Below are 57,671 nucleotides of genomic sequence, written 5' to 3'. Positions count from 1 at the left end.
TGGCTTGATTCAAGCCTGCGATTTGTTCTAATACGGACGGCTCTTCGATGATTTTTTCAATCGCTTCTTCACCTAGTTGCTCCACGATCTTCTCAGCTGTTTTCTTGCCAATCCCAGGAAATTTTTCACTGGATAGATAACCCACGATCCCGTTGACTGTTGTTGGTTTCTCCTGCTCATAACGTTCAACCTTTAACTGTCGCCCATATTTAGGATGATCGACTAATTCGCCGTAAAAACGATAAAGCTCATTTTCTTGGATCTCACCAAAGCTTCCAGTGACCACAATTTCTTTTTCACGATAGTCAGCTGTTGTTTCAGTGAGCCGAACCAACAGTACTTTATAAAAATTACTTGGATTTTGAAAAAAGATTGCGGCAACTGTACCAACAAAATAAGGCATTTCTTCTGGCTGCATCTTGCCGCCTCCTTTCCAATTAGAGTAATGGTTCTGGTTTTGTCTCTTTTCCTAAAAAGTCAATTTCGTTCCAAACTTTTAATTCATAAGGCAACAAATTGTTGGGTTCTCCTGTTTCTAAAATCGTCAAACTACTATTATATAAGCCACCCATTTCTCTTAGTTGACTCAGTTTTTTTCCTGTCAACCATTGGATCGCCGCAGTTAATGATGCCCCATGTCCAACAAACAAGATCGGTCCATCATGTAAAGCAACGGCATCAGCCACAGCTGTTTCAATACGAGTAATGGCACATTCGATCGCTTCTCCTTTAAAAGGTGTCGGATCATAACGATCTAAGTGGTTACGTAGATTGGGAAGGTTTTCCGGATATCGTTCGTACATTTCATCAATTGATTGACCTTCTAATTCTCCTAAACCCAATTCTCTTAATTTATCAGTATAAATAATTTCGACTGGATGCGCTAATTCTTGGTTGATCCCTTCGGCTGTGTCACGGGCACGCTTAGCGGTACTTGAATAGATTGCTTTAAATGGTACATACTTCACTTTTTTACCAAATGCTTTGATTTCCTCATAGCTTTCAGGTAAAAGTGGTGAGTCGCCTTGGCTTCCTTGAAAACGGCGTTCGAGATTCCATTGTGTTTTTCCATGTCGGGTAAAATATAATTCCATTTATATCGGACTCCTTATAGGCTCATTTAGACAAAGATGATGCTACTATTTTATAAAATTTGTTCCTTAAAAACAAAGAACTCCTTCAATAAAAAGTCCTTGTGATTATTCGTATTGAATCAGAATACTTGATAAATGACCTCTTGATAAACGGTATTTTCCAAGTTGATTCTGTGCATTAAGTCCAAACCAAGTAAAACATGAAAAGCTGTTTTTCTTTGTTTCTCCTTAATGCTTGAATCAGAGCACTTGGAAAATGACCTCTAGTCTAGTTTATCATTTTCATAATGGTGCGTTAACTCTAAATTAGGAAATCCTTGTTGGCGCAATGCTTCATAGACGATCATTGCAGCCGTATTTGAGAGATTCAATGAACGGACATGTTCGTCATTCATTGGGATTCTTAAACATTTTTCTTCATTTTCACGCATAAATTCTTCAGGTAAACCTGTTGTCTCCTTGCCGAATAAAAAGAAATGGTCTTCTCCATCAGCAAAATTTTCGTCACTATATACTTTATGGGCAAACTTCGATACCAAATGAAGTTTACGTTCCCCTAAATAAGCCATAAAAGCATCTAAATTTTGATGATAGGTAATATTGACATCGTTCCAATAATCCAATCCTGCACGTTTTAGATGTTTATCATCTGTTGAAAATCCTAACGGTTCAATCAAGTGCAAGGGCGTATTGGTTGCTGCACAAGTTCGGGCAATGTTTCCAGTATTTGCTGGAATCAATGGTTCAAATAAAACGATATGGTTCATTAAGATCCATCCTCTCATCTATATGTTAACTAACTAGTAGTGATTTTGGCATAAAAAAAAACGTATCAACTCGGTGTCAGTCACTGCGAGTCGTTACGTTAGTGAAGCTCTTCTCACTAACTTTTATCAGAACAGGAACCTGATAAAAACCAATGAAAAAACAACTTGTCGTTACTATATCATCAACAAACTCTTTTTGCAACCTTTAGAAATGAATAATTTCATTGCAATCGTTTTCTCTTATTTCCTTTTAATAATTCTACGTCAATTGTAATCTTTTTCAAAGGATTCTGGTACACACGCTCTTTGACGTCTTGACTGACTTGCCATTCGAGCGGAGACATCGCTAACAAATCTTGCCGATTTTTTTCTGGGATATCAAATTCGTAGGTAACACGCCGACGTTCAGTCAATTCTAGGGACTCCGCAAACTTAGCCACCACTCGTTCATTTGAATACTGTTGTTTCTCAGGCTGGTCTGGATAAAACGCTTGGCGTAATTCTTTTAAATAATCTTGTTGCGGAACGATTTTCAAGACTTCCCCATCATCGGTTAGCACACGTTGAAATTCTTTATAGTGAGAAGGCGAAAAAATATTTAGAATTGTAGTAAATGTTTGGTCTTCAAAAGGAAGATTGGTTAAATCTGCTACACACCAAAACGCCTCGACCGGCTGAGCAGTAGCCGCATAAACACCTTCTTTAGAAAGATCAAAACCTACGGCCTTTTTCAACGGTTGCAGTCGTGCTAATTCATTTAAAAAGCTTCCTTCGCCACAGCCAACATCTAAGACCTCTGATCCCTGCGATACTTGTTGTGCTAACAAGTCGATCACAGGCTGATACATCCCTGCTTGGATCATTCTACGTCTGGGATCAAACATACTCTGATCATATTCCGTTTTTACCCCATGAGATAAAAAGTAAAGCGTGCCTTTTTTGGATAAGTCGAAGCGATGGTTCTGATGACAAACCAAACCGTTCTCAGTGACTGCTACTCCAGCATGGCAAAGTGGGCATCGGAACAGCTGTTGATTTCCCTTTAAAAATTGGCGACCTTGATCAATTTTTTTTAACATTTTTTTTGCTCATTTCTTGTTTTAATCGTTGAATATTGCTTTATTCCCTTTTCATCTTACCGTTAGAAGAAAACTTTAGCAACTACAAAAAATATGGTACAATTTTAGAAGAAGAAGGCGAATGATAAAGGAGCAGGCAAATGATCAAAGAATTTTGTGCAGAAAATTATACTTCCATTCCTCTAGCAATTGCTAAGGGAGCAAAACGGATCGAATTATGCGATAACTTAGCTGCTGGCGGAACCACACCTAGCACCGGAGTGATCGAAGAAGTTTTAAGCTATGCCAATGAAAAAGAAGTACCTGTAATGACAATTATCCGACCACGAGGTGGCGATTTTGTCTATAATGATATTGAATTAAAGATCATGCATACTGATTTAATCGAAGCGAAGAAATTAGGTACAGATGGCGTAGTTATAGGCTGTTTGACTCCTTCAAATTGGATCGATGAAGAGGCAATGGAATTATTGATCGAAACCTCAGAAGGTCTACAAATCACGTTCCACATGGCTTTTGATTGTATCCCGCAGGAACGGCAATTTGAAGCGATTGATTGGCTGGTTGAACACGGTGTAGACCGGATTTTAACTCATGGTGGAGATGCGAACGCACCAATTGAAGCCAATTTTGACCATTTAAAAAAATTGATTGCTTATGCTGACGGACGTCTGATCATCTTACCTGGTGGCAAGATCGATTACAAAAATGCAGAACATGTTGCCAAAGAACTAGGCGTGAATGAAGTTCATGGAACAAAGATCGTTTCATTCGACTAAATTTTTTTCTAGTAATAATAAAAACGTAAGAAGCAAGTTGATTACTTTGCTCCTTACGTTTTTTATTTTTATCACAGACTTGTTTCACCATCTCAAAAGGAATGGCTACATAAAATACCCCATAAACAATGAAGCGATGTTGAAATAGATCAAGACACTAGTCAAATCGCTCAAGGTGGTAATAAAAGGACCACTAGCCACGGCAGGATCAAACCCTAAGCGATCCATCAACATCGGAATCAAGCTTCCTGCCAAGTTGGCTACAGTAATCGCAAATAACATGGCAATCCCAATCACAAAGCCTAAAATAAAGTTATGTTTCCAAATTCCTACAATCAAAAAGATCGTCAAGCCAGTGATTGCCCCTGTCACAAGTCCTGTGAGTACTTCAGCTAGAATCAAACGGACAAAACCAGCATCTTTGTCGTCAGAAACAGCCAAACGGCGAACTGCAACCGCCAATGATTGGGTGCCAGCATTCCCCGCAGTTCCGGTGATCAACGAAATGAAGACGGCTAAAATACTTGCTTCACTCACCAGTTCTTCGTAATGGCTGATCAACGAAGCCGTAGACATCCCTAAAAATAATAAGGTGATCAACCAAGGAAGACGTCTAGCAGCTGACTTCACGGGATTTTCATTGATTTCCTCAACATTGACCCCTGCCAAACCAGAATAATCACTTGCAGCCTCATCATCAATAACATCAATAATATCATCAACTGTTACGATCCCCAGTAGATGGTCATCGTAATCTGTTACGGGTAATGCTAGAAAGTCATAATCACGAAAGGTTTGCGCGACATCTTCTTGGTCATCTCCCACATGGACGGATAACACACGTTCGCTCATCAAGTCAGAGATCATTGCATCATCATCATTAACGATCAAATCCCGCAATGAAATAACTCCAACCAATTGTTCTTCTTGATTGACGACATAGATATAGTAAATGGTTTCAGCTACATCTGCTTCGTTTTTTAAGACATACATCGCAGAACGAACCGTTTGATTCGCCACGATCGAAACAAATTCTGTCGTCATGATCGCGCCAGCTGTTTCATCTTCATAGTGTAATAACTCTTTGATTTCACTAGCATCGTCAGCAGTCATTAAACTTAAATATTTAGCGACTTGTTTTTTATCTAAGGTATTTAGCAAATCTACCGCATTATCGGTATACATCTCTGAAAGCATTTCTGCAGCATAACTCGGACGCATTTCAGCTAAATACTCTTTCATATATTCATTGTCTTCTTCAATCACATCAAACATATCTGCCAATTCTTTAGGAGATAAGTAGGAATAGATCAGTTGACGATCCTCTTCGTTCAGAGATTGATAGAATTGCCCCTGCTCGTAAATATGCATTTCCAGGAAACTATTTCTAAATTCCTGTAGGTTATTTTCTCTTAAATCCTGTAGTAACTGGGCAAATCGTTCCTCTAGTTCTTGATTTTCATCCAACTCTATCTCACCTCACCCTAACTTTCAAAATGCTGGAGAACAGTCGCCATATCTTTAGCCAAAGGCTGTTTAAATTCCAATCGTTCCTGTGTAAAAGGATGATCAAAACGCAGGTCGTAACAATGTAAAGCTTGTCTTGCTATTCCAAGATCCATACGCCCACCATACATTTCATCTCCTAATAGCGCACAGCCAATTTCTGAAAAATGAACTCTGATTTGATGGGTTCTCCCCGTATGCAGTTGGATATCTACCAAAGCAACCTCTGCGGTGTTTTTCGTTAACCAATATTCGGTTTGTGCGCTTCGCCCAGCTGTCGAAACCATCCGTTTCAGTAAAGAAGATTGGTCTCTCGCAATTGGAAGGTCAATCCAGCCGTGGGGTGCCAATTTAGTTATTTCGCCACTCACAAGTGCTTGGTATTTCTTCACAAATCGTTTTTCTCGAAGCTGTACATCTAACTTTGCATGAGCAAAGCCATGTTTGGCAAACAACATCAACCCAGAAGTATCCCGATCTAGTCTTGTCACCACATGAATAACTTGATTTTCGTAACCTTGTCGTTTGTAATAAGCTTTTACTCGATTAGCCATCGTATAGTTTGGATGATATTGTGCTGGAATCGAAGAGATGCCAGCTGGTTTATTCACAACTAAAAGATGTTCATCTTCGTAAACGATCTCGATCGGTGTTTCATCTAAAAGCACCGTTTCATGTTCGCCTTCTGCTGGAATGACAATCGTTACCTTATCATTGTACGATAGAGAAAACAAGACATTTTCAGTTTGACCATTTACTTTGATCTCGCCACCTTGAAATTTGATTTTCGCTAACAAACCTTTAGAAATTCCTTTTTCTTTTAAAAAATATTTTATCTGCTGCGGATGATTTTTTTCATACGTCCACACAAATTCCATGTTATCCCTCACCAATAAAGGAATCTTTTACACGATGCCAAAAATGCATATGGCGATAAGAAGCAAAATGAATTCGCTCTTTTGCAATGCGATAATAGATGGAACGAATATTCGATTCCTTAATATCCAATTGGTCGACTGTAACAAGATAATCCTCTGTATTTTCTAATTTGATTTCCAGCCATTCGTCTTGTGCGATGACCATAGGCGAACCGAGTGTACGAAAGACTCGATTATTTAATGAAGCAATTTCAGTTAACTGAAAGGCATTGATACTCGGATGAATAACTGCCCCGCCGATACTTTTATTATAAGCGGTTGAACCTGTTGGCGTAGACACAGCCAATCCGTCCCCTCTGAAACTTTCAAACAATTCATTTTTGATATATACATCGGCAACCATCGTCCGATTTGATCGTTTAATCGTGGATTCATTCAAAGCCAAGAAATGTTTTGCCGGCTTATCATCTAAATAACTGATCTTTATATCGAGCAAAGGATAACTTACACTTTGTTCTTGATTGGTCTGTAAGCTATTGACTAATTCTTCCAATTCATAGTCACGCCAATCCGTATAAAAACCTAAGTGCCCTGTATGGACCCCTAAAAAACGAACTTCATTTAATAGATGGCTATACTTGTGAAAAGCGGACAATAACGTCCCATCACCACCTACAGAAATCACTAAATCGGGGCGTTGTCCGTCGATTTGAATAGCCGATTGTGTCAAAAGAGCTTTCAATCGTTCGGTAACTTCAATTGTTTTCGCTTCTTGGTTATGAACGATCGCTACTTTCATCCGTGACCTCCTCTTTTTTCTCTCTATTTAATACGGTACGATAGTAAACGTCATCTCGTTTTCCTCTTCCATGGGAAAATAGACGTTGAGCTTCTTGGATTTCTTCCCGAATATTGGACATTTCTTCGTCCAATTGATAAGCCGCTTCTGCCGCACGTTGGAGTCTTTCACTCATTTCTTCAGGAAACACGCCTTGATATTTATAGTTCAATGAGTGTTCGATTGTCGCCCAAAAGTTCATAGCTAACGTCCGGATTTGAATTTCAGCTAAAATTTTCTTTTCGCCACTGATCAACTGAACAGGATACTCAATCACTAAATGATACGAACGATACCCACTGGCTTTTTTATTTGTAATATAATCTCTTTCTTGAATCACTTTCATATCTTTTCTTTTACGAATGATATCTACTACTTGGTGGATATCTTCTACAAACTGACACATGATTCGTAATCCAGCAATATCAGACATTTCTTCTTCTAAACGGCTCATCGGAATATGACGCAGCTGTGATTTTGTCACAATGCTATCGACTGGTTTGACTCGTCCAGTAACAAACTCAATCGGAACATGTCGGTTTTGTTCTCTGAATTGCTTACGGATCCCGCGTAACTTTACTTTTAATTCTGATACTGTTTGTTCATACGGTGCTAAAAACTCTTCCCAATCTCGTTCCATCGCTGATCCCTCTACTTCGTTAACATTCTTTTCTATTTTAACATATAAATGAAGTTTTTTTGTACCTCTCGGCTTTTTGTATTGACCAAAAAGGAAAAATTAGGCAGAATGAATGAAAGGGGCGATCATTATGTCTGAAATGTTAGAAATTGAATACAAGTCCATGCTGACGCAACAAGAATATAGTCAATTGATCCAGTATTATCAACTAAAACCAGAAGATTTTACGGTTCAAACGAATATCTATTTTGATACACCAGATGGACAGCTAGCACAAAAAAATTGTGGATTACGCATCCGATTACTTGAAGATCGGGCAGAATATACACTAAAAACACCTGCAAAAGAAGGAAAACTTGAAACCACTGATACTTTAAGCAAAGAGGAAGCACTCTCTTTCATTGAGCAACGTCAATTGCCACGTCAGGGTGCTGTTTTTCAAAAATTGTTAGAATTAGCTGTTCCTTCGGATGAATTGGGCAAAATTGGAGACATTACTACCAAACGTGCGGAATTTCACATTGAGGAAGGTCTTTTAGCGATTGATGAAAGTTTTGGAGAACAATTACATGATTTTGAACTGGAGTTAGAAGTATCTGATGCTACTCTTGGTAAATCTGCCTTTTTAGCGTTTTTGGAAAGACATTCTTTCCCTTATCGACCAGCTAAAAATAAAATTCAACGGATGCTAGCAGCGAAAAATTAAAGTTCTATCATTTTCACAAGGCACTTGAGTTCATTTTTTATCATTTTTCTGTTAAGTTATACGTTGTGAATAAAAGAATTCACGAGTTGTATAGAATCTATTTTGGGGGAGATTCATATGATCGAAATTTATTTATTTGTTAATCCTTTGGGGAAACATTGTTTTACACTAGAACAACAGTTATTACAATTTATTGAAGAAGAGTACGGAAAAACATCCAAAGAAAAGATGCAATTTCGTTTTCTGCCTTTAGTTAATTTGCAGACAATTGGGGATGTCATGCAACGTAACGGAATTTCTCAAAACGACCTCGTTACGCGTAACCACTTATTTTCAACTACCTATTCTGCTGCGTTAGACTGTAAAGCGGCACAGTTCCAAGGTAAGAAAAAAGGACGTCAATTTTTGATCAAAATGCAAGAAGCTGTAGGTTGTAATAAAGTACCGTATTCTCCAGAACTTGCTGAATCACTTTTTGCAGAAGTCGGCGGCGATATCGAGATGTTCAAAGAAGATCGTCAATCCGAGTTTGTTAAAGAAGTTTTTTTCTCTGATCAAAAAATTGCTCGAGAAATGGGCATCACCAAACATCCTTCTGCTGTAGTGTATAACTACTCCTGTGAACAAGACTTCGGTGTCTTAATTGAAGGCACAAATACAGTCCGAAAAATAAAAGAACTTTGTAAGACTAAAAATGATTCTTATCAAATTTTTGATGGTGAACATTTACATACAAATGATTCTCGCTTACAACCAGGAAGTAGCCATTTATATTTACTCTCTAACTAATCATGTCAAGAACCATTCGTTTCACTAACTAACCGTTTTTCAAGTACTTAGATCGCTAAGTATTCGAAAAACGGTTATTTGGTGCTTGTAGAAAAATATGGGAATCTTTACCAACATGGACTAATAGCACATCGTCTGAGGTTGAGATAAAAGTGTGTAGCATCAAGAAATAAGAAAGAGTTTTTCGAAAAACGACAAAAAGCAATCGCATCCTTCAGAAAATAGCTGATGCCATTTTCGACCGATACGACTGCTTTTTTTAATGAGACTGGGACAAAACTTGTCTCAGTTTCTACTAGTATCTCTAAAAACGAATAAACGGCGTTCAAGAAGCAACTCCTCAACAATAAGCGATGATTTTCTAAAATATGAGGAGCTATTTAAAAAAATCCTCTCTTATTCGCTCGGAGCTGAACGCTTCTTTCGCAGCCTCTTGCTAAACGGTGTTCAAACATCAGCTCCTTGAAATAAGCCTGAATTTTTCAAAACATGAGGAGCTGTTTCAAAAAATTCTTTCTTATTGTCATCAGAGCTACCCGATGTTTTCACGACCTCTTGTTCACGGTGAGACAAAAGCAGCATCTTCGGAAATTTTGCCGAAATTTACCAAAAATTTGAGAAGCACCAAGTAGGTAACAATCAACATCAAAAACTAGTTTTTGTGTTTCTTGTCAATTTCGGAAATTCCTTCTTATTTCTTGATGCTACACACTATTCTCTCAACCTCTTTCAGATTAGTTTGCTAGTGCTTCAACGATTGCTTCGTTAAATGCTGGAATATCATCAGGATTTCGGCTAGTAATCAAGCCTCGATCAATTACCACTGGCTCATCCTTCACGACGGCACCGGCATATTCGATATCTGGACGTACCGTATCATAAGCTGTCATTGTCCGTCCTTCAGTTAAACCTGTTTGAATAAATAATTGTGGACCGTGACAAATTGCAAATAACGGTTGATCATTTTTTAAAAAGTAAGAAACAAAATCAACGAATCGTTGATCTGCTCGTAATTGATCCGGTGAAAATCCCCCGGGTATCAATAGCGCATCGAAGTCTTCAGGAGAAACATCTGCAATACTTTGTTCGACTGTGAATTCTGCGCCTTTTTTTCCTTTGATTGTTTGATTTCCTTCAAATCCAATCAAAGTCACTGTATGTCCAGCCTTTTCTAGTGCTTCTTTCGGTGACGTTAGTTCCACATCTTCAACTAAATCTGTAACGATTGCTGCAACTTTTTTTGCCATTTGTTCTCTTCCTTTCTTATCGCTTAATTCAAGCCTAAAGGAATTTATTCAAGTGTGCAAATCATCTGTTTGGACTAAAGATCGGTTTTTGTCTCCATCCATCTTGTTTTTTTTAGTCATTCATCGATGTGATAAACCGGATAACAACCAACCAAATGCGTAGGATAGCCTTGCTCTTTTAGCACTTCAATCAGCTCATTCACCTTGTCGATCTTGTCATCGATAGCAACATCGATAACAAAAAAGTATTCGCCTAACCGCGTTTTTTGTGGGCGTGATTCGATTTTGGTTAAATTCACTTGATTATTAGCAAAGACCGAAAGAACTTGATAAAGCGCCCCTGGTTTATTTTCTGGCAAATCCACAAAAAATGTCGCTTTATGACTGTTTTTTTGTAATTTTGCATCAACAGGCGCGGCACTTAGAACCCAAAAACGGGTCTCATTAGTTGCAATGGACTGGATATCTGATTGCACGATGGTCAACCCAAATTCGTTTGCAGCTTCTTTGGAGCCGATCGCACCTAGACATTCTTCTGGATGGGTTGCTATTTGCTGGGCTCCTTGGGCAGTGGAACCTACTTGTTCAATCTCGACCTTTGGAAAATTTGCCCGTAGAAAAAGTTGTGATTGGGCTAATGCTTGCGGATGACTACAAATCTTTGTGATATTTCGCCAGTTGGCTTGTTGTGTTGGATGGACCATCAATTGTTGTCGGATCGGCAGAACGATTTCTCCTTGAATAGAAGGTAATGTCTCATACACATGATCAAGTGTTGGCAAAACAGAACCTTCAATCGTATTTTCGATCGGCACCATTGCATAAGTAATCTCTTTTTCTAATTGTGCATCGATCAAATCAATCAAGGAATCATAAGAAAGAAAAGTACCTTGTTTGAAATAACGTGTGGCTGCACTATAAGTAAAGGAACCTTTAGGACCTAGATACCCAATTTTCATCATTATTTTCTACCCACTTTATGATTTCTGTGATAATTTCGTCTGGCGATTTCTTAGACGTATCTATCGTGATTTTTGCTAAACTTTTGTATATTTTTTCCCGTTCCCACATGATCTCACGTAGTTTTGTATCACTATTCTTTAACGCTAACGGTCGAATATTTGTTTGATCTTGTCGTATCCGTTCGATCAAGATATCGGCTTCTCCTTTTAAATAAATGACTTGTTGCTGTTTTAATAGTTCCTGATTTTCTTTCTGTAAGACAACCCCGCCACCAGTAGCGATCACTGCCTTTTTTTGTAAAATTGTTTTTAAAAGAGCGGTTTCGTGGTCGCGAAACGCGGCTTCTCCGAAGGTAGCAAAGTATTGCTCAATGGAACAGCCTAATTGTTGAACTAAATAGTCATCCATATCGATGACTGGTTGATCCAATCGAGCCGCTAGTTTCTTACTGATCGTCGTCTTACCAGCGCCCATAAAACCGATCAATACAAGTGACGTCATGATGGGTCCTCCTGAACCAATTTGGCTAGATCCGTAAAAAATTCAGGATATGAAATATTGACTGCTTCAGGATTGAGTAATTCGACAGGTTCTGGGGTTAGTAAAGCGGCGATTTGTAACATCATCCCAATTCGATGGTCCCCATGGCTATCCACTGTCGCTCCATGTAAAGGTGTTGGTCCGTGAATAATCAAACCATCTTCTGTCGGTTCAATGTTCGCACCCATTTTCGTTAATTCTTCCGCAGTTGCATCAATCCGATTGGTTTCTTTGACTTTTAATTCCTGAGCATCACGAATGATGGTTGTGCCTGTTGCTTGAGTAGCAGCTAATGCAATGATTGGTAACTCATCAATCAAGCGTGGGATGATTTCTCCTTGGATCTCACAAGCATGGAGTTGCGCAGAACGGACAATCAAATCTGCTGCTTGATTTTGCTCATCCAACTGTCTTTCTTCAATATTAGCACCCATTTGCATCAACACATCGAGAATCCCTGTCCGTGTCGGATTGATTCCTACTTGTTTTAAGAGGACTTCACTGTTTGCTAAAATACTTGCTGCGACGAGATAAAACGCAGCCGAAGAAATATCCCCTGGGACAGTGACTTCTTGTCCGATCAACTGCTGTGGTCCAGTGACTATAATTTCTTTTCCTTCCACTTGGATCTTCCCACCGAATTGTTTGATCATCTCTTCGGTATGGTTCCTTGACTGTTCTTTCTCGATGATTTTAGTGGTCCCTTCGGCTTGTAAAGCTGCAAAAAGGATAGCAGACTTCACTTGCGCACTAGCAATGGGCATGTGATACTCGATCCCGTGCAATGTATTTCCAGTTACTTTTAGTGGAGGAAATTCAGCTTCGGCCGTTCCTTGTAAATCAGCACCCATCTCACGCAATGGCTTCATCACACGTTCCATCGGACGGCGATTCAAAGAAGCATCCCCTGCAATCTCAGAAGTAAATGGACAGCCTGCCAAAATTCCTAATACTAAGCGCATCGTTGTGCCAGAATTTCCTGCATCTAGCCTAGAAGATGGTGCTGTTAATCCTTCAAATCCTTTTCCTTCAATCATGATTTGTTCATTTTTTTCGGTAATACGTACCCCTAATTGCTTAAAAACTGCAATCGTACTTAAACAATCTTCAGCTTTTAAAAAATTATTGACGATCGTAGTTCCTTTGCTGATTGCACCAAACATGATGCTGCGATGGGAAATCGATTTATCAGCAGGAATCACTAATTCTCCATTGATCCCATTTTTAGCTGTCAATAGTTTCATGACTTCAACTCCTTATCCAACAATGAAATTTTTCGGCTTCGATCAGCTTCTGTCCTTTAAGTAAATCCGCTTGATTTTTAAAAGACAACTCTAACACACCAAAAATATCTTCTCTTGTTTCTTGGATGCTCAAATTAATAATGGAAAGATTTGCCTGACTTAGTACGTTAGTAACTTTTGCGACAGCACCAGCTATATCGGGAATATCGACATATAAATCATAAAAAGCTGGAATCGCTCCTTGTTTTTTCCGGGGCAACTGATCCCGTGTTTGTTTTGCCTGCACAAAGAACTCTTGAATCGCCGATTGGTTTTGATCAATCAGTTCCTGTTTTAACGTTTCCATTGCGCCTTGCCAGTCTTCCAACAACTGAATCATCATTTCTTGGTTCGTCATTAAAATATCCGTCCACATTTGGGGATCCGATGAAGCAATCCGTGTAATATCCCGGAATCCGCCAGCGGCTAATTGTGAGGCACGTGGATATTTTTGATTCAGCTGCTCACTGATTTGTACTAATCCTGAAGCGACAATATGTGGCAAATGACTTAGCACCCCAACAATCTCATCGTGATCTTTGGCAGTTAAGCGAACAAACTTTGCTCGAGTAGGACGTAGTAAAGCGATCAGTTCTTCTGTACGTTTACTTTGACAGTCATCCGTTACGATATAATACGCTTCTTCAAATAAATACGGATTGCCTGCTTTTACTCCTGATTTATGTGAACCAGCCATCGGATGCCCACCAATAAAATCAAATGGGAGTTGCTTTGCTAGCGCCATTATCGTCGCTTTCGTACTTCCGGTATCACTTACTAATACTGTTTCTTTCAAGGGAAGTGTCGCCAAACAGTTGAGATACTCCAAGCTAACTTGAACTGGAACGGCAAGGATAATCACATCCATTTGACTAGCTGCCTCGATCCCTGTGACAACCTGATCGACTAACTGTGTTTTTTCCGCTATTTCTCTTGTTTCTTCTGAATGATCCCAGCCATAAAGGGTAATTGCTGACCCTTTGATCGCTCGGCATAAGGAAGCGCCAATCAGACCCAATCCTATGACAAACACCTTTTTTTTCATCGCTACCTCCGATTAGAATTCTTTGGTCATTTGGCGGTGATTTGCAACGGCTTTTTTTAATTCTTGCATATTATCTGCTGGAAAATGCTCAAGTATCTCGCGAACAAGAGTGGTCGCAATCACATGCTCTGCGACGACTGAAGCTGCTGGAACTGCCGTACTATCGGAACGTTCCACACTAGCTTTATAAGGTTCTTTAGTATCGATGTTCACGCTCATGAGAGGTTTATATAAAGTAGGAATTGGTTTCATCACGCCCCGAACAATAATCTGTTCTCCGTTGGTCATTCCACCTTCAAAGCCACCTAAATGATTACTTGCTCGGTGATAGCCGCTTTCGTCCCAAGTGATTTCATCCATCACCTGTGATCCTGGTAACGAAGCAGCTTCAAACCCAATTCCAAATTCGACTCCCTTAAAAGCATTGATGCTTAACATCGCTTGAGCTAGCTTACCGTCTAATTTTTTATCCCACTGTACATAGCTCCCTAACCCTGCTGGCACATTTTCGACCCGAACTTCCACTACACCTCCCAAAGTATCTCCTGCTTTTTTAGTAGCATCGATCAGGGCTTTTACTTCCTCTTCAATCATTAGATCTACCATGTTCACTTCGGAGATAGTCGTCTTTTCTTTGATTTCTGTCACGGTCAAATTCTCTGGCACATTCGCTTTGATTCCTCCAAGGATCGCTACATGACTAGCAATCTCTATATCTAAAGCAGCTAAAATCTGTTTTGCTAGTGCCCCGATTGCTACTCGCATCGTCGTTTCTCTTGCGGAAGAACGCTCTAATACATTTCTAAGATCATGGTGTTGATACTTCATACCACCAACTAAATCGGCATGACCTGGTCTTGGTTTAGCCACTCGTCGTAGATTTTCTTCTTTTTCAGAAACTGGAGTAACTGACATCACCGTTTGCCAGTTCTTCCAATCTTTGTTCGTGACAGTCATTGTGATCGGTGAGCCTAATGTTTTGCCGTGACGAATACCCGACGTGATTGTCACTTGATCTTTTTCAATCTTCATGCGCCCACCTCGACCATAACCACCTTGTCGTCTAGCTAATTCTTGATTGATTGCCTCAATCGATAAGGTTAAGCCTGCTGGAACTCCTTCAATAATCGCTGTCAAATTAGGCCCATGTGATTCTCCTGCTGTTAAGTAACGCATTTACTCACCTTCTTCTAAATAATTTTTGATTGCTTCGATTGGGATCGATTGGATTTTTGCCTGACCGATTTTTTCTAATAAAATAATTTTCAACTGTTTTCCCCGGGCTTTTTTATCATGAGTGATCGCCTGGAACAACGCCTGTTCATCCCATGGTTCGTAAGAAATGGGCAACTGATACTTTTGGATCATCTTGATAAGTTGTTGCGTCGTTCCTTCAGGTGTTTCTTTCCTTTTTTCAGCATTCCGACTGATTTGTACCATGCCGATCGCCACTGCTTCTCCATGACTAATCTGTCCATATCCCGCTGTTTGCTCGATAGCGTGTCCGATCGTGTGACCAAAGTTGAGGAACAAACGACTGCCTTGATCAAATTGATCTTCTTCTACTACTTCTTTTTTTACACGTAAAGCTTTTTCGATCACTAGCTCGCTATGTGCTACTAAATCAGCTACATCAATAAAACGAGCTAACTCTCTCCAAAGACTTTCATCCTTGATCGCACCACACTTGATGATTTCTGCAATTCCTTCTTGGATCCTTTTTACTGGTAATGTCGTCAGCGTTTCTGGATCAATCAACACACCGTCTGGCTGTGCAAATGTGCCAATCATATTTTTGGCGTTTGGTGCATTGACTGCTGTTTTGCCACCTATGCTTGAGTCTACTTGTGCCAATAAGGAGGTAGGAATCTGTACAAAAGAAATTCCTCTCATGTAAGTTGATGCCACAAAACCAGCTAAATCACCTACAACACCGCCACCTAGAGCAATAATGCCATCACTTCTCGTCAATTGTTCAGTGGCTAGAAAATCATATAATTTAGCAGCCATCGACAGTGATTTACTTTCTTCGCCAGCCGGAATAATATAATTCACAACCTCATACCGATCGGCTAATTGTTGTTGTATCTTTTGACCATAAAGCGGAAAGACATTTTCATCACTAATGATCGCAATTTTCTTTTCTTGCCATAAACCGGAAAGCCAATCTGCGACTTGATCTAGTGCGTTTCGCTGGATGATGATCTCATAGCTTTTTTCGGGTAAGACAACTTCTAACATCCGTGTTTCTCCTCTCTATAAAGCGTTGATTTTCTTCATCGCTTCTACTAAGATGTCCACTTCATTCATCATTTTCAGGTAGTTTTTCTCATTCAATGACTGCTGTCCATCAGACCAAGCATGAATCGGATCAGGATGGATCTCTACAATCATTCCATCTGCCCCACTAGCAACACCTGCTCGTGCCATTGGTGTCACTAAGTCCCAGACACCCGTTCCATGACTTGGGTCAACGATGATCGGGAAATGACTTAATTTTTTGATCAGTGGTACGGCACTTAGATCGAATGTATTTCTAGTAGCTGTTTCGTAAGTGCGGATTCCGCGTTCAATGAAGATGATGCTTGAATTGTTTTGAACTGCAATGTATTCAGCGGCATTTAACCACTCTTCGATCGTACCTGAGATGCCACGTTTTAAGCCAATTGGTTTTCCTGTTCGTCCTACAGCTTCTAATAAACGGAAATTTTGCATATTTCGTGCGCCGATTTGAATGATATCTGCGTATTCACTGACCACATCGATATGCGCTTCATCCATCACTTCGGTAATCACTTTCAAGTCATAATGATCCGCAGCTTTACGCATCATTTTCAACCCTTCTTCACCTAATCCTTGGAAAGCGTATGGTGACGTTCTTGGTTTGTAGGCACCACCACGTAAGATTTTAGCACCACCAGCCTTAGCCATTCGTGCTGTCTCCATGATTTGCTCTTCCCCTTCGACAGAACAAGGACCAGCCATTGTCACAAAACTCCCATCACCGATTTTCACTCCAGCTACATCAACGATCGTATCTTGAGGATGAAATTCTCGTGACGTCAATTTGTACGTATTGGTAATCGGTACGGCACGTTCTACGATATCGTAGCGTTCAAACGGAACATCCCGAATTACCTTTGGATCTCCTAAAAGCCCTAAGACAAAACGATCTTTACCATGGTTGATCTGTACATCTAGCCCTTCTTCTTTAATACGTTCAATTACTTGTGTTAACTCACTTTCTTGGATACCTGGTTTAATGATTAGAATCATACAATAACTCCCTTTGTTTTTTATTTTGTGTTTCGCTTCATCGATTTCCTCGCTGTTTGATTGGATTACATAAATTCTTGCAAATCAATCGTTACTTTGCTTATACCTTGTTTGAATGCGTTTAGTTCCCCCTTTATGTAACAAAAAAAGCCCACCGTAGAAAATCCATCTACAGTGAGCCCCTGAATCAATCAAATAAAAAAGCCACTATAGATTTTTCATCTATGCGGCGAGCAAGTCATCTCAAACATCCTTAGCCATCATAGATACAAACAAACGCTGATGTTTGCACCCATAATCGTATGAATACAAACTTATCTAAAATAGCTAAAGTAATAATTATTCAGTTGTGAACTATGTGTGATTTTCATAATAATCGCTCCAAACTGATATAAGATTGAGTTTAAGTATAGAGATGTTTTTGAAAGAAGTCAAACAATTTCTTGAATAAAATGATCAAAGGGTATGAAAAAAGGGCTTTTACCTGATAAAAACTCCAATTTACCCACTAAATAGTCGCAGGAGAATGCTGAAAATACCACAGAAAAGTATCAACAGCATGTCCGGCTTCTACTTCTATAATCAAACGAGCCCAAAAGTGAGCTGAAATTGTTCTTTATTTTGAAATTTGCCCGCTCTTACAATCGTTTTTGTCCGTCTAACTTTTGGATCTCAGTAATATCTTGCGTGACTTCTAAGCACCCAAGATAATCACCTGTCTCATTTTTTAAAGCAAAGTAGCGAATATAAATTTTCCGTCCTCTCATATCAATCCAAAATTCTGCTGAATCCCTTGTTCCTGTACGGAAATCGTCAAGTATTTGTTGGACAAGATGCATGCTTTTTGGTGGATGACAGTTGACGACTTCACGACCAATGACAGAAGTAGTTCTTGGAAAGACCCGTTTCTTTCCTTCTGAGAAGAAACGGACCCGATCCTCATGATCAACAAATGTCAAATCCACAGGCAACACTTGAAACAAGGCAACTAATTGCTCCAACTGTAACGCTCCTGTCGGAAATTGCACAACTAAATCAGTCATAGGTGCTGTTTCGACTTGAACTGCCTCTGACGTAAACTCTTCGATCCCAAGACCAGCAGCAATACCATCGGTCGTTTCTTTAGCTTTTTTGATGGCTAATTGACGAGCTGGTTCCCGTTCGCTTTCTTTTTCGAGTGATTCTTGGCTTGGCTTCCATGGAAGTGGTTCAGGGATAAACGCAAAACCGATATCAAAGCTGTCATGAGCGATTTGTTCCCAATCTTTAAGGCTAAACACATCTAAGGTCATGGGTACCATGATCTCCTCTTCCTTAAAAATCATCTCTTCAATTTCTGTTTTTACTGCTTCCCATTTTTCGGATAGCGGATTATAAGCCGCTTTGTCTGTAGCTAAATAAGCATTCAGCGCTTTGATCATTTCACGGATATCATCATCTACACCCCACATCACTTTAGGTGGGGCTGAGATTCCGTATTTTTCCATATAAGAAAAGATCAACGTTTCTTTTCGTGCATAATGCTTGTCGATCTGCAATAAATCAGTCAAAGCGTGTTGCAAGCGTTCCTTTTGTGACCAATCTCCTTTAGCCATTTTTGCCAATAACCCGTCAATTTCATCCGTCAATAACGACTGCAACACTTGGTTTTCTAACTTTAAGGTATGGATCGGGTGTCCTGGTTGTGCATGTTCATAATTGGAATGATGGATCTCATTGATCGCTCCTTTAAAAACAGCTGCATGGATATTACATAACTTTTGGATTTCTGACGGATCAAGACCGCTTTGAATCAATGCTTTTTCCGCAGCAGTGATTTCTGTAACATCGACTCCCTCAAATTCTTCATTGAACAATCGTTTTGCTTCTTCAAAAGAACCACCTTTATGTAAAAGTGACAGGATTTCAACAATCCGTTCTTGTCGTTGATTCGTGGGTTTCATTTTACCAATCCTTTCACAATAAATCCTGATGTTTCAAAGGCAGTAACAATTTGTTCTAAAGGAATTTTTTTCATTTGAGCCCCTTTAGGAATCGTCATATAGCGACCAGCAGTTTGCAACATCCCAGGTTGGTTGATGGCATTAAATCCTAGCTCTGCCATGATTTGTTTGACTTCTGGATACTCTGTAACTAATTCAAATAATGTTTTGGAAAAATCGATCTCTCTCATTTTACTTCCTCCTTCATTGAGAATCGTTCTCATTCAATTGGATTCATTATAAACGATTTTGTGCACTTTTACACGATAATTTCAAAGCAAATCTTTTTTTACCATTCTAATGATGAGTATATCTAGGCTCATTCTTTTTTCAGTGTAAAATTTCCTAATGACTTTCTGATCAGCAAAAAATAAAATAACTTTTTTTATTAACTAATGAGGTCATCCTGCTGTTTTTTCTTTCAATTAATTTTGCTTCAGATACTACCCATTTCTCTAAACGATAAAAAGACAACAATCTTCTTTTCCACTTTTTTTTACCCATTCCATCACGTTTTTTTCGTTGACACAAAACACGAACATGTGTTCTAATCAATAAGAAGAGGTGACGAATATGATTCGAAATCAAAATCCAGTCTTTGATTACACAAAAGAACCTTCGAGAGATATTCTTTGCATCGATTGTAAGTCGTTTTATGCTTCTGTTGAGTGTGCCGAACGTCATTTAGATCCTCTAACAACCAAACTCGTCGTCATGTCCTATCCGTCAGGGAAAACCGATGAACGTGGGAGCGGCTTGATCTTAGCTGCTAGTCCAGCCGCAAAAAAAGCCTATCATATTACAAATATCAGTCGAGCAAGAGATTTACCCTTTCCCTATCCCGACGATCTTTATATGGTCCCTCCACGAATGGCTTACTACATGAAAAAAAATACCGAGATCAATGCTGTTTATAAAAAGTACGTGGATGAAGAGAATCATCATGTCTATTCTGTCGATGAAAGCTTTCTTGATGTCACCAACAGTTTGAAACTTTTTAAAGTCAAAAGTGCTTGGGATCTAGCTGAAATCATCTATCAGGATGTCTACCAACAAACAGGAATCCATACAACTATTGGGATTGGTGATAATCCACTACTAGCTAAGTTAGCGTTGGATAACGGTTCTAAAGGAAAAGAGCGAAAGGCCGAATGGCGCTATGCAGATGTGGCAGACAACGTTTGGCGTATTCCTTCTCTCACCGATTTTTGGGGAATTGGTCATCGGACAGCCAAACGACTCAAACGACTGGGGATTCATTCTGTTCATGATTTAGCTCATGCGGATTATTACCAACTAAAAGAAAAATTTGGAGTGATTGGCACCCAGCTTTTTGCCCATGCTTGGGGAATTGATCGAAGCTTTTTGGGAGAAGACTATACCCCCAAATCAAAAAGTATTGGGAATAGTCAAATTTTGAATCGTGATTATACAAGGCGTGAAGAACTTGAAATCGTTCTCAAAGAAATGGCTGATCAAGTCGGAACTCGTCTGCGGCGTGAACATGCGAAAGCGCAAGTTGTTAGCTTGTGGATGGGCTACTCTTTAGGTTATCGAGATCGTCTAGGGAAAACTGGATTTCATCAACAACTAAAAGTTGAGCCGACAAATTCTAGTCATGAACTCAGTCTCATTTTATTGAATCTTTTTCGTAAACATTACCAGCATCAAGACATTCGCAGTGTCGGTGTCAACTGCTCCAAACTAATTTACACAGACAGTCTGCAATTGAATCTATTTGCAGATCCCGATGAACAAGTCAACGATGCCAAAATCGATTTTGTCGTTGATCGTATTCGCCAAAAATATGGGTTCAGTGCAATTGTCCATGCCCATAGCTTATTAGAAGGTGGCCGTGCGATCGCAAGGAGTTCACTCGTTGGCGGACACGCTGGTGGTCATGCCGGTATTGAAGGTGAGGGCTATGCGTCGAACAAAAAAAGAATTTCTCGACTACAATGAATACCGAGATCGCCCATTCGGATTAAAATGGGGCACCGCATTCGCTATGGAAGAGCTAGTCACTGGGATCAAAAAAAATGAAGCGTGGGCAGTGAAAGAGATTCGTCCGTTGGAACAAATGTCTCGAGAAGAAATGGATAGTGTTTTATTAGAGGCTTTTCTTTACCATAAAAAAGTAAGTCTGCAATTAAATACCAAGGATGAATTTGGCCGCTACTTAGAAAGCATCGAGGGTTTCTTTACTGGTGAAGCTTATCACGACTATTTTATCCTTGAAGAACAGACCGTTCACTGGTGTGACGTCCGACATGTTCAAATAAAACAGGAAGATAAGTGGTTTGATGTTTCCTATTTTCCCCAGTCAGTCACACAACATGAAACGTTAAGTAACCGAAGTCTTAACGAAGAGATCGTTCCGATCAAAGATGAATTTTACCAAAGTTTTCCTGAAGAAGAGTAGCGTTTTGCCATTGATCAGCATAAAATGCCTATTTCATTAAACTAGAAAGAAGTGATTTTTTGAAAACAGTCCATCAACATTTTGAAACGATCGCTATCACTGCGTTTATTGCCAAACAAGAAATCATTGTCCGCTGCAAGGATAACAACTCTTATCGAGGATTTGTCCAACGAGACATGACAGAAAAAGGATTTTCCTTAGATGAGCAATTGATTCATTGGGTGGACATCGTTGAAATCCAATTGACCGATCAATACTTTCACTTTTGGGAAGATATTTTACATCTAAAGGAACCGACATCCTAACAAAGCCATATAATTGGAACACCTAATCCTATTATATGGAACGCATGGACTCCCCCCAAAAAACGTACAAGTCTTCTCGTAAGCGATAAACCTTTGATTATACGGATAAACTGCTCGTCCGTTTCATACTACAGCAAAAAATCTCAAAACCGCAAAAATGGTTTTGAGATTTTTTGCTTATGTCTAGGATGAATCAGTGAATCATTACTTAACGATCCAACTGTCTTTTTTTCAGTTGACAATGTAAAGTAACTGACTGCTTTTTCAATTTAGATATTTTTCGATCAAGTACGCTGGCGTACAGCTCCACGCATGGCAATAACTACTGATGATCGGGCTGCCATAAGGAGAAAAATCTGGTTCTTCTGGTTTAAAAGCTTCCCAAAAAGTGTCTGCTCCCAGCTGAATCATTTTGCCCCAATAGTTTTTCATTAACTGGATAGCTTCTTCTTGAAGTCCAGCTACAAATAGCGCTTCGACTACATGATGATACATATAAGGTGTAGCAATCCCTGTGATCGGAAAATGATGCGCAATCATCGTCTCCAAAATTTCTCGATTCATTGGTTGATCAAAGACCTCTGCTAAAACCATCCAAACTTGACTCGCCACATTGATTTCTCCGGTTGTTTCAATAATAAATTGCTTTTGTTCTTCATCAAATAATTGTTGCTTCGCAAACGCAATCAGTTTCTCTGTTGTTTCTTGGTAATGACTCAGTTGTGGATCTTTCATTTGTTCTGCCAACTGGTTGAATCGTTTCATCGCATAGATCAATACTGCTTGCCCTGCTGTACTCTTTTCAAACTCATTAGACCAGTCAATAAATACTGGCCACTCTTCTAACAAATTCAAGCGTCCCTCTTCATCGACACATGTCAGTGCTAGTTCCATCTGCTTTTTCGCTACTGGATATAAATCCTGCAAGACAACTGAATCTTTCGTCTGATGGTAAAAATCAGCTAAGATCACTGCAAAAAACAAACTATAGTCGAATAAAAACGTATCATCTGGTGTCAATTGCGGGGCTGTGAAAACATTGGCTGGAATCTTCCCTTCACTGGTCGTCATCCCACCAAATAAATAAAGACAACGTTTCGTTAAAGCTAAATCACCGAAAGTCGCATAATTCGCTAACGCTTGTAAACGTAAATCACCAATCCATAATCGGCGATCTCGTTTAGGCCCATCTTCAAAGACTTCTTGCATACAATCAAATAATGTTTTAACAGAAACTTGGTAGATGGAAGCAAGTTCTTCATCAGCAATCACAGGCTTTGGTAATTGGTCAAGTGACACACAACTTTCTGCGATAAAAAGCGGATCAGAAAAACTAGCTTGCCACTTGGGTGAAGTATCCAACACCTTTAGCTCAATATAACGACAGCTATATCTTCTTGGTAATTCTAAACGTGCCGGCAAAACATCAAGATGAATAAATTCTTCTTGGATCCAAGACCTTGACAACCAACCATCATACGCACTAGAATCGGTCGCAAGTTCAGCGGGTACTTCCGCAAATTTCAGTTGTAAATATAAAGGGGCATCCATTGGCGAACCAACCGAGTCAATGGACAGACTAAAATGCCCAACATAATGATCCCCTAAATCTAAGATAATCGCTTCATCCCTTTTTAAGGTATAATCAGCTAGTTGTTTGATTTCTTTGTCACTGTTAATTGCTGAATACCCATTCAAACCATGTGGGTCTTCAACGACTTCAGTGATTGCTACTGGTTCGATCTTCGTTTTCAAAAGCTTTGGTACATGTTGTTGTGCTTTGGTTAGCAGTGCCTCGTCCTTTTCCCAACGCACATCTTGATTGATTTGAAAAGTAAATGCCATTTTGCTTTCTCCTCTTCTTTACTTGGTGAACGATGCAGTCATTTTTCCTTCAGCCAACTCTTTATCCACCGGATCAATCACTGGGTATTTTTTCTGTAGACGCATCATGATTACTCCAGCAATTGTTGCTACTAAAACGATTCCCGCAAAGCCAAACATAGACGTCTGGATACGATCAGGAGCAACTAAGTAAGGGGTAACAAAGGCAAATAATCCACAACACATTCTTGAAAAACCATTGATGAACCCTTGAAGTGAAGCTCGTGTTTCTGCTGGGAAAGATTCTTGTGTCCACACTTTGTAGATTGCTTCTCCGGCTAGTGGATTCCCAAAATTATAAAAAGCAATTGTGATCGCTAATGCAATAAATCCTGCACCACCACCGATCAATGCCATACCTAACATTGCGCCAAATTGAACGACTGCCCCAATAAAGAAAGCTTTGTTTCTAAATTTACCACCTGCAACAGAGGCAAATGCAATCGTTGTTGCTAAAGAAATCACATTCAACCCGATCCCTAATCCTGTAGCTTGTGCTTGACTAGCTCCGGCATTTGTCAAAGCATAGGTTTGAAATTGTCCCCAAGTATTCGCTAAGAGGTTCCAACACACATAAAAAATCAAGATAGCGGCGAAAAAGCCAAGGTATTTTTGTTTGTTTTCCCCAAATAGTACTGTCTTGAAAGAAACTTCTTTCGAGTCGCTTGTCACTTTGGTCATTGCTTGTCGAGCAGCTCCGGCTTCATGAAATTGTCTAAACTTAGGTGAAAGTGTCCGCCATAACCAAGTGATCACTGCAAACGTAAATAAGATGGCAAAAACAATTCTTGCTCCTAACACACCTTCGATTCCCGATAAAAGAAATGAACAGATGTAAGAAATGAATATCCCCACTTGCCAAAAAATCTGTGTGGAAGAAATCAAACGAGCAGAAGTATGCTCATCAGGTGCATCATGAGAAACAACGGTCAAACTTAATGGTAAGTCTGCTCCAGATGCTACGCCCATGATAATCACGCCTAATAAGAGCATTGGGAAACTTGTGGCTAGAATACAGACCGCAGCTCCGATCGCGTAAAACAAATTGATCCAGTTAAATGAACGGATCAAGCCAAATGCTTTTGATATCTGTCCGGTAAACAGCGATCCGAAAGCGATTGCAAAAGTTAGCCCGCCAGAAACGATCCCGACTTGTCCAGTTGTCAGCTCTAGTCCCTTTTGCCAAACGGGAATCGTCGCTGAGAGTCCAACAATACAGCCAGATCCAAGCATGGAGCCAATTCCAGCAGCGACAGCTAGAGGCGAATACTCTTTGACCGTGGTAGTAGTTGATGCCTGTTGTTTCTTCATAAAAAACACTCCTTAAAATAAGTTTTATAAGTTCGAACAGTTAGAATTGTAAACGTATGAATTACTCAGGACTATAGCAAAAAAAGTGTTCTTTTTATCCAAATCACATTCGTATGCTTCAGCGAATCAAACAAGCGATTCTTTTTCGAACATTCAGGAGACGAAAAGAAGTTTCACACTTATCCAATACATTTGGAATACGCTTTAGTTAATCTTCGCTTTTCATTGCCAGTTCATGATTGGTCAAATCTTTTTTACAGATCACCTGAGAAAAAGGACTCGTTGCATCACAACTGCCTATTCTATTTTTTTAACAGACTATCTTTGAGTTCTTTAGGTGTCAGTTCTGTGTATTTTCCGACTAATTTATACAAAGAAGCAAGAGTTTCAAAACCAAGTTCATACGAGATTTCTTCAAAAGTTTTATTCGTTTCTCTCATCAACTCGATCATCGTTTTATACCGCAAAGAATTGATCAATTCTTGGAAAGAACTCCCTGTTTCTTTTTTCAATTTATTACTTAAATAATTTGCATTATAACCAAAATGTTTCGCTAGATTTTTCAGTGTCAGTTTTCGGAAATGAAGATCGATATATCGTAAAATCTCTAATAATTCCTGATTCTCACGTTGCGTAACATATTCTTCTAAATCACGGGTAAGTTCGATCAATAGTAAAGACAATCTCAGATTCAGTGCCCGCATATAATAGTCTTGTTTGTTGTAATATTCCAAAATCATTTTGTGCAATAACCCTTGCACTTCTAAGTTATCACCACAATGAAAATGGATAAATTCATCATGTTTTCCTTTTTCCTGCGAAGCATTTAATAGAAATTCATTGACCAATCCACGTGACTTCACCATATTGATCACGATGTCAGTCGTAATCGATTCCCCTTTCAATAAAATATTGATCAAAAGGTCTTCCTCTTCTAAAGGATCGATACGCTGAACGATTTCTTTGTCTAATAACAGCAATTCACCTTCTTTCAAGTGAATTTTCTTATCGTTGACATATTGGACACATGAACCAGACAACATATAGTTAAATTCAACAAATTCATGCGTATGTGCAGGCATTTCAGCGTAACGATGATGTTTATTGATAAAGATATTACCCTCTTTGAAAAATTGGTTTTTGGGCATTTTAGGTACTGCGACTGTCTCATAGGGCAACTGTTGGTCATTGATATTTTGACCATCAATTTGTTGTCGACATTCAATTTCGTTATTTTCCATCAAAAATGTTTTTAGTTGCTCAAAGGTAAACACTGGCATCCTCCCCTTTTTCTTCATTTTCAGTTAGCTTTTCGTCAATAGCAACCGGATCTTTTAGGTAATTAGGTAACTATCTTTCAGTCTAACGAACGAAAAAGCAGCAAATCAACCAATGGAAGGTTTTTCCTTAGTCGTAACAAATAAATAATTCGCTGGATAACCGATTTGGAAAACACCGAGCGTGATTAGGTAAAAAACAAGTGGTACTACAAAAGTAGAGAAAATAATGCCAAATGATGCGCTAGATAATTGCGCCTGATTCGCTACATAGCCTGTATAGCTCAAAACAAATCCTGGGATCGCTCCACCAATCGCCATCGCAAATTTCATGATAAAAGAATTCAATGAAGCGATCAGCGCTGCTGTTTCAATTCCCAACTCGTGTTTTATTTGATCCACGTTATCAGCAGATAAACTATACTGCAAAGTATTGGTCAGCCCTAAGCCAACTTGGACAGCAAGATAAGCCCCTAAGAAAATCATTTTCGATTGATGCACGCCGATCATCACGATCATCGCTAAACAGAGTAAAGATAATGCGCCAACATATACTTTTTTCTTCCCCCATCGCTTAGATAAACTAGGGACCAACACACCTGCTCCTAAAGCACCAAACAGTCCTAAAAAACTAGCGAAACTTAGCAATTTTGTGTCATTCAAAATATAGTTCAAATAATACAAAAGCGATCCACTAAAGATATTGCTTGCGGCGGTAATAAAAAGCATACTGATAAATAGGGTCATCACTGGACGAATTTTTAAGATAGCAAGCGCTTCTTTATAAGAATAGCCGCGCTCTTGCGATAATTCAGCGTGCTCTTCATTCCCTCTTTCTTTCAGTGCTAATGTACCAAAAATCGTGAAGAACAAGACGACTAGTACCGTTCCGACAATCAACAAGGTATACCCAGAAAGCCCATTATTGTAAGCGGAAAGGATCAACGGTGCCAAAATATTCAAACAAGTAGGTCCTACTGTATACGACACACCTTTTATGGACGACAAGATGTTTCGATCGGCTTCTTGATCGGTTAATACGGGGATCAAACTATTTAATGGGATATCCATTAAATCAAAAGTGATACCTAACAAAATATAAGAAATATAGATAACGACGATTTTTTGACTAGTAAAAAGTAACGGTGCAAACCAAACGAGTAAATAGTTGATACAACAAATCACTGTTCCCAGCACCAAAATCGGGCGATATTTGCCAAAGCGTGTCACTGGGAAACGATCGATCAAAAAACCTAATAAAGGATCACTGAAACCATCAAGTAGTCTGGAGACCAGAAAAAGCGTACTAACTACAGCAGGATTAATGCCAATTACATCGGTATAAAAAATCAAAAGGTACGTATTCAACAACGTCATCACTGGGATATTTCCGAGATTTGTTAAAGCAAAACCAATTTTTTCCTTTACACTGATTCGTGTTTGTTGCATTCCAATCCTCTCCTTTTTCAAATCAGTTGTTTGCTCTTAGTTGTTTCAAGGGAGATATCATAATTTTTTCCTGGCTCTAAATGAACCTCTTGTTGGTTGATACGGAGAATCCCTCCTTCTCGTGTCGTTGAAATGTGTAGCTGTTCTTGTTCTTTATTGATTGTGACAAGTCCATTTTTGATTGGTATTTGCATGTTTAGACTTTCAAAGGCAGCTAGATTAGGTTCAACGACGAAAGTTTGATATCCTGGTGAAAGTGGTCGGACACCTGCGAAATATCTGCCTAATAGATAGATTGGGCTTGCTCCCCAAGCATGGCATAAGCTTTTGCCAAAAGGATCCCCATACATTTCATACACTTGTTCGCCCGTTTCCTCAGGGATATATTCTTCCCAGAATGTCACTGCCCCTCTTTCAACCATTCCGCCCCAGTAATCACAGATGATTTGATACACTTGGTCTGTTTGACCCATTTTACATAGAGCATCTTGCTCGAAAAATTTGAAATAAGGTGTCGTGATCTGGGTAATTTCAGGGTTTAACAATACATGGGTTAAAATCTGTTCTTTCTTTTCTTGTTCCACTAAATCGAATAAAATGGCAAAAATATTGGCATGACGAGTTACGTGGCGCTTTTTCGATTCATAGGAATCAATAAATGCCTGCTTTTCTTCGTCCCAGAAATAGCTCATGACGTTTTCTTTTAGTTGTTGATACTTCTGTTCATAGTCATCTACTTCACCCAAAACAGCTCCACAAGTCATCATCGTTTGGTAAGCTTTAAGCAATAGAATTTGTTCTGCTGCCAAGGTTCCTTCTCGATCCATCTCCGTCCAATCAATAAACAACCAATCTTTTTCTCGCCCATAAATAAAGCCAAGTTCATTCGTTTGTGCTTGGAGATAGTCCATCATCGTCTTCATCTTAGGATAGATTTGTTTCAAGAAAACCGTGTCGCCCGTCATTAAATAGTGATTCTCAACAGCGATGATCCATAAAATCGAGTAGTCAACGATCGTATTCATATGTTGCTTGATTTCATTTTGCCCACGAAGCGCTAACATCGTTCGGGTATTGATTTCTTCATCGAAAAAGAGATATTGGTTGATAAAATAGCTTTGGTAAGCATCGCCTGACCAGATCCACCGATCTCGCTTGATCCCATCGATAAAGAACAATCCGCTACATAGGGTAAATGTTTCCACAGAAACTTCCCAAATCTTGTTTAAAAGGACATTGTCTGAAGAAAAAGCAGCATGATTGGTTAAAGGAAGGGATTCATGGATCGCCTCGATCTCAATTTCTTCCTTCGCAACATCTGGAACAAACAAATACCGAAAAGCACGCTTTCTTGGGATTGTTTCAACAGTAGCTGCTTTTTCCTTGTAATAGCACATCTCCACATCCAATGCTTCTGATGCAGATTCACCATAGCAAATCATAATCGGTTGTCCATGTGTCATTTTTTTGATTGCCAGTGTTCCGTAAACCGCACGACCATAATCGATCAATACCCCATCATTCTGTTCGTTGATTGAAACAGGTCTAACCACTTTTTTTTCAAAATAGACATGATTTGGATCGTTTTCTTTATCTAAATAAAGGGAACTCCAACCAGCTGGTAGTTCTTCAATAAAGTTACTTGCTCGCCAACCTAAATCACTCTTGATAACCTCTCCTTCGACAAAGACAGCGGGTAATCCAGTTGCGTTGCCTACAAAAATCCTGATTTTATTCTTTCCAGGCTGACAATTGATTGTTTCTTTAAGTGGATACTTTTTCCCATTCACTTCCACATAGCCAATCCCTGTTGCATAAACAATAAAAGAAGTTGGTTCTGTCAGTTCGTAGTAACGTTTGAATTTCACATTTTTATGACAATCATCAACGTTCCAATAAGCAGGCCAGTCATAACCTCTTTCTTCTCTTGAAAAATTTTGTAATAATCCTTGTCTGATTTCAAAATCTCCTGGGTACCATAACCATCTTGTTTGTTTTTCACTATTCATCTTCCACACTCCTTGGTTTTGGATCGTAGCAATGGTAATCATGCACGATTCTTTTTTCTCATTATCAATAACTGATAGTCTAAGCCTTTTGAACACATTGATTAATAACAAATGAAACAGCCCCGTATGTCTCACCCAAACTAGCGAAAGTTAAGCCAAATGAACACATTTGTTTAGTCATTTTGATAGCTCACTCTTCCTCAAAAATAGGTTAAAATTTTCCATTTTGCGCTTTCTATCACTTAAAAAAAAACAGAAACAGTCGTTATCAATCAACAGCTAAAAGATTTAAGTTCTCCTTCCTAAACACTTATGCTTTTTCTCCCTCTACATATTAACCGCTTTCATATTCAGGGAACAATTTCCAAAATCCAGAATGTTTATATCAAATCTACAGGTTTTTTGGTTAAGAAGTTGTGTTACATTAATAGCAAGGTAAGATGATCATTAAGAGGTGAAGTTCATGGAGAAATGGATCGCAGAGTTATTCAAAGAAACGGAAATCGAAAAATTGCAAAAAAAATCAGGTAAAAATATTAATACGATGAACCTCAACTATCATCGTTCGATCGTTCCAGAAATTCCTAAAAGTAAGTTCTTTGAGTTTGGATCAATCGCAATTAACAAACATCCAAGATTTTCTTACACACCCGCGCATACCCATCATTTTATTGAGTTGAATTTTTTATTCAATGGACAGTGCACCCAGCGTTTGAACGGTGACGTTTTTCATTTAGAAAAAGGACAGTTACTTCTGTTAGATAGTAAGGTTATCCAACAAATCGATTATGTAGGAGCAAAGGATATCTTGATCAATTTCCTCCTTGATATTCCAGCTATTCAAAATATTCTATTGCCTAATCTACCAAAATCCAATAATCTAATCACAGATTTTTTCTTTCAAGCAACCCGTTCGCCTACTGAACATACTAGTTATATCCTCCTAGACTTATCAATGAGTCCCTTAGCGTATCAGCTAATTAAAAGTTTGATGATGACCACTTATCAAAAAGAGTCTGTGCATAAGCAACTTTTGCTGAATTTATTATTTTCTTCACTGATGGTAGAAAGCGCCCAAGCACCAGTGATTATCACGAATAAAAAAACGATTCGTAATGAGCCGCTGATTCAAATCCTAGATTATATCAATGATCACTATGCAGAAATCACCTTACAGCAATTAGGAGAAACTTTTGGCTATAACAAAAACTATTTAAGCAACTTGTTAAAAAATAAAACCGGTAGTAGTTTCCAAGAGTTGATCGATCAAAAACGCTTATCTGAAGCAAAGCGACTCATGCTAGAAACAAACGATAGTCTAAGTACGATTGCCTTAAAAATCGGCTATAAAAGTGTCCCTTCGATTTTCAAACTTTTCCAAAAAGAAACCGGAAAAACACCTGATTATTTCCGAAAAAAACGGATGTAAAAAGAGTAGTTGAAACATGAATGGTACAACTCTCTAATTCCAACTGTAAAACAGTGACGAAAAGTTATTAACAAAAAAAAATAACAAAAACCGCCTGAAACAATTGATATGTTTCAGGCGGTCCATTTATATTTTACGTAAAATACAACATGTCTAACGAATGTCTCTAATTGTTTGATTTTATTCTACAAATGGTTCTTCTCCCAATGCTTGTTGCGCGGCTAGATTGATCATATTCCATTGGCGATCAAAACCTGGTTGGAAGAAAAAGTCAGCTTCTGCTAAATCTTCGATCGTCAGTTTTTGTTGGATCGCTAGCGCTAGTACGTTGCCTTGAGCAGTCACATCATAAGTAGATAAAACAGCTCCGCCAAGGACTTGATGTGTCATTGGGTCAAAGAATAATTGGATTGAAACTTTCGTGTTCCCATATTCTTCAGGTACATATTTAGGACGAATAGTATCTTCATAATAAGCTGTGCGAATGGCTACGCCTGCTTTTTCTGCTGTAAAACTATTCAAACCACTAGCTGCAAAGTGATAATCAAAAACACTTAATGCCGAAGAACCTACAACGCCTCCAAATGGTTGGCTTGGTGTATCCTCAAATAGATGTTTGACTACATATCGTGCTTCTCTTCTTGCCACTGTTGCTAGTGCAATCGGCATTTTTGAGCGGGCAGGTATCGAATAAGCAAGGGTTGCATCCCCTACTGCATACACATCAGGTAAATTGGTTTGCAAATATTCATCGGTAACGATCCAACCACGATCATCTAAATCTACGACTCCTTTTAGCCATTCCGTATTCGCTTTGACTCCAGCTGCTTGAATCACAAGATCTGTCGCGATTTCTTCATCTGCTGTTTGAATCGCAGCGACTTGTTGCTCACCAGTGAAAGCAGTGATTTTCGCACCCGTCACGACTTTGATACCCTTTTCTTTTAAATGTTCGGTTAAAATATCCGTCATTTCCGGATCTAAATAAGTGCCTAATGGTCGATCAATCACGTCTAATAACGTCACTTCTTTCCCTGCTTTTTGAAAAGCTTCAGCGGCTTCGATCCCGATATAGCCTGCACCGATAACAGCTACATTTTTGATCGCTGGATCAGTTAATTTATCTTTGATTCTAGTAGCCCAATCGTACCCACGCATCAAATAAACATTCTCTAAATCTGTTCCTGGTACTGGCAATGAATTTGGTTTTACTCCTGAGCTTAAGATCAATTTATCATATTCATACTCTTTGGTACTCTTATCTAAGATACTAGTCACCGTTACTGTCTTTTGGTCTGCATGAATCGCTTTTACTTCATGATTGTTTAAAATGTGAACATTGGGTTGTGGAAAGTTTTCTGGTCTGAAATTTCGTACATCATTAACATCTGTCACTTGGTCCTCTAAATATAATTCCATGCCACATGACATGAACGAAACATAATCCCCTGCTTCAAATAAGGTGATATCGACATTTTCACCATATCTAGATAGCAATTCTAAAATCGATTGATGTCCGCCATGAGATGCGCCGACAATAATAACCTTTGTTTTCTCCATTGATGAAACCTCCTTGTTCAATTATTTAGAATAACTCTAAACAATTCAAACATAACACTCGATTTTTTATAAATCAAAAGAAATGCCCAAATATTGGACAGAAAAAACAAGACTTTCTCTATTAAGATTTTGACTTAAATGTTCCTCTTTCAATCAACAAAACAAACAAAAAAATGAAAAACTTCGTTCAATAAAACGAACGCAGCTTTTCATTTTTTTGATTATATATTAGCTAAAAAAAGGCGAATCCGTTGGCAAGCTTCCGTAAGTTCTGCCAAACTACTTGCATAAGAAATCCGAATATAGCCTTCACCCTCTGGTCCAAAAGCTGAACCAGGGATACAGGCGACTCTACCTTGTTCTGCTAACTGTAAGCAAAACTCCCAAGAATTTAGGGTAACTTCTTTTGGCAGTTTACAAAACAGGTAAAAGGCGCCATCAGGTGGTATGACTTCAAACCCTAACTCACTTAATTGACCTAAAAGATAATCTCTTCTCTTCGCATACTGTTCTTTCATTTTTTCCCCATCATACATTCCGGTAGTAAGTGCCTCAACCGCAGCTTTTTGAGCCATTGTAGTGGCTGAAGTGACTAAATATTGATGGACTTTGATGATTTCATCAATCACATATTTTTGAGCAAAAATAAAGCCGATCCGCCAGCCGGTCATCGCATGAGATTTGGATAAACCGCTAATCACAATTGTTTGCTCCGGAAGATAAGACGCTGGCGAGACATGGTCTCCGACATAATTCAACTCTGCATAGACTTCATCACTGATCACGAAGACCGATCGTTGTTTGATGACTTCAGCTAATTTTGCCATTTGTTCTGAAGTTAACAGTGTTCCTGTTGGATTGCTTGGATAGTTCAAGATAATTGCTTTGATCGAGTCGCCATAAGTAGCAAAGGCTGCTTCTAACTGTTCTGGTTGGCAAATAAAGCCTGTTTCTGACGTATCGATCGTGATCAATTCCGCTCCAGCAAGATCCACTATCGGCTGATAGCCAGGATAAGCAGGCGCAGGAATCAATACTTTGTCGCCTTCTTCTAAAATCGCTAGCAAAGAAGCAGCGATTGCTTCTGTGGCACCAACTGTCGTTAGTACTTCAGTTTGAGGATCGTATACCAACCCATAACGTTCTTTTTGAAAGAAACAAGCAGCTTCACAAAGTTCGGGTAGTCCCCTCATCCCCGTATAATGGGAATAATTTTCTTCAATAGCAGTGATCCCCGCCTGTTTGACATGTTCGGGTGTTGGAAAATCAGGCTCTCCTAAGGTTAACTTGATGACATCGGGGATAGCAGAAATTTGTTGGTCAAAACTTCTGATTTGTGACACTGCTATTTTTGCAAGCCTGTGATTAAAACGATTGGTTAAATTCATGTGGTTTTCTCCTTTTTATCACTTCTTTGTCACTGATCCTTTTTTAGCAAAAGTCCTTTTGTATGAAGGATTGTTTGATACCAAGCGACACCCTTTTCTAACACAGCCATATCAAAATCAAATCGTGCATCATGAAGTGCTGGTGTATCACCGACACCGAGAAAGAAAAAAACACATGGATACTTCTGGGTATAAACACCGAAATCCTCTGCTTGCAAGACCGGTTGTTCAAGCTCATGTAATTTTTCTGATTGCTTCAAGGCTGTATATAAGTGAGGATCATTGATGACCGCTGGATATCCATCATTATAACGGAATTGGATCGATACCTGCGAATTTTTTTGAAATTTCTCTGCTAAATTAGCCAGTTGTACTTTGATCGAATCTTGGATTTGCTGATCATAAGAACGGATGCTGCCTGAAATAGTCACTTCATTTGCTAAAACATTTCGAATCGTACCACCAGTGATCTGTCCAAACTTTATTAAACGTCGCCATTCTTTAGGTAAAGATTGTTCCAACTCATATACTTCATCCATAAAACCAATGGCTCCTCGGATACTGTCGATCCCTTGTTCACTAGAGGCAATATGGGCAGATCTCCCTTTGACAATGATATCTGTCTCACTACTTTGTGCCATAAAGGCGCCCGATCGTGAATAGATCTCGCCTTTGGGAAGACCTGGCCATAAATGAAACCCGAAAATCGCTTGGACTTGATAGTCCTCTAACAAACCTGTTTGAATAACACTTTCCGCTCCGCCAGATATTTCTTCCGAAGGTTGAAAAATCAGAACAACGTTGTACATTAACTGTTCTTTATGATCTGCGATATATTCCGTTAACCCTAATAACATTGCCATATGTCCATCGTGACCACACGCATGCATCATCCCTTCATGAGTAGAAGCAAAGGGAAGATTTGTTTCTTCTTGGATCGGTAAGGCGTCAATATCTGTCCGAAAAGCAATCGTTTCGTTTTGTTGATGATCAAAATAAAGCAATAAACCAGTCTCGCCGATTTCATGCAGGACTCCCCCAAGATCCTTGATTTGTTCATGTAAATACGCTTTGGTTTTAAATTCATGAAAGCCGATTTCAGGAATTTGATGTAACGCCATGCGATGTTTTGCTAACATCGACATTCACCATCCCTTCATAGAGCCCTTTAACGACTGTTTCATATTCTTCATTTTTTACCCCAATGATCAAGTTTAATTCTTGTGCCCCTTGGGATAAGATCGATGTCCGAATCTCTAGTTGATTTAAGATGGATAAGACTTTGCCAGAAAGTCCAATCAGTTCTTTATGTGGTCCGCCAACAACTGAGATCAATGCCAGATTCTCGATAATTTCGACTTCTTCGACACCCAAATTTTCTTTTAACTCTTTGGTAATCAAAAATAATTGATCTGCAATGGCTTCTGCTGAAACGACTACTCCAATATTGTCGATCCCCGAAGGAATGTGTTCGATCGAGATACCATGATTCGCAAAGACACTCATTGCTTTCCAAATAAACCCGATTTCATCAGACATATGTCGTTTAAATAGTGTTAGCGAAAGAAAATCTTTTTTTCCAGCAATCCCTGTTAAGCCATTTTCTTTTTCGACTTCTTTGCTGGAAATTCTAGTGCCTTGCGCCTCTGGATCGTTCGTATTTTTTATTTGAATCGGGATACCTGCTTCTTGTACTGGGAAAATAGCTGATTCATGGAGAACATTTGCCCCCATATACGCCATCTCTCGTAATTCTCTAAATGAAATTTCTTTGATGATTTTTGGCGTGTCAATGATTCGTGGATCAGCCATCATAATCCCGGAAACATCCGTCCAATTCTCATAACAGTCGGCATTCAATAGTTTGGCTAAGATTGCGCCAGTGATGTCGCTCCCACCTCGCCCCATCAATTTTTCTTTTCCAACTGGATTAGCACCATAGAATCCTGGGACTACTAGTGGGCCTTTTTCTTGATAAATAGTTATTATTGCTTGTTTCGTCCGTTCTTCATCGATCTCACCCGTATAATCAAAGAAAATCAGTTCTTTCGCATCTATAAACGTATAACCAACATATTCAGCTAATAACTTCGCAGTGAGATATTCTCCCCGACTGACCAAAAAGTCCTGTGAGACTTTTTCTCGCTGTAATTTTTTTTGGATCTCTAACAATTCATCTTCAATCGGAAAAGTCAACGACAAGACATCTCTCACTTGAATGAATCGTTCACAGATCCTTTCCCACAAAGGTGTCCAATCGACTCCATGATGAAGATAGGCATGGATCAAATACAAGAGATCCGTGACTTTGTCATCTTCTTTCGTTCGTTTTCCTAAAGCGGAAACAACGATCACACTTCGTTCAGAGGCAGCTAAAATAATGGATTTTACTTTTTTGAATTGTTCTTCATGAGCCATCGATGAGCCACCAAATTTTGCGACTTTCATTGGATCACCTCCCTGATTGGTGATAACAATGCAGAGGCGATTTGTACAGCATTCGCAGCTGCGCCTTTACGGATATTATCCGCTACGGTATACAGCAACAGCCCATTTTCCAATGTAGGATCATGCCGGAGTCTGCCGACGTATACCTCATCTGTTCCTTTAGCAAGGATACTGGTCGGATAACTATGGTTGGGCAAATCATCCACGACTGTTATTCCCGGAAAATGTTGTAGACATTGACGGACTGCTGCAAGTGAAAATGGCTGCGCCAACTGGACTGCGATTAAAACACCATGACCAACTTCGATGGGGACACGTACACAAGTAGCCGAGACAGGTAAGTTAGGCAAATGTAGGATCTTCCTTGTCTCAGCCATCATTTTGTGTTCTTCTTTCGTATACCCATCGTCCAACGGTGCATCAATTTCGGGGATGACTGTTTGACTGATATCATACGGATAAAGCGAAGGTTCCTGCCCTTTTTGAGTGGCGTGAAGATCAGTTAGCCCTTGTTGCCCCGAACCAGAGACCGCTTGATAGGTGGAATAGTTCACGCGGTTGACACCAAATGTCTGTTGCAATGCCTTTAACGGTAAAACGGCTTGGATCGTGGAACAGTTTGGATTGGCAATCAATCGGTTCATTTCATGATCTGCTAGATTGACTTCTGGAACGATCAACGGAATCGACGGATCTTCTCGCCAAGCAGAAGAATTATCAATGACGACCAACCCATGTTCTCTAGCAAGTGGCGCAAATTCAAGTGAAATTTCTGCTCCGGCTGAAAAAAGCGCTAAATCATACCCGTCAAATGATGTCTTTGTTAATTCTTCTACTGTGTATTCTTTTCCCTTAAACACACAGATTTTTCCAGCTGAACGCTTGGATGCTAATAATTTCAAACGACCTACTGGAAAATCATATTCTGCTAACACGTTCAACATCGTTTGACCAACTAAACCAGTTGCTCCAACGATACAGGTATCTATTTTGCGCATCTTTTTCATCCTCTCTATAATTCCCGTAATGCAGCGATCAATGCGGTGTTTTCCCTCGTTTGTTCGTCTTTGATTTTTAATACTCGGGCAGGTGTTCCACCCACTACGGTATCAGCGGCTACATCTTCTAAAACAACTGCTCCAGCCGCTACGACTGCATTTTTGCCAATACGGACACCTTCAACAATGACAGCATTCGCACCAACCAAGACACCGTCTTCAACCACCACTGGTTGAGCGGAAGCCGGTTCGATCACACCCGCCAACACTGCACCCGCACCAATGTGACAATTTTTGCCGACAATCGCTCTTCCGCCTAAGATTGCCCCCATGTCGATCATCGAGTTTTCCCCAATCTCCGCACCGATATTGATGATCGCTCCCATCATGATGACCGCATGATCACCGATCGTTACTTGATCCCGGATAATTGCTCCTGGCTCGATCCGAGCATTGATTTCTTTTAAATCAAGCAGAGGTATGGCACTATTTCTAGCTGTTTCTTCTATTTCGATCTCAATGATTTTAGCGGATTCTTTTGCGAGGATTGGTGCGATTTCTTGGTAATCACCGAAAATAATTTGGCTATTCCCCTGACCAAATACTTTACACTTTTCAAATTTAATTGGTTCAGTGACATTTAAATACACTTTAACCGGTGTTTTTTTATCAGCTGTTTGAATCAAACGTATAATTGCTTGTGCGTCCATTTGCTTTCTCTCCTTTATCCACCTAAAGTATCTGCTAATTGATAGTATCCAGCTGGTTGATTGCTTAACCAAAAAGCTGCACTTACTGCTCCTTCTGCAAAAATCTGATTGGAAAACGACTCATGTTTGATTGATAATACTTCATCCGTAGATGCAAATAAAACTTCGTGCTCTCCAGGTACAGAACCAATACGTAAACTGTGTACTCCGATTTCATCGGTTTTTCTAGGTTGATCTTTCCATTGGAAAACAGGCGATAGTTTGCGGACTTCTTGCATACTAGCGAGTAGTGATTGAGCCGTTCCAGAAGGCGCATCTTTTTTTTGGTCATGATGTTTTTCAATCAATTCGATTTGCCATGTTTTCAATAATTCAGCAGCCTGCTTCACTAATTGATTCATGACAAAAATCCCTAAAGAAAAGTTCGCACTGTATAAAATGGGGAAACGTTGCCCAAACGCTTCGATTGCCTGGAATTGTTCCTCACTATAGCCAGTCGTTCCGATCACGACTGGAAGTTGGTGTGCTGCTCCATAATCTAGCACTTTTTCCAAATTATCTGCGTGAGAAAAATCAATAAGGAGTGAGATATTACTCGGAAAAGATAAAGTAGTCGCTTCTTTAAGGGAGACTTTTGGAAAAACGACCTCATGTTCATAAGACTCAATGACTTCTTGGATTTTTTTGCCCATTCGTCCATGTCCGACTACACCAATTTTCATACCTGTTCTCGTCCTTTCATAGGTAATAATTCCTGTAATACTCCTCGCTTGTCCTCAGACAGAGGAACAAGTGGTAGCCGTAACGCACCTGAAGGAAGAGCCATCATCTCCATTGCGGCTTTTATTGGGATCGGATTTGTTTCACTAAACAAGGCATGGATCAATGGTAAGGCAGTTAATTGGATTTGTTGCGCTCGTCGAAGATTCCCTTGCTCAAACGTTGCGACTAATTCATGGACTAATCTAGGCTGGATATTGGCCCAAACACTGATAACCCCACTTCCACCCACACTTAATATCGGCAAAATAGCATCATCGTTGCCACTATAAAGGACAAACGAGTCTGTCAAAAGACGACCAACTGCCATCACATAAGCCAGATCACCTGATGCTTCTTTGATCCCGCTGATTTGTGGATGTGTCGCTAATTTTTCCAGGACTGGGATTGGGATCGTCATTCCAGTTCTAGATGGTACATTGTATAAAATGATCGGTCGTGGTGATTGGTCAGCAATTGCAGTAAAATGCGCCAACAAACCTGCATCACTTGTCTTATTATAATAAGGCGTGATCACTAACAATTGATCCGCCCCAATCGCTGCTAAACGTTGGACTCTTTCAATTGTTTTTTTCGTATCGTTTGTTCCTGCGCCTGCGATGACTGGGATTCTTTTATCTACTTTTGCTACTGTAAAACGTAGAATCTCCTCTTCTTCTTCTGGCGTTAACGTCGAAGATTCCCCAGTTGTTCCTAACACTAACAGGCCATCTGTACCTTCTGAAAGATGAAACTCAATTAGTTTCTCTAATCCTTGATAGTCAATTTCGCCAAGCGCATCCATCGGTGTAATCAATGCAACGATCGAACCTTTAATCATACGTCATCTCCTTTTGTGACCATTCATGAACAGCTGGTCCCGTCATTTGTATTTGTGTCTCCCCAGTAATCATTAACTCTCCTTGCTCTAAGTGAATCATGGCCTTAGCACTTGCTAAGTATCCATGATCTCTAGCTACGACATAAGCCGCACAACAGCCAGTACCACAAGCCAATGTCCAACCAACGCCACGTTCATACGTGCGTACGATCAGTTCCTGTTCATTGACTCGTTGGACAAAATTAACATTGGTTTTTTCTGAGAATAATGGATGGTGACAAATCTGTTCCCCTAACGCTTTCATTTGTTGCGCTTTTGCATCCTCTACAAAAACAACGGTATGGATCGTGCCCATAAACAAACTAGTTAGCTGGACATCCACTTGTCCAATACGTACTATTTGATCCACGATGGGTTCTGTTTGATTGACCGCTAACTTTTCTGTCGAATAATCGGGTTGTCCCATCTGAGCGGTACAATAAAAAGGTTCTTCTGTCAAAATTTCAATGGAAATCACACCCGCTAATGTGTGTACGTCGAAAGGTGAAGTTTCTACCATAGCTTTATCCCATACATGCCGAGCAAAACAACGAATCCCATTCCCACACATCGGCGCCTGACTGCCATCTTTATTGAAATAAAGCATCGTTAAAGGTTGCTCTCGAACGACAATCAACCCATCTGTATCAAATCGATCCTGTCCACACCACTTGCTGGCTAATTGGTGATAATCGATTCCTTCTTCATAGTCCATTAAGATAAAATCATTGCCGCAACCATTATATTTATGCAGGATCATTGAACTTCACCTCGCAATAAATCCTCATATTCTTGCCTACGTACCACTAATCGAGCAGTTTCACCGTTGACGAATACCACAGCAGGCCTCAAGGCTCGGTTATAGTTGCTACTCATTGAATAACCATAAGCGCCTGTGGCATATACCGCTAAAATATCTCCGGGTTCAGCGATAGGCAAAAGAGCTTCTTGAATAACCACATCACCTGACTCACACATTTTCCCAGCGATCGTGACTTTTTCGGTTTTCTTTTCCCTTAATTTGGTTGCCAGATCACATTGATAGCTCGCTTGATAGAGTGCTGGACGGATATTATCGGTCATTCCCCCATCGACAAAATAATATTTTTTATTTGGCGTTTGCTTAATAAAGCCTACCGTATAAAGCGTCGTTCCTGCTTCCCCAACGATACTTCTTCCGGGTTCGATCAACAATTCATTGATTACTAATCCTTGTTTTTTTAAAGCTTCCTCCGTAAAACGTACTAATTCTCGAACAGATTCTTCAATGGGCAATGGCTGATCACTTTCGGTATAACGAATACCGAATCCTCCCCCAAGATTTAGCGAAAGTACTTCATCAAAATCTTTAAGATAACCAATCAGTTTATGGATCTCTGCTATCCAGGCCGATAATTCAAAAATCTGCGAACCAATATGGGCATGAAAGCCTTCTAATTGTAAAAATTCACTATCCTGAATAAATTGGATCGCTTTTTGACACTCTTCGCTTTCATAGAGTAGACCAAATTTTGAATCAATATGAGCGGTAACGACATATTCATGCGTATGTGCTTCGATCCCTACATTCAACCGGATCATCACCTGGAGTTCTTTTTGATATTCTTGGCTAAGTGCGACTAACAATTCAACTTCCATGAGATTATCCGCTACAAAATGAACAAGTCCATTTTCGATAGCATAACGGATTTCCGCAGGTGTTTTATTGTTTCCATGAAAATAGACCTCTTCCATTGGAAAGTCAGCACACACAGCTGTATAAATCTCGCCGCCACTAACTACATCTAAACCTAATCCTTGTGATTGAATCAGTTTTAACATGGCAACGGTCTGAAATGCTTTTGATGCATATAAAATCTTTGTCTTAAAATGATCTGATTGAAATCCTTGTTTAAATGCCTTGATGTTCTCCACCATTTGCTTCTCATCGTAAACATAAAGGGGTGTTTGATATTGTTTTACTAATTGACTAACAGGAATTTCACCGATCATTAATTCTGACATTCGAGACTACCTCTTTTCCGCAATATTTTTTAAAATTTCTCTCATTAAGATTTGAATTTTATTTGAATAATATTAAACAAATTCTCAGTGATTGTCTACTATATTCATAAATTTAATAAAAAAAAGTGCATTCATACATTTTTTTGTATAAATACAAAACTAGCGAATAAAAGATTAAAAAACAATGGATATGCTCATAAATCTCACTATTTCAATCATACAATCTAGTGAAAGCAACTGCTCCATCAAATAAAAATACGTTTGGTTGCGATCATTCCATCGAAACCAAACGTATTTTTTAATTTAATCCTTCGTTGTAAAAAGGAGAGCTATTCCTTTGTTCATCAGAAAATTCATTCTTAAATTGATTTTACTTAAACCACATACCCAAAGTAAACGGCTAAAAACATCAATGATGCACCTAACATCACAAATAAGTGCCAAATAACATGTGTGAACCTCTTGCTTTTCATGCTATAAAAAATTGAGCCAATCGAGTAAGCTAACCCACCAGCGACCAATAAAAGTAAACCGGTCAAATTGATGTTTTGATAAAGTTTCGGTAAAACGATCACGATTCCCCAGCCCATCACATTATAAATAATCGTTGATACTTTAGAAACCTGACTGGCTTTCGCTAAAGTCAAACACTTGTAAATGATCCCGATAACTGCTGTTGCCCAGATTACACTAAGTAATAGTACACCAGAAAGTCCCTGAACGATTAACAGGCAAAAAGGCGTATAGGTCCCGGCAATCAGTAAATAGATCGAACAATGATCGAATATTTGAAACACTTTTTTTGCTTTTGTAAAAATCAAGCTATGGAACAACGTAGAACTGAAAAAAAGCAAAAACAGCGAACTGCCATAAATGATAAACGCAACATAATCGAGGGTTGAATGAGCTTGTTCCATCAGCAAGTCAAAACAAATGAGACTTAAAAACGCTGCAATTCCATGGGTGACGGCATTCAACACTTCATTCACTATTTGATACTTCCGACTAAATTCTACTTCCATTTTTGTATTTCCTCCAATCATTGATGCCTTCTTCTCATAAACCTATTATATACTGTTTATAAGACTTTTACATCTAGTTTTCAAAACTATATTAAAACTTAATGTTTAAAATAGCAAATGAAACACACTATCCCGACCACTAGCAAGCCAATCAATACGAATCCAAGAATCAAAAGAGATCGTTTTTTTTGGCTATTGATTTTCTTGTCTTCTTTTTCAATGTCTTGATCTTCATAGGGAATACGGTGTCCTCGTACCAGCAACCGGTGACTATTGACCATATAAGGGGTACACGTTAATAATGTAACTAAATCCTGCCCTTTTTCAATCATCAGATCATCAAGATCTGTAGGCTCAATAATTTTGATTTGATCCACTTGATACGCTAATTTACCATTCTGACTTTCGATAAAAAACAAATCGTTTTTCTCTAGTTGATCTAAATCCGTAAATAGTTTGGCTTTGGGTAATCCACGATGACTGGAAAGAACGGCATGAGTACTTTCACCCCCAACTGGATAAGAGGTTCCTGCCAATAAAGAGGCACCTTTTTCCAGAAAAAAAGAAGTCGTTTGGTCAAAAATCGGTAGTCGCACATTGATTTTCGGGATTGATAACACACCAATGGTATGTTTTTGGATCGTTGATTGTGTTACCTTCTCCGGTTCTTCTTCGGCGAATGGGTCAGAGCCTGGGGAAGAATTACTTTTTGCAAGTTCTCGATTTTTTTCTAGATATTTTTGTTGGATTTTCTCTAACTCTTCTGTCTTTTGTTGTTGTGCTTGTTGTTGGTATTTTCTAATGATTTGTTGATCCAAGTAATCATTGATATGATCACTAACAAAAGGATACATAAAAATTACGATTCCTGTGATGAATAACAAGGTCATGAAACTATCCAAATATCGCCGCTTTTTGTTACTCATTGATCGTCATCCTTTTTTGACTAGTTTTTCCTTTTATTGATGGGATTTTTTTACTTTTACAAAATAACCAATACCCATGATTAATAAGATCGTACCAATTGTTAGGTAAAGGTAAATCCCTTTGCCACCTGTAGAAGGTAATGTTCCTTTATGCTTGTTTGGTACCTTTTCTGGTGAAATGACTTGTCCAGACAAATGATAAGATTGTTCATCGACTACAAATGAAAGGCGGTTAGTCAACTGTACATAATTTTCTGGTGCCTTGATTTCTTCTAAATAGTAGGTTCCATAAGCTAATCCAATGATGGTAATCAACCCATCTTTTTCAGTAGTAAAAACAGTCGCTTTTCCTTGCTCTTTCGTCCAATTAACGGCTTTCGTTTGAGGATCAATCAACAAATAGTTCGCCTCACTTGAATCTTGGTCTCGAACAACAAAGCCAGCACCTGCTAACGGCTGGTTTGTCGAAACCGCTCCATCGACTTTGATAAACTGCTTACCACCTGTAACTACTTCAACAGTTGGCGGTGTTTGGTCTTTCGTATAGTCGTTTTCTACATTTGCTTCATTTTGATATCCTGCAGTTGGATTTGCTTGGTCATTCAAATACATATAATAAATAAATTTCAATGTTCCTCCAGGCGTTAAAGAAGGAATGTACGCTGGATCAACTGCCACCGTAAAGCCATTTTCTTGCTCAATCACTGTATAATGACTTGGATCGATTGTTGTTTCTCCATCGTAAAGTGCATAGCCATTGGCGCCATTGACTGCATGATGAAAAGTCAATGCTGCATCGTGTTGATCGATTAAATTGAATTTCGTGTATTTGTTCATTGAACCTTCTTTATCAGCAATTCCTTCGGGAAGATTGACCTTGATTTCATACTGGATCATTTCGCCAATTGCTACATCTTTGCCATTTAATTTTGGCGTACTTTTTTCAACTTTTGATGTATCATTTTTAATCGTTTTTTCGACAGGCGTTTGATTATTTTCGGTAATTTCAAATGCTGTTTTCGTTTGACTCTCAATCAATGCGGCGTTATCTGGTGCCTTCACTTCTTCCAAAAGGTAGTGACCAACTTCTAATCCGTGAATTTCCATCTGACCTTTTTCACTGTTTTCTTCAATGAAGTCAGCTGTTCCGATATGATACGTTTTCCCAGTCAAAAAAGATTTAGCAGCGGTTTGATCAGTTGTCCAAGTATAAAGACCGTCTTTCACACTATGAAGGTATTTTTTTACTGATCCTTCGGTTTTTGAAATGTTAAAGGCTGCGCCATTCAATGGTTCATTTTCGGCTGTCCCCACTTTTTTGACTTGCAATACCCCATTATTAGAAACAAGATTTTTAGGATATAAATGAATCGTGTCTAATTCTTCTGTACCATACTGATAAGAGCCGTCTGGTTGTTTGATCATTTCATAAACAGGAAAAGCCAATACCATATTGCCAGCTGCGACTACTCCTGCTTTCGGTTCTTCTTTGATGACATAAACCGCATCTTTTCCGTTTTGAGATTTTGGCAATTCCAGCGTTACGCTTCCTTGTGCATCTGTCGTTCCCGACGTGATAGGTTCTCCAGGAGTCAGCTCTTGAACTGCTTGTTGCGCTTCTTCGACTGATTTACCATTATTTCGTTGTTCATAAAATTGATTCGTTACATTATAAACAGTAAATGATACATCTCCTAGACCTTGATATTGGTCAAACTCTGTCATCTCTTTCCCACTGTTTTGAATAACATTGGGTAAAGAAAGTGCTTTTTTCTTATGCAAGATCACTTGTGCAACTTCTTGATCGGTAGCTGCAAAGACAGGCGATTGCCCTACCCAGCTACCTAAAACAGCTGATAACACGAATAATATTCCCCAACAAATGTCGATTGCTTTCCACTCTTTTTTCATTTATTTTCACCTTTCTTTCTCCATTTCCACAGACTGATACTAACTAGTATTAGCCCAACGATGACATAAAACTGGCTATTTTTTTCATTTGTTTTAGGCAGCAAACCGAAATCTGCTTTACGATTCTTTACCTTCAAAGGATCCGCCTGTTGTCCGTTTTGCTGAAACGAATTTTTTTCAACTACAAAAGGAATTAGCTCTTCACTTTTGATATAACCTTTCGGTGACTGAATCTCTTCAAGGTAATAATTCCCGTCGGTCAACCCTCGAACTGAAAAATTCCCTGATTGGTCGGAAGTTAGTCGATACGCTCCTTCACTACTCATTCGCCAAGTAACGCCTTCCTTCGTTTGATGAAGGTATTTACCTCTTTGATTTCTTACTAGAAATACAGCGCCTTGTAGAGGTCTTTGATTTCGACTATCAATTTTCAAAAAATGCTTTCCTCCCGTACGGATCGCAGTTGATCGTTGGAGGTACTCACGTTCTGTAGTGACCGTGACGTTATTCTTCAATTCCTCGTCTGGAATTGCTGTCGCTGATACTTGCATCTGATAGGTAATCGAAAGTGGTTGTCCAACCATTTTTTGGAGTGTCTCTTTAGCCAATGTCAATTCAAAGCCATTTTGATGAGAAACCATCTTATACCCGGAATGTATTTCTTGTCCGCCAATTTTGAGTTTCCATGTATCAGGTAAGAAGAGCAAATGATCATCAGCTTCATCAATGAGTTGATAGCTTTGACAGTCAGAAACAATGGTATCTACTGTATAAGTGACGATTTCACCAAACGAAACACTGGAATCTCCTTGGATCTTTTTTTCCAAAAAAGAAAGTGGAGTCGTTTCTTCGTTCTTAGGATATAAATGAATCGTCTTCAATTCTTGACCTTGCTCATTATTAATTGGGAGTACCACAACTAAATTGGCTGATTTTTCTTTGACGTTTACTGGTGTCTTCGTTTCTTGAAAAAGATACACTTGATCTCTTCCTTGTGCATCTTGCTTTGGTAATTGAAATTGAGCGATACCAGCTTCGTTACCAACGGTTTTGGTGATTTGTTCTGTTACAAACGTTCCGATCTCTTGTCCCTTTTTTGCTAATTGTTGTTGTGCTGTTGTGACATCGATCCCTCGTTCTCTCAATTGATAGAAAGAAGCTGTGACATCATAAACCGAAAAACTCACCTCATTTAGTCCCTGAGCTTCTTGGAAGAATACTTGCTCTTCACCCGTATTTTTTTGTGGATCAGGTAAATTCCCTTCCGTAAACAGAAGTTTATGCAAGATAATCTGTACTTGCTCATTCGAAGATTGATTCGGAATATTTTGAGCCGCACTTCTTTGCGATCCAATCGTCAACAACAACGGAATGAGGAACAAGATATACCAGATTCTTTTTTTCATTACGCCACGCCCTTTCTTTGTTTTTTGAAAAAGGCAACGAAACATGTGCTGCTTATCGCAAGGAAACCAGCTAAATAGAACCAGATACGACCCATTCCGCCAGTCTCAGGTAAAGGAACTTTGACTTGATTGGTAATCGTTAACGTAATTTGATTATTTTCGTCTCCAGCTACTAATCCACTTTCTTGTTTGGACCCATCCACGGTCACTGTTCCATCTTCCTTCACCACGATCAAGACTGGCTTTTTCAATCCTTGATACCCATCTGGTGTTTTGGTTTCCGTTAACGTGTAAGAACCAGGTTGAAGGTTTTCAAATGTAAATGTATCCGTTGATTCACCTGCTTGAGGTAGTTCGACACTTGACCCTTCCCCCTCTAGTTTAAAGCTAGCCCCTTTTAATGATTGCCCGTTATCTTGTTTTTTATAGACCGTAAGATTAAAAGGTTTGAGATGGTTTTGATGCTGTAATGTCCACTGCGGATCTACCTCAACATTTTCATGTTCATAGTGGATCGTGCCATATTGATCAATCGTCCATTCATAATTCCCAGCAATCGTATCATAGCCAACGGGTCCTTTCGTCTCTACCATTCGATATTCTCCTGGTTCCTCTACTGTAAATTGAGCCAGTCCCGTTAGTTCCGATACTTTTGTCGCTACTGTTCGATAACTATCAGCAGCATCTTTTTTCTGTAATTCAAAAGTAGCACCTGCTAAGTGGACTTTTTCTGACCCATGAAGCGTATATTTGTGAATCGCCAAAGGAATTTTTTTGAAAGGATTTTCGATCGTTAGAAGAATCGCCTGTTCCTCGATTTTTGCGGATTGTCCGTCAATCGTTACCTTTCCTTCGGCTGATACCGCAATCTTCCAGGTGTTTTTTTGAGCAAGTTCATGGCCGTCTGGTGCCTGTACCTCTGTAAGCGTATAGGTTTCCCCTTTCATTAATCGAACATCAGCAGGCAAGTGATAACTGCCATCTTTGTTATCGATCAAGCGGATCGTTTTAGATTGACCAGTTAATTCGAAAACTGCTCCTACAAGATTTTTTGCTCCAGATGAAGAATGTTTGGTGATGTTCAAATCAAATGGTGTAAACTTTTTAGTATTTTTCCAAGTCGTATCGTTGACTTTAGCAGCCTCATAACCTTCAACGGTCATTTCGTTACTTGCTTGATAGTTAAACGCTTGTCCTTGGTTATTAAATTTTGGCAACATCATGTTTTCTTGATAGTCAGTGCCATTACTTGCTGAGAGTAACTTGATGTCTTCACGTCTCCAAGTTCCCTCGGTATCATTAGTTGGTTTATTTAACTGGATAAATCCCGTTTGCCAACTATTTTTATCTGTTGTTGGCGTTCGTTTTATTTCATAAGTGATTTGATCTGGTCGTAGGCTAGTATCATGATCATATTCTTCCCATTCTTTTGTGAAAGACAATGTTACGCCTGGTGCTTTTGCAGAAGGAACGCCAAATTCAACAATTGTTGAAGCATCCGCCGTCGGTTGCAAGGTTGTTTTTTCATTCATTTGGTACCATACATCGGGTTTAAACGTTTTACTTTCAGTTTGGATTCGTACCTGATAATGGATTTGAATTTCCTGATCTTTCCCTAAATATAGCTGATTGCTTTGGATCGTTGAACCAGAAATACCAATCGTAGGCATTACTGCGACAGCATTTTTCCCTACATCTTTGATCGTGAGGGTATTTTCTTCGTAAACAAAGGGTTGAGCAATCGGATCAATCACTTTTCCATTACTGATGGTTCCAGCAATATGAACCGCTTTTTTCGCTAAATAATCAGAAATATCTGTGGCACGATCAGCCGATTCGTAATAGAATTGACCAGATTCATCCGTTGATACCATTTTCTTCATATTTGTTTCCACATCAACTTTTGATAAGCCAGCTGGAATATCTGATTGCAATTGGATTCCTAAGCCATGGATCTTGATTCCTCGTTCTTTCAACGCTAATGCTTCGCCAATCGTCGCTATAAACGTACTCCGAATTTGCTTCTCTCGATTGTTTTGATCTGGAACATCGTAATATCTACTTAAAAGAGAAGTATTTCCGGCTCCTTCTCGTACATCGCTAAATTCAGTTCCATAATAACTACCATCTTGTTCTGTAAACACTTTGTTCACGTGATAGGAGTAGGTTGGCACACCATCCGTTAATAACACAATCACTTTTTCATGATTATTTTGTTCAGCCAACATCTCACCAGCTTCTCTCAACGCTTTTTGAGTAAAGGTTCCCCCTTGTGTCGTTGAAGGAGTGATCGCTTTAATCTGATTTTTTACAGAATTGAATGAACTTAGTGGGATTGAACCGTTGTTATAACCCACACTAGAATACCCAATATAGCCAAGATTGACTTTTTCAGCTATACCACTATGGTCAAGGGTATCTACAAAACTATTGACCCCTCGTTTCACTTCTGCCAAACGATTGTCTTCATTCATACTGCCTGACCAATCAACTACTAATACAACGTCTACAGGTGAAAACTCTTTTTGAACGTTCCCACGTACATTTAAAAAAACATCGTATAATCCTGGTGTAGCCGTTTCTCGTGCATATTTACGAATAGCATAAGAGGATTCTTCTCCTGTCCCCCCGTATTCAATATAAGAATTTGACCGATTAGATGGGTCGCCATTCCATGACGTTACACCATCCCACTGACCATTTTGATTTCCTTGATGATTGAGAACCGTTTCGTTTCCTGTCGGCTGCCACGCTGCTTGTGGGTAGACCCCAGTAGAATCGTTAGTATAATTTGGTACGATAGGTGTGACAGTTTGTTTATTATTTCCAGCAGAAAAGAGAGCGGGAAACTCAAACGGACGTACAACCTCTTCTTTTGTCTCTTCTTCAAGATCTTGTTCCTTTGCTTGCTGCTCTTCATTTCCTCTTTCTGTTGATCCCTTTGTGTCTGCTTCGTTAGATTTAGTCGATTGCTCCGTTGTTTCCGGCGAAGTTTCCTTATTACTTTGTTGCTCTAATGTATTATTTTCCAGAAACTTAAATGATTCCTTCACAATCGGCGTGAGTGCTTTTCCTTGCTCATTTTCTGCCGTTTGTTGTTCCAATAAAACTTCTACGTCAACTGACTGATTCTGCTTGATGCCTGCAAAAATCCACTTCTCGTGATACTCTTGCTTGAAAAATTGGCTAGTTGTGAGCCATTTTCCACTAGTTTCATTAAGGTATTCCGTATATTCAGTTGTTGGAATTGGTAGAAGCATTTCTTTTGTTTCTGAATCAATAACCCGTACCAAGTATCTATGTCCTTGGTCATTCTCAGAAAGCCCTAATTCGATGGTCAATTGTTCCGCAGATTGATGAGCTTGGACTTGGCCATATTCATTAGCCATTATTTCCATAGTAGCCTCATTACTTGCTTCCACAAGTTTCCTATTCTGAAAGAAAAAATTGAGTACAACAATGATTCCTAAAGACCCTAACAAAAAGAATAATTGTTTCTTTCTCATAGATATCCTCCTTAAAAATTATTTAAAATTCAGTTAGATAATATAAAAAAAGAGAAAAAACCTCTATTTTTTCTCTTTTTATTCTCATTCAATTTTTAAGTGGATTTTTTAGTTATATTAAATCTATAGAAGATATGTAAATAAGAAATATATCTATAAACGTTATGTTATTTTTATATAATGATGTAGTTTATATTTTCAAAATAACTGATCGAATAGACTTGGTTTTGAAACACTGACTTTCTTCTCATTTCTACAATTACTGAAAAAATATAAAAATCTGAGATACATATTTACAAGATGATAAAAATGAGTTAATAATAATAATACTAAATTAGAAAAGATGGTGATTTATTGATCGAGCAATTATTGTTAGATGATCATTCGCGAGGAAAATTAGCTATTTATGGTCAACTATTGACGTTATCTCCAGGAGAGCACTTGATCGATAACCTAAGAGAAAACTTAGAAACAACAATCAGTATGGTTAAACTAAAAAAAATCCTTGTTTCTATTCAGGAAGACTTGGAAAAGATAAGTAATAAACAATTATTAACGGCTAAAAATAAGTTGATTATTCGTGAAAGAATGATCCATTACAATCAATATCAAAATTTTTTAACCACACAAAGTATCCCTTATCAGTTATTGCTTAGTATCATCAAGAAGCAAGATGAAGATCTTGCTTCTTTTTGTCAACGCAACTATATTAGCCGTTCCACTTGTTTTCGCCAAACCAAAAAATTAGCGCAGTATTTTAAAGACTATCATATCACTTTGAACTTAACGAACTTAACACTAACAGGTTCGGAAATGCTGATCCGGATTATGTTTTTTAACTTTTTTTGGTTTGTTTCATTAGGTGAAAGTCTAGATGATCTCTATTTTAGCGATGATTTAAAAACACTATTTGAGTTATACGAAGCGGAACACCTGAAAGATAAATATGCAATCGGCAAGAAGCAAGCTATGCTCCATTGTAAAATCAATCTTTTACGAATTAAAGAGGGTCATTTCACTGATATTTATAAATTAACTCCCACTTCTTTTATCCCTAGTGGAACAGATCTTGAATTTTTTTATGATTTCTTTCAACTTGCTAATTTGAAGCTCGATATTTTAGAAATCAATTCCCTTTTTTATTTGTTCTATTATTGGCCTTTTCTAAATTCCAAATCAGATGTCCAATTACCAATCGTGGAACATTCTTATCTGCAGGCGAACAACCATTTAAAAAAAGTCTTGGAAGAGTTTGAAACGCATTGTCAAAAATATATTAGTAATTTCAACTTTCATGAAGAGCCTTCCCTTCATGCGAATATCTACCTTTCATTGTTGAATTTTACTGTATTCAAACAAAAAATCCCTTTAACAACCTTTTTTATTTCTACGTATATCCAAAAGAAATATCCTATGATCCAAATTTTAGCTACTAAAATCGAAAGTTATTGGAAAAAGATTGCGAATCGTAAAAACTTCCTTTGGTTAAAAAATTGTAGTAGTGAATTAGCTTTCATCCAAGCTTGTTTACTTTATCCGTATTATACCAAGCTGGAAGAAGACTATAAATTGAAAGTTGGCTTTATCAACGTTTCAGAATACTTGATCACTTATGAGATATTTAATCTAGGTGAAAAGATTCCTTTTATCGAGATTGAAAAAGCCCATCTGCCACTCACGAAACAGTATGATTTTTATATTATTGGTTCACCCTTGCTTATTCCTCCAGAGCTAGACCCAGCAAAATATGCGGTCATTGATTTTTGTCGTTACAATGATTTTGAAACGGCATTGTATCAACGACTTTCACATGCCCACCATGAAAAATTAAAAAAACAGCTATAAATAAAGGCTTTTGCTCAAGTATCCTACTGGATCTTGAACAAAAGCCTTTATTATTATTTTGATGCACGTTTTACGTATGTGCCTTCTGTTGTATTGATTTCAAGTAGTTCATCTGTTTCGATGAAGTCTGGAACGTTAACGACTAAACCTGTTTCCATTGTAGCTGGTTTACCAGAACCAGTCACGGTTGCTCCTTTAATTGAAGGTTGTGTTTCAACAACACGCAAAACAACCGTTGTTGGAAGTTGAACACCAATCACTTCGCTGCCGAAGAATTGAATTTTTACTTCCATATTTTCTAAAATATATTTCATTTCTTCTTCTACAGTCTCTACTGGAATTTCATATTGTTCATATGTTTCAAGATCCATAAAGAATGCTGTGTCGTCCATTGTATATAAATATTGTACTGGTTTCGTATCAATATGTGCTTTTTCAAACTTTTCTTCTGGTCGGAAAGTTGTGTCATATGTTGCTCCTGAACGAACATCTTTTAGTTTCATACGCATCACAGTGTTTCCTTTACCAGGTTTGTGGTGGCTTGCGTCTAAAACTTTAATTAATTTACCGTCTTGAACAAATGTCATACCGGCTCTTAAATCACTTGCTGAGATCATTATTTTTGCTCCTTCTTAACTTAATCATAATCAACTTTATTGTATCAGACAACTGCTTAGAAAACTAGGGAATTATCTATTTTTAAGTTTTACTCTTTGACTTTCTCGTTTAATCATGCTATTTTTAATGAAATTCATTTTTGGAGGGACTTCACATGACAAACAGCAAATCAAAACAAATGAATATTTGTTGTTGTATGGTGCATAAAAGCAGCATACGATTTGTCATGTCTATTAATAGCCCTTCATAAATTGGTATTGCCTTCTTCCGTTTTCCAATACTTATTTCATGATTTTTTCAAGGAGCTGATTTAATAGTCAGCTCCTTTTTATATTCTATTTTTTTAGGAGGGAATTATGATCATTACAACAATCACCGAAGCAATTGGTTCCACCCCGTTTTTTAAATTTACTGCTAAAGATTATCCTATGCCCCAACATTCAGCTATTTATGCGAAATTAGAGTATTTGAACCCTGGCGGAAGTATCAAAGATCGACTCGGTCATTATCTGATCCAACAAGGGATTCAAACCGGACAGATCACAAAAGAGACAACAATTATTGAACCTACTGCTGGTAATACTGGAATTGGTTTAGCATTAACTGCTTTAAGTTATTCTATCAAAACAATCTTTGTTGTTCCTGAAAAATTCAGTATGGAAAAACAACAAGTGATGAAAGCATTAGGCGCAACAATCATCCACACACCAAGTGAACTGGGCATCGTTGGTGCGATTGAAAAAAGTAAAGAATTAGCGAAAACCATTCCTCACAGCTTTCTACCAATGCAATTTGAGAATTGGGCGAATCCCATGGCCTATTATCAGACGATCGGACCGGAAATTAGTCAAGAACTTACAGAACCAATCACTAGCTTTGTAGCGGGGATTGGTAGTGGCGGTACGTTTGCGGGCACCGCTAAATATTTAAAGGAACAAAATGCAGACATTCGTTTAATTGGTGTCGAACCAGAAGGCTCAATTTTGAATGGTGGTACTGCTCATAGTCACAAAATCGAGGGAATTGGCGTTGAATTTACCCCACCATTTCTTGCTGATATCACCATAGATGGTTTTGAAACGATTTCTGATCAAGAAGGCTTTGCTTACACGAAGCGACTAGCCAAGCAACAAGGTCTATTAGTTGGTAGTTCTAGCGGCGCTGCTTTTGCGGCAGCCTTACATGAAGTCCAACGATTACCTTTAGGAAGTTCAGTGGTAACTATTTTCCCAGATGGAGCAGACCGTTATTTATCAAAAGGAATCTATTCATAAAACAAATAGTCGTTTTGACCGAAATACAGATATAAAAAATTAGGAGGAACAAATAATGCATATTCAAACAAAACTAATACATGGCGGAATCAGTGAAGACCCTACTACTGGAGCAGTTAGTGTTCCGATCTATCAAACATCCACTTATCGACAAAATAGCGTGGGAAATCCCAAGCAATATGAATATTCTCGTTCTGGGAATCCCACACGTTTTGCCCTTGAAGAATTGATTGCTGAGTTGGAAGGTGGAATCAAAGGATTTGCTTTTGCCTCTGGTTTAGCCGGTATTCATGCAGTCTTCTCTCTTTTTCAATCAGGAGACCACATTTTATTAGGCGATGATGTTTATGGTGGTACTTTTCGACTCTTTGATCAAGTCCTAACCAAAAGTGGTCTGGAATATACAATTGTCGATACGAGTGATTTGGCACAAGTAGAGCAAGCCATTCAACCCAATACAAAAGCACTTTATTTAGAAACACCAAGTAACCCGTTATTAAAAATCACTGATCTCCAAAAAAATAGTCAACTAGCAAAAAAACACCAACTGATAACAATCGTTGATAATACTTTTGCCACTCCTTATTTCCAGAGACCACTTGACTTAGGGGCAGATATCGTCTTACACAGCGGGACAAAATATCTCGGAGGACACAGTGATCTCGTCGCAGGTTTGGTTACTACAAATAATGAAACCTTAGCGGATGCTATCGGCTATTATCAAAATGCCATTGGCGGTGTATTAGGGCCACAAGACAGCTGGCTACTTCAAAGAGGAATCAAAACATTAAGTGTACGAATGGCAGAACATCAAAAAAATGCTTTTGCGGTCGCACACTTCTTAAAAGAACGCCCTGAAGTTGAACAAGTCTTTTATCCTGGTTTGGTCACTCATAAAAATCATGAAATTGCGCAAGCACAAATGAGTGGTTATAGTGGCATGGTTTCTTTTACACTAAAAAATGAACAGGCTGCCATTCCTTTCGTTGAATCTCTCCAATTGTTTATTTTGGCAGAAAGCTTAGGTGGTGTGGAAAGTTTAGTTGAACTTCCAGCAGTGATGACGCATGCTTCCGTTCCTAAAGAAAAAAGAGAAAAAGCTGGTATCAAAGATGGATTGATTCGCTTGTCTATGGGAATTGAATATGAGGATGATCTGATTGCGGATTTAACTCAAGCATTTCAGCAATTAGAAGAAAATTAACGATTGAAAGAAAAGATAAATTTCATTTCAGATTGCTACACCTACAAAGAAATAAGTGATAGAATCTAATTGGAAGCACTGTGTTTATCGAAGTTTCTTCTAGGAGATGCTTACTTGATGCCGATAAACAAAAATGATTACCAATAGTTAGGAGCCTTAAGTCATGAAAATGAATGTAGAAAGTTTTAATCTTGATCACACGAAAGTAAAAGCACCTTATATCAGAGTAGCTGATAAAAAAACTGGGGAACACGGCGATGTCATTATCAAATATGATGTTCGCTTCAAACAACCGAATAAAGAGCATATGGATATGCCAAGTTTACACTCTTTAGAACATTTAACTGCGGAATTGATTCGTAACCACGCAGATTATATTGTTGACTGGTCACCAATGGGTTGCCAAACAGGTTTTTACTTAACTGTTTTGAACCATGAAAGTTACGAAGATATTTTAGATGTCCTAGAGCAAACAATGAAGGATGTACTAGAAGCAACGGAAGTCCCTGCAAGCAACGAAACCCAATGTGGCTGGGCAGCGAGCCATACATTAGAAGGTGCGCAAGCACTCGCTCGTGAATTTTTAGAAAAACGTGATGAATGGTCTCAAGTCGAAGCATAAATTGTCATACCCATTGAGAAACCCATATACTATCAGATATTCACTTCAATTTTCTGTAACAAATCGTTTCCTAGTAAGCGAAACTTTTGACAAATAGTTACAAATTAACCATATTTATCAGTAGAAGAGATTTTTTAGCTAAGCTCTAAACGAAAACAAATGATTTTGTTGATGTTTAGAGCTTTTAAACTATCCAGAGGAGGAAAGATGATGAGTATCTATAATTTTACGGTCACTTTGGAAAACGGAACCTCTTATTCGTTAGATAAGTACAAAAACCAACCGATGATCATCGTGAATACTGCAACAAAATGTGGATTAGCTCCGCAATTCGAGCAATTAGAAGAACTTTATGAGCGTTATCAATCTCAAGGGTTAATTATTTTAGGGTTTCCTTCCAATCAATTCAAACAAGAAGTTGCTTCTGCTAGCGATGCTGCGCAAGCCTGTCGAAATACCTATGGCGTTACTTTTCCAATGCATCAAATCATTGATGTCAATGGGCCGAAAGCAGATCCACTTTTTGACTATCTAAAAAAACAAGCCCCCGGCACATTATCAAATGCCATCAAATGGAATTTCACTAAATTTTTGATTGATAAAGACGGGAATGTCGTTGAACGGTTTGCCCCTCAAACGACACCCATGAAAATGATCAATGCCATTGAAGCTGTTTTATAATATTGAATAACAAAAAAAGCAGATGAACTAAATTCATCTGCTTTTCACCATTTGCGTGGCGACGTCCTACTCTCACAAGGGGCAACCCCTCACTACAATCGGCGCTAAGAAGCTTAACTTCTGTGTTCGGCATGGTTACAGGTGTATCCTTCTCGCTATCGCCACCACACTGTGGTGTTATCATTATTGAGTTTGCTTTTGCTCACTCAAAACTGGATTTGAAGTATTTCGTAAACTCTACCGAGTTTTTTTCTTTACCAATGTGGTTAAGTCCTCGATCGATTAGTATCAGTCCGCTCCATACATCACTGTACTTCCACTCCTGACCTATCTACCTGATCATCTCTCAGGGATCTTACTTTCTTAAAGAAATGGGAAATCTCATCTTGAGGTGGGCTTCACACTTAGATG

General features: G+C 38.8%; 51 protein-coding genes and 2 rRNA genes (2 of these 53 running past the window's edge). 12 read left to right on the top strand and 41 right to left on the bottom strand.

Annotated features, from left to right (window positions below; all coding sequences use genetic code 11):
- The 4 genes from recD2 to IGJ23_RS01810 all read right to left on the bottom strand — a co-directional run.
- A protein-coding gene (recD2, locus tag IGJ23_RS01825; RefSeq protein ID WP_438774556.1) for an SF1B family DNA helicase RecD2 crosses the window boundary here: on the bottom strand, positions 1-418 show its 5' end (the start). 2,198 nt of this gene lie to the left of the window's left edge; the window shows 418 of its 2,616 coding nt (coding positions 1-418); it begins with the start codon at positions 416-418; its stop codon lies beyond the left edge, outside the window.
- 19 nt (positions 419-437) lie between these two features.
- Entirely contained in the window at positions 438-1,094 is a 657-nt protein-coding gene (locus tag IGJ23_RS01820) for a histidine phosphatase family protein (protein ID WP_034699484.1), read from the bottom strand.
- Positions 1,095-1,357: 263 nt separating this feature from the next.
- Positions 1,358-1,861, bottom strand: a complete 504-nt coding sequence (trmL, locus tag IGJ23_RS01815; RefSeq protein ID WP_010720164.1) for a tRNA (uridine(34)/cytosine(34)/5-carboxymethylaminomethyluridine(34)-2'-O)-methyltransferase TrmL — start codon at positions 1,859-1,861, stop codon at positions 1,358-1,360.
- Positions 1,862-2,082: 221 nt separating this feature from the next.
- Positions 2,083-2,940 (bottom strand): methyltransferase domain-containing protein, encoded by an 858-nt coding sequence (locus IGJ23_RS01810; RefSeq protein WP_010720165.1) that lies wholly within the window; start codon positions 2,938-2,940, stop codon positions 2,083-2,085.
- Positions 2,941-3,080: 140 nt separating this feature from the next.
- Between IGJ23_RS01810 and IGJ23_RS01805 the strand changes: the two genes are divergently transcribed.
- The gene (locus tag IGJ23_RS01805) at positions 3,081-3,719 is read left to right on the top strand and encodes a copper homeostasis protein CutC (protein ID WP_438774555.1); all 639 of its coding nucleotides are present in this window, start codon (positions 3,081-3,083) and stop codon (positions 3,717-3,719) included.
- 105 nt (positions 3,720-3,824) lie between these two features.
- On the opposite strand, the gene mgtE is transcribed toward IGJ23_RS01805, so the two are convergent.
- The 4 genes from mgtE to IGJ23_RS01785 are packed head-to-tail and all read right to left on the bottom strand — an operon-like array spanning position 3,825 to position 7,581.
- On the bottom strand, positions 3,825-5,186 hold the full coding sequence (gene mgtE / locus IGJ23_RS01800; RefSeq protein ID WP_034699476.1) for a magnesium transporter: 1,362 nt from the start codon (positions 5,184-5,186) through the stop codon (positions 3,825-3,827).
- Positions 5,187-5,203: 17 nt separating this feature from the next.
- On the bottom strand, positions 5,204-6,103 hold the full coding sequence (locus tag IGJ23_RS01795; RefSeq protein ID WP_438774554.1) for an RluA family pseudouridine synthase: 900 nt from the start codon (positions 6,101-6,103) through the stop codon (positions 5,204-5,206).
- A 1-nt stretch (position 6,104) separates the two neighbouring features.
- On the bottom strand, positions 6,105-6,902 hold the full coding sequence (locus tag IGJ23_RS01790; RefSeq protein WP_010720169.1) for an NAD kinase: 798 nt from the start codon (positions 6,900-6,902) through the stop codon (positions 6,105-6,107).
- Positions 6,880-7,581, bottom strand: a complete 702-nt coding sequence (locus IGJ23_RS01785; protein ID WP_010720170.1) for a GTP pyrophosphokinase — start codon at positions 7,579-7,581, stop codon at positions 6,880-6,882. The genes IGJ23_RS01790 and IGJ23_RS01785 overlap by 23 nt, the downstream gene beginning before the upstream one ends.
- 130 nt (positions 7,582-7,711) lie before the next feature.
- Between IGJ23_RS01785 and IGJ23_RS01780 the strand changes: the two genes are divergently transcribed.
- Positions 7,712-8,287, top strand: a complete 576-nt coding sequence (locus tag IGJ23_RS01780; protein ID WP_025480558.1) for a CYTH domain-containing protein — start codon at positions 7,712-7,714, stop codon at positions 8,285-8,287.
- A gap of 117 nt (positions 8,288-8,404) precedes the next feature.
- Positions 8,405-9,076: a ClpXP adapter SpxH family protein gene (locus tag IGJ23_RS01775; protein WP_034699468.1), complete on the top strand. Its 672-nt coding sequence runs from the start codon at positions 8,405-8,407 to the stop codon at positions 9,074-9,076.
- A gap of 734 nt (positions 9,077-9,810) precedes the next feature.
- Here IGJ23_RS01775 and IGJ23_RS01770 read toward each other — a convergent pair.
- From IGJ23_RS01770 to IGJ23_RS01725, 10 genes are all read right to left on the bottom strand, one after another.
- On the bottom strand, positions 9,811-10,323 hold the full coding sequence (locus IGJ23_RS01770) for a type 1 glutamine amidotransferase domain-containing protein (RefSeq protein ID WP_010738518.1): 513 nt from the start codon (positions 10,321-10,323) through the stop codon (positions 9,811-9,813).
- Positions 10,324-10,439: 116 nt separating this feature from the next.
- Positions 10,440-11,285, bottom strand: a complete 846-nt coding sequence (gene pheA / locus IGJ23_RS01765; RefSeq protein ID WP_438774553.1) for a prephenate dehydratase — start codon at positions 11,283-11,285, stop codon at positions 10,440-10,442.
- The gene (locus IGJ23_RS01760; protein ID WP_010720175.1) at positions 11,257-11,787 is read right to left on the bottom strand and encodes a shikimate kinase; all 531 of its coding nucleotides are present in this window, start codon (positions 11,785-11,787) and stop codon (positions 11,257-11,259) included. Before IGJ23_RS01760 ends, pheA begins: the two co-directional genes overlap by 29 nt.
- Complete coding sequence (gene aroA, locus IGJ23_RS01755) at positions 11,784-13,070, bottom strand: 3-phosphoshikimate 1-carboxyvinyltransferase (RefSeq protein WP_438774552.1); 1,287 nt, start codon at positions 13,068-13,070, stop codon at positions 11,784-11,786. Before aroA ends, IGJ23_RS01760 begins: the two co-directional genes overlap by 4 nt.
- A gap of 4 nt (positions 13,071-13,074) precedes the next feature.
- Positions 13,075-14,154 (bottom strand): prephenate dehydrogenase, encoded by a 1,080-nt coding sequence (locus tag IGJ23_RS01750; RefSeq protein WP_207433221.1) that lies wholly within the window; start codon positions 14,152-14,154, stop codon positions 13,075-13,077.
- Positions 14,155-14,166: 12 nt separating this feature from the next.
- Entirely contained in the window at positions 14,167-15,330 is a 1,164-nt protein-coding gene (aroC, locus tag IGJ23_RS01745) for a chorismate synthase (protein WP_010720178.1), read from the bottom strand.
- Entirely contained in the window at positions 15,331-16,395 is a 1,065-nt protein-coding gene (aroB, locus tag IGJ23_RS01740) for a 3-dehydroquinate synthase (RefSeq protein WP_207433223.1), read from the bottom strand.
- Between the two features lie 15 nt (positions 16,396-16,410).
- Complete coding sequence (gene aroF / locus IGJ23_RS01735; RefSeq protein WP_438774551.1) at positions 16,411-17,430, bottom strand: 3-deoxy-7-phosphoheptulonate synthase; 1,020 nt, start codon at positions 17,428-17,430, stop codon at positions 16,411-16,413.
- A gap of 638 nt (positions 17,431-18,068) precedes the next feature.
- Positions 18,069-19,373, bottom strand: a complete 1,305-nt coding sequence (locus tag IGJ23_RS01730) for a DUF438 domain-containing protein (RefSeq protein WP_010720181.1) — start codon at positions 19,371-19,373, stop codon at positions 18,069-18,071.
- Positions 19,370-19,603 carry a DUF1858 domain-containing protein gene (locus IGJ23_RS01725; protein ID WP_034699449.1) on the bottom strand — a complete coding sequence of 78 codons (234 nt, stop codon included), beginning with the start codon at positions 19,601-19,603 and terminating at the stop codon, positions 19,370-19,372. Before IGJ23_RS01725 ends, IGJ23_RS01730 begins: the two co-directional genes overlap by 4 nt.
- Positions 19,604-19,985: 382 nt before the next feature.
- On the opposite strand from IGJ23_RS01725, the gene IGJ23_RS01720 reads away from it, so the two are divergent.
- Genes IGJ23_RS01720 through IGJ23_RS01710 form a run of 3 tightly spaced genes read left to right on the top strand, consistent with a single transcriptional unit; the run spans position 19,986 to position 22,139 of the window.
- Entirely contained in the window at positions 19,986-21,374 is a 1,389-nt protein-coding gene (locus IGJ23_RS01720) for a Y-family DNA polymerase (RefSeq protein WP_207433225.1), read from the top strand.
- Positions 21,337-21,834 (top strand): hypothetical protein, encoded by a 498-nt coding sequence (locus IGJ23_RS01715; protein WP_053765838.1) that lies wholly within the window; start codon positions 21,337-21,339, stop codon positions 21,832-21,834. The genes IGJ23_RS01720 and IGJ23_RS01715 overlap by 38 nt, the downstream gene beginning before the upstream one ends.
- A gap of 59 nt (positions 21,835-21,893) precedes the next feature.
- The gene (locus IGJ23_RS01710) at positions 21,894-22,139 is read left to right on the top strand and encodes a hypothetical protein (RefSeq protein ID WP_034699443.1); all 246 of its coding nucleotides are present in this window, start codon (positions 21,894-21,896) and stop codon (positions 22,137-22,139) included.
- Between the two features lie 264 nt (positions 22,140-22,403).
- Here the strand turns inward: IGJ23_RS01710 and IGJ23_RS01705 are convergent, their stop codons facing one another.
- The 5 genes from IGJ23_RS01705 to IGJ23_RS01685 form a co-directional block, all read right to left on the bottom strand.
- Complete coding sequence (locus IGJ23_RS01705) at positions 22,404-23,984, bottom strand: alpha-rhamnosidase (RefSeq protein ID WP_207433229.1); 1,581 nt, start codon at positions 23,982-23,984, stop codon at positions 22,404-22,406.
- Between the two features lie 18 nt (positions 23,985-24,002).
- Positions 24,003-25,334, bottom strand: coding sequence for an MFS transporter (locus IGJ23_RS01700; RefSeq protein WP_010720187.1), 1,332 nt, complete (start codon positions 25,332-25,334; stop codon positions 24,003-24,005).
- Positions 25,335-25,636: 302 nt separating this feature from the next.
- Positions 25,637-26,608 carry an AraC family transcriptional regulator gene (locus IGJ23_RS01695; protein WP_010720188.1) on the bottom strand — a complete coding sequence of 324 codons (972 nt, stop codon included), beginning with the start codon at positions 26,606-26,608 and terminating at the stop codon, positions 25,637-25,639.
- 111 nt (positions 26,609-26,719) lie between these two features.
- Positions 26,720-28,060, bottom strand: a complete 1,341-nt coding sequence (locus IGJ23_RS01690; RefSeq protein ID WP_207433231.1) for an MFS transporter — start codon at positions 28,058-28,060, stop codon at positions 26,720-26,722.
- A 17-nt stretch (positions 28,061-28,077) separates the two neighbouring features.
- A complete protein-coding gene (locus IGJ23_RS01685; RefSeq protein WP_207433233.1) occupies positions 28,078-30,069 on the bottom strand; it encodes an amylo-alpha-1,6-glucosidase in 1,992 nt (663 codons plus the stop codon).
- A gap of 463 nt (positions 30,070-30,532) precedes the next feature.
- On the opposite strand from IGJ23_RS01685, the gene IGJ23_RS01680 reads away from it, so the two are divergent.
- Positions 30,533-31,498, top strand: coding sequence for an AraC family transcriptional regulator (locus IGJ23_RS01680; protein ID WP_207433235.1), 966 nt, complete (start codon positions 30,533-30,535; stop codon positions 31,496-31,498).
- A 180-nt stretch (positions 31,499-31,678) separates the two neighbouring features.
- Here IGJ23_RS01680 and IGJ23_RS01675 read toward each other — a convergent pair whose 3' ends face one another.
- The 15 genes from IGJ23_RS01675 to IGJ23_RS01605 form a co-directional block, all read right to left on the bottom strand.
- On the bottom strand, positions 31,679-33,058 hold the full coding sequence (locus IGJ23_RS01675; RefSeq protein ID WP_010738534.1) for an FAD-dependent oxidoreductase: 1,380 nt from the start codon (positions 33,056-33,058) through the stop codon (positions 31,679-31,681).
- Positions 33,059-33,279: 221 nt separating this feature from the next.
- On the bottom strand, positions 33,280-34,446 hold the full coding sequence (locus tag IGJ23_RS01670) for a pyridoxal phosphate-dependent aminotransferase (RefSeq protein WP_207433237.1): 1,167 nt from the start codon (positions 34,444-34,446) through the stop codon (positions 33,280-33,282).
- A 29-nt stretch (positions 34,447-34,475) separates the two neighbouring features.
- Positions 34,476-35,585: a M20 family metallopeptidase gene (locus IGJ23_RS01665; RefSeq protein ID WP_207433282.1), complete on the bottom strand. Its 1,110-nt coding sequence runs from the start codon at positions 35,583-35,585 to the stop codon at positions 34,476-34,478.
- Positions 35,545-36,894 carry an aspartate kinase gene (locus IGJ23_RS01660; protein WP_053765847.1) on the bottom strand — a complete coding sequence of 450 codons (1,350 nt, stop codon included), beginning with the start codon at positions 36,892-36,894 and terminating at the stop codon, positions 35,545-35,547. Before IGJ23_RS01660 ends, IGJ23_RS01665 begins: the two co-directional genes overlap by 41 nt.
- Positions 36,891-37,892: an aspartate-semialdehyde dehydrogenase gene (locus tag IGJ23_RS01655; RefSeq protein WP_207433247.1), complete on the bottom strand. Its 1,002-nt coding sequence runs from the start codon at positions 37,890-37,892 to the stop codon at positions 36,891-36,893. The genes IGJ23_RS01660 and IGJ23_RS01655 overlap by 4 nt, the downstream gene beginning before the upstream one ends.
- A 14-nt stretch (positions 37,893-37,906) precedes the next feature.
- The gene (gene dapD, locus IGJ23_RS01650; RefSeq protein ID WP_034699414.1) at positions 37,907-38,602 is read right to left on the bottom strand and encodes a 2,3,4,5-tetrahydropyridine-2,6-dicarboxylate N-acetyltransferase; all 696 of its coding nucleotides are present in this window, start codon (positions 38,600-38,602) and stop codon (positions 37,907-37,909) included.
- A 14-nt stretch (positions 38,603-38,616) separates the two neighbouring features.
- Positions 38,617-39,324: a 4-hydroxy-tetrahydrodipicolinate reductase gene (gene dapB / locus IGJ23_RS01645; protein WP_034699411.1), complete on the bottom strand. Its 708-nt coding sequence runs from the start codon at positions 39,322-39,324 to the stop codon at positions 38,617-38,619.
- A complete protein-coding gene (gene dapA, locus IGJ23_RS01640; RefSeq protein ID WP_207433249.1) occupies positions 39,321-40,202 on the bottom strand; it encodes a 4-hydroxy-tetrahydrodipicolinate synthase in 882 nt (293 codons plus the stop codon). The genes dapB and dapA overlap by 4 nt, the downstream gene beginning before the upstream one ends.
- Complete coding sequence (dapF, locus tag IGJ23_RS01635; protein WP_207433251.1) at positions 40,195-41,001, bottom strand: diaminopimelate epimerase; 807 nt, start codon at positions 40,999-41,001, stop codon at positions 40,195-40,197. The genes dapA and dapF overlap by 8 nt, the downstream gene beginning before the upstream one ends.
- Positions 40,998-42,245 (bottom strand): diaminopimelate decarboxylase, encoded by a 1,248-nt coding sequence (gene lysA, locus IGJ23_RS01630; protein ID WP_207413455.1) that lies wholly within the window; start codon positions 42,243-42,245, stop codon positions 40,998-41,000. Before lysA ends, dapF begins: the two co-directional genes overlap by 4 nt.
- Positions 42,246-42,619: 374 nt before the next feature.
- The gene (trhA, locus tag IGJ23_RS01625; RefSeq protein ID WP_025480259.1) at positions 42,620-43,267 is read right to left on the bottom strand and encodes a PAQR family membrane homeostasis protein TrhA; all 648 of its coding nucleotides are present in this window, start codon (positions 43,265-43,267) and stop codon (positions 42,620-42,622) included.
- 98 nt (positions 43,268-43,365) lie between these two features.
- Positions 43,366-44,193 (bottom strand): class C sortase, encoded by an 828-nt coding sequence (locus IGJ23_RS01620; RefSeq protein WP_207433253.1) that lies wholly within the window; start codon positions 44,191-44,193, stop codon positions 43,366-43,368.
- Positions 44,194-44,226: 33 nt separating this feature from the next.
- Positions 44,227-46,104: a SpaH/EbpB family LPXTG-anchored major pilin gene (locus IGJ23_RS01615; RefSeq protein WP_207433261.1), complete on the bottom strand. Its 1,878-nt coding sequence runs from the start codon at positions 46,102-46,104 to the stop codon at positions 44,227-44,229.
- On the bottom strand, positions 46,101-47,510 hold the full coding sequence (locus IGJ23_RS01610) for a SpaH/EbpB family LPXTG-anchored major pilin (protein WP_207433263.1): 1,410 nt from the start codon (positions 47,508-47,510) through the stop codon (positions 46,101-46,103). Before IGJ23_RS01610 ends, IGJ23_RS01615 begins: the two co-directional genes overlap by 4 nt.
- Entirely contained in the window at positions 47,510-51,016 is a 3,507-nt protein-coding gene (locus IGJ23_RS01605) for a SpaA isopeptide-forming pilin-related protein (RefSeq protein WP_438774550.1), read from the bottom strand. Before IGJ23_RS01605 ends, IGJ23_RS01610 begins: the two co-directional genes overlap by 1 nt.
- A 354-nt stretch (positions 51,017-51,370) precedes the next feature.
- Here IGJ23_RS01605 and IGJ23_RS01600 point away from each other — a divergent pair, with 354 nt between their 5' ends.
- A complete protein-coding gene (locus tag IGJ23_RS01600) occupies positions 51,371-52,861 on the top strand; it encodes a helix-turn-helix domain-containing protein (RefSeq protein ID WP_207433274.1) in 1,491 nt (496 codons plus the stop codon).
- Positions 52,862-52,914: 53 nt separating this feature from the next.
- On the opposite strand, the gene efp is transcribed toward IGJ23_RS01600, so the two are convergent.
- Complete coding sequence (efp, locus tag IGJ23_RS01595; RefSeq protein WP_010720208.1) at positions 52,915-53,478, bottom strand: elongation factor P; 564 nt, start codon at positions 53,476-53,478, stop codon at positions 52,915-52,917.
- A 357-nt stretch (positions 53,479-53,835) separates the two neighbouring features.
- On the opposite strand from efp, the gene IGJ23_RS01590 reads away from it, so the two are divergent.
- From IGJ23_RS01590 to IGJ23_RS01575, 4 genes are all read left to right on the top strand, one after another.
- Complete coding sequence (locus IGJ23_RS01590) at positions 53,836-54,753, top strand: PLP-dependent cysteine synthase family protein (protein WP_207433276.1); 918 nt, start codon at positions 53,836-53,838, stop codon at positions 54,751-54,753.
- Between the two features lie 55 nt (positions 54,754-54,808).
- On the top strand, positions 54,809-55,957 hold the full coding sequence (locus IGJ23_RS01585) for a cystathionine gamma-synthase (protein ID WP_207433278.1): 1,149 nt from the start codon (positions 54,809-54,811) through the stop codon (positions 55,955-55,957).
- Positions 55,958-56,120: 163 nt separating this feature from the next.
- Positions 56,121-56,579 (top strand): S-ribosylhomocysteine lyase, encoded by a 459-nt coding sequence (locus IGJ23_RS01580; protein WP_010720211.1) that lies wholly within the window; start codon positions 56,121-56,123, stop codon positions 56,577-56,579.
- Positions 56,580-56,789: 210 nt separating this feature from the next.
- A complete protein-coding gene (locus IGJ23_RS01575) occupies positions 56,790-57,260 on the top strand; it encodes a glutathione peroxidase (RefSeq protein ID WP_207433280.1) in 471 nt (156 codons plus the stop codon).
- 53 nt (positions 57,261-57,313) lie between these two features.
- Here IGJ23_RS01575 and rrf read toward each other — a convergent pair.
- Positions 57,314-57,429, bottom strand: a 5S ribosomal RNA gene (rrf, locus tag IGJ23_RS01570).
- Between the two features lie 93 nt (positions 57,430-57,522).
- Positions 57,523-57,671 (bottom strand): 23S ribosomal RNA (locus IGJ23_RS01565); it runs 2,765 nt beyond the window's last position.

It is taken from the genome of Enterococcus sp. DIV1682a, assembly GCF_051711005.1.
In the GTDB taxonomy this organism is placed as follows: Bacteria; Bacillota; Bacilli; order Lactobacillales; family Enterococcaceae; genus Enterococcus_B; species Enterococcus_B hirae.
This window is presented reverse-complemented; position numbering and strand designations above follow the sequence as displayed.

Excerpts from the sequence above, each read along its gene's own strand:
- dapD (WP_034699414.1), bottom strand. The coding sequence starts at position 38,602 with ATGGACGCACAAGCAATTATACGTTTGATTCAAACAGCTGATAAAAAA.
- IGJ23_RS01615 (WP_207433261.1), bottom strand. The coding sequence starts at position 46,104 with ATGAAAAAAGAGTGGAAAGCAATCGACATTTGTTGGGGAATATTATTC.
- IGJ23_RS01775 (WP_034699468.1), top strand. The coding sequence starts at position 8,405 with ATGATCGAAATTTATTTATTTGTTAATCCTTTGGGGAAACATTGTTTT.
- IGJ23_RS01715 (WP_053765838.1), top strand. The coding sequence starts at position 21,337 with ATGCGTCGAACAAAAAAAGAATTTCTCGACTACAATGAATACCGAGAT.
- IGJ23_RS01680 (WP_207433235.1), top strand. The coding sequence starts at position 30,533 with ATGGAGAAATGGATCGCAGAGTTATTCAAAGAAACGGAAATCGAAAAA.
- IGJ23_RS01575 (WP_207433280.1), top strand. The coding sequence starts at position 56,790 with ATGAGTATCTATAATTTTACGGTCACTTTGGAAAACGGAACCTCTTAT.
- IGJ23_RS01750 (WP_207433221.1), bottom strand. The coding sequence starts at position 14,154 with ATGAAAAAAAAGGTGTTTGTCATAGGATTGGGTCTGATTGGCGCTTCC.
- pheA (WP_438774553.1), bottom strand. The coding sequence starts at position 11,285 with ATGATGAAAATTGGGTATCTAGGTCCTAAAGGTTCCTTTACTTATAGT.
- IGJ23_RS01675 (WP_010738534.1), bottom strand. The coding sequence starts at position 33,058 with ATGGAGAAAACAAAGGTTATTATTGTCGGCGCATCTCATGGCGGACAT.
- IGJ23_RS01700 (WP_010720187.1), bottom strand. The coding sequence starts at position 25,334 with ATGAAGAAACAACAGGCATCAACTACTACCACGGTCAAAGAGTATTCG.
- IGJ23_RS01780 (WP_025480558.1), top strand. The coding sequence starts at position 7,712 with ATGTCTGAAATGTTAGAAATTGAATACAAGTCCATGCTGACGCAACAA.
- dapA (WP_207433249.1), bottom strand. The coding sequence starts at position 40,202 with ATGATTAAAGGTTCGATCGTTGCATTGATTACACCGATGGATGCGCTT.
- IGJ23_RS01655 (WP_207433247.1), bottom strand. The coding sequence starts at position 37,892 with ATGCGCAAAATAGATACCTGTATCGTTGGAGCAACTGGTTTAGTTGGT.
- IGJ23_RS01785 (WP_010720170.1), bottom strand. The coding sequence starts at position 7,581 with ATGGAACGAGATTGGGAAGAGTTTTTAGCACCGTATGAACAAACAGTA.
- IGJ23_RS01580 (WP_010720211.1), top strand. The coding sequence starts at position 56,121 with ATGAAAATGAATGTAGAAAGTTTTAATCTTGATCACACGAAAGTAAAA.
- IGJ23_RS01805 (WP_438774555.1), top strand. The coding sequence starts at position 3,081 with ATGATCAAAGAATTTTGTGCAGAAAATTATACTTCCATTCCTCTAGCA.
- IGJ23_RS01730 (WP_010720181.1), bottom strand. The coding sequence starts at position 19,373 with ATGAAACCCACGAATCAACGACAAGAACGGATTGTTGAAATCCTGTCA.
- IGJ23_RS01770 (WP_010738518.1), bottom strand. The coding sequence starts at position 10,323 with ATGGCAAAAAAAGTTGCAGCAATCGTTACAGATTTAGTTGAAGATGTG.
- aroC (WP_010720178.1), bottom strand. The coding sequence starts at position 15,330 with ATGCGTTACTTAACAGCAGGAGAATCACATGGGCCTAATTTGACAGCG.
- aroA (WP_438774552.1), bottom strand. The coding sequence starts at position 13,070 with ATGAAACTATTGACAGCTAAAAATGGGATCAATGGAGAATTAGTGATT.
- IGJ23_RS01690 (WP_207433231.1), bottom strand. The coding sequence starts at position 28,060 with ATGCAACAAACACGAATCAGTGTAAAGGAAAAAATTGGTTTTGCTTTA.
- IGJ23_RS01820 (WP_034699484.1), bottom strand. The coding sequence starts at position 1,094 with ATGGAATTATATTTTACCCGACATGGAAAAACACAATGGAATCTCGAA.
- IGJ23_RS01810 (WP_010720165.1), bottom strand. The coding sequence starts at position 2,940 with ATGTTAAAAAAAATTGATCAAGGTCGCCAATTTTTAAAGGGAAATCAA.
- IGJ23_RS01790 (WP_010720169.1), bottom strand. The coding sequence starts at position 6,902 with ATGAAAGTAGCGATCGTTCATAACCAAGAAGCGAAAACAATTGAAGTT.
- trmL (WP_010720164.1), bottom strand. The coding sequence starts at position 1,861 with ATGAACCATATCGTTTTATTTGAACCATTGATTCCAGCAAATACTGGA.
- trhA (WP_025480259.1), bottom strand. The coding sequence starts at position 43,267 with ATGGAAGTAGAATTTAGTCGGAAGTATCAAATAGTGAATGAAGTGTTG.
- IGJ23_RS01585 (WP_207433278.1), top strand. The coding sequence starts at position 54,809 with ATGCATATTCAAACAAAACTAATACATGGCGGAATCAGTGAAGACCCT.
- IGJ23_RS01795 (WP_438774554.1), bottom strand. The coding sequence starts at position 6,103 with ATGGAATTTGTGTGGACGTATGAAAAAAATCATCCGCAGCAGATAAAA.
- IGJ23_RS01605 (WP_438774550.1), bottom strand. The coding sequence starts at position 51,016 with ATGAGAAAGAAACAATTATTCTTTTTGTTAGGGTCTTTAGGAATCATT.
- aroF (WP_438774551.1), bottom strand. The coding sequence starts at position 17,430 with ATGATTCTAATCATTAAACCAGGTATCCAAGAAAGTGAGTTAACACAA.
- dapF (WP_207433251.1), bottom strand. The coding sequence starts at position 41,001 with ATGATCCTGCATAAATATAATGGTTGCGGCAATGATTTTATCTTAATG.
- IGJ23_RS01590 (WP_207433276.1), top strand. The coding sequence starts at position 53,836 with ATGATCATTACAACAATCACCGAAGCAATTGGTTCCACCCCGTTTTTT.
- IGJ23_RS01620 (WP_207433253.1), bottom strand. The coding sequence starts at position 44,193 with ATGAGTAACAAAAAGCGGCGATATTTGGATAGTTTCATGACCTTGTTA.
- IGJ23_RS01685 (WP_207433233.1), bottom strand. The coding sequence starts at position 30,069 with ATGAATAGTGAAAAACAAACAAGATGGTTATGGTACCCAGGAGATTTT.
- lysA (WP_207413455.1), bottom strand. The coding sequence starts at position 42,245 with ATGTCAGAATTAATGATCGGTGAAATTCCTGTTAGTCAATTAGTAAAA.
- IGJ23_RS01760 (WP_010720175.1), bottom strand. The coding sequence starts at position 11,787 with ATGACGTCACTTGTATTGATCGGTTTTATGGGCGCTGGTAAGACGACG.
- IGJ23_RS01665 (WP_207433282.1), bottom strand. The coding sequence starts at position 35,585 with ATGTTAGCAAAACATCGCATGGCGTTACATCAAATTCCTGAAATCGGC.
- IGJ23_RS01705 (WP_207433229.1), bottom strand. The coding sequence starts at position 23,984 with ATGGCATTTACTTTTCAAATCAATCAAGATGTGCGTTGGGAAAAGGAC.
- IGJ23_RS01660 (WP_053765847.1), bottom strand. The coding sequence starts at position 36,894 with ATGAAAGTCGCAAAATTTGGTGGCTCATCGATGGCTCATGAAGAACAA.
- IGJ23_RS01720 (WP_207433225.1), top strand. The coding sequence starts at position 19,986 with ATGATTCGAAATCAAAATCCAGTCTTTGATTACACAAAAGAACCTTCG.
- IGJ23_RS01610 (WP_207433263.1), bottom strand. The coding sequence starts at position 47,510 with ATGAAAAAAAGAATCTGGTATATCTTGTTCCTCATTCCGTTGTTGTTG.
- efp (WP_010720208.1), bottom strand. The coding sequence starts at position 53,478 with ATGATCTCAGCAAGTGATTTAAGAGCCGGTATGACATTTGTTCAAGAC.
- IGJ23_RS01725 (WP_034699449.1), bottom strand. The coding sequence starts at position 19,603 with ATGAGAGAGATCGATTTTTCCAAAACATTATTTGAATTAGTTACAGAG.
- IGJ23_RS01670 (WP_207433237.1), bottom strand. The coding sequence starts at position 34,446 with ATGAATTTAACCAATCGTTTTAATCACAGGCTTGCAAAAATAGCAGTG.
- dapB (WP_034699411.1), bottom strand. The coding sequence starts at position 39,324 with ATGAAAATTGGTGTAGTCGGACATGGACGAATGGGCAAAAAAATCCAA.
- aroB (WP_207433223.1), bottom strand. The coding sequence starts at position 16,395 with ATGTTAGAAGTTGTCTTACCCGAAAAAAGCTATGAGATCATCATCCAG.